Origin of the sequence: Pseudomonas sp. PA-7-1E (assembly GCF_021605325.1) — a bacterium.
In the GTDB taxonomy this organism is placed as follows: domain Bacteria; phylum Pseudomonadota; class Gammaproteobacteria; order Pseudomonadales; family Pseudomonadaceae; genus Aquipseudomonas; species Aquipseudomonas fluorescens_BV.
The window spans coordinates 1-57333 of the sequence record NZ_WKFA01000027.1; the positions used below are offsets into that span (position 1 = coordinate 1).

At 60.6% G+C, this 57333-nt stretch carries 51 protein-coding genes and 2 pseudogenes (1 of these 53 only partly in view); 31 read left to right on the top strand and 22 right to left on the bottom strand.

Features of this window, described 5'->3' with window-relative positions; translation table 11 throughout:
• Nucleotides 1–145: 145 nt before the first annotated feature.
• The 4 genes from GIW79_RS17705 to GIW79_RS17720 are packed head-to-tail and all read right to left on the bottom strand — an operon-like array spanning nucleotide 146 to nucleotide 4948.
• On the bottom strand, nucleotides 146–1009 hold the full coding sequence (locus GIW79_RS17705) for an SMP-30/gluconolactonase/LRE family protein (RefSeq protein WP_236455213.1): 864 nt from the start codon (nucleotides 1007–1009) through the stop codon (nucleotides 146–148).
• 16 nt (nucleotides 1010–1025) lie between these two features.
• A complete protein-coding gene (locus GIW79_RS17710) occupies nucleotides 1026–2606 on the bottom strand; it encodes an aldehyde dehydrogenase (NADP(+)) (protein ID WP_153475392.1) in 1581 nt (526 codons plus the stop codon).
• 10 nt (nucleotides 2607–2616) lie between these two features.
• Entirely contained in the window at nucleotides 2617–3609 is a 993-nt protein-coding gene (gene araD1 / locus GIW79_RS17715) for an AraD1 family protein (protein WP_089042661.1), read from the bottom strand.
• Between the two features lie 16 nt (nucleotides 3610–3625).
• Nucleotides 3626–4948, bottom strand: a complete 1323-nt coding sequence (locus tag GIW79_RS17720; protein ID WP_003190554.1) for an MFS transporter — start codon at nucleotides 4946–4948, stop codon at nucleotides 3626–3628.
• 191 nt (nucleotides 4949–5139) lie between these two features.
• Here GIW79_RS17720 and GIW79_RS17725 point away from each other — a divergent pair, with 191 nt between their 5' ends.
• On the top strand, nucleotides 5140–6876 hold the full coding sequence (locus GIW79_RS17725) for an IlvD/Edd family dehydratase (protein WP_089042659.1): 1737 nt from the start codon (nucleotides 5140–5142) through the stop codon (nucleotides 6874–6876).
• 48 nt (nucleotides 6877–6924) lie between these two features.
• Nucleotides 6925–7647: a FadR/GntR family transcriptional regulator gene (locus GIW79_RS17730; protein WP_034126739.1), complete on the top strand. Its 723-nt coding sequence runs from the start codon at nucleotides 6925–6927 to the stop codon at nucleotides 7645–7647.
• 7 nt (nucleotides 7648–7654) lie between these two features.
• On the opposite strand, the gene GIW79_RS17735 is transcribed toward GIW79_RS17730, so the two are convergent.
• The 3 genes from GIW79_RS17735 to GIW79_RS17745 form a co-directional block, all read right to left on the bottom strand.
• The gene (locus GIW79_RS17735; protein WP_034126738.1) at nucleotides 7655–8254 is read right to left on the bottom strand and encodes a hypothetical protein; all 600 of its coding nucleotides are present in this window, start codon (nucleotides 8252–8254) and stop codon (nucleotides 7655–7657) included.
• A 506-nt stretch (nucleotides 8255–8760) separates the two neighbouring features.
• Nucleotides 8761–10890 carry a TonB-dependent siderophore receptor gene (locus GIW79_RS17740; RefSeq protein ID WP_236455215.1) on the bottom strand — a complete coding sequence of 710 codons (2130 nt, stop codon included), beginning with the start codon at nucleotides 10888–10890 and terminating at the stop codon, nucleotides 8761–8763.
• Nucleotides 10891–11079: 189 nt separating this feature from the next.
• Complete coding sequence (locus tag GIW79_RS17745) at nucleotides 11080–12171, bottom strand: NADH:flavin oxidoreductase/NADH oxidase (protein ID WP_054895667.1); 1092 nt, start codon at nucleotides 12169–12171, stop codon at nucleotides 11080–11082.
• A gap of 90 nt (nucleotides 12172–12261) precedes the next feature.
• Here GIW79_RS17745 and GIW79_RS17750 point away from each other — a divergent pair, with 90 nt between their 5' ends.
• Nucleotides 12262–12561 carry an ArsR/SmtB family transcription factor gene (locus GIW79_RS17750; protein WP_003190545.1) on the top strand — a complete coding sequence of 100 codons (300 nt, stop codon included), beginning with the start codon at nucleotides 12262–12264 and terminating at the stop codon, nucleotides 12559–12561.
• A gap of 450 nt (nucleotides 12562–13011) precedes the next feature.
• Here the strand turns inward: GIW79_RS17750 and GIW79_RS17755 are convergent, their stop codons facing one another.
• Nucleotides 13012–14040 (bottom strand): GGDEF domain-containing protein, encoded by a 1029-nt coding sequence (locus GIW79_RS17755; protein ID WP_172415511.1) that lies wholly within the window; start codon nucleotides 14038–14040, stop codon nucleotides 13012–13014.
• A 2-nt stretch (nucleotides 14041–14042) separates the two neighbouring features.
• Nucleotides 14043–14894 carry a hypothetical protein gene (locus GIW79_RS17760; protein WP_169922168.1) on the bottom strand — a complete coding sequence of 284 codons (852 nt, stop codon included), beginning with the start codon at nucleotides 14892–14894 and terminating at the stop codon, nucleotides 14043–14045.
• Nucleotides 14895–15223: 329 nt separating this feature from the next.
• Between GIW79_RS17760 and GIW79_RS17765 the strand changes: the two genes are divergently transcribed.
• The 5 genes and pseudogenes from GIW79_RS17765 (at nucleotide 15224) to GIW79_RS17780 (ending at nucleotide 22215) form a co-directional block, all read left to right on the top strand.
• Entirely contained in the window at nucleotides 15224–16114 is an 891-nt protein-coding gene (locus GIW79_RS17765; RefSeq protein ID WP_003190542.1) for a bestrophin family protein, read from the top strand.
• Nucleotides 16115–16252: 138 nt separating this feature from the next.
• Nucleotides 16253–17332, top strand: a pseudogene (locus tag GIW79_RS29840) (HAMP domain-containing protein); the annotation flags it as partial.
• 327 nt (nucleotides 17333–17659) lie between these two features.
• Nucleotides 17660–18196 (top strand): annotated as a pseudogene (locus GIW79_RS29845) (methyl-accepting chemotaxis protein); the annotation flags it as partial.
• 290 nt (nucleotides 18197–18486) lie between these two features.
• Complete coding sequence (locus GIW79_RS17775) at nucleotides 18487–20895, top strand: glucose/quinate/shikimate family membrane-bound PQQ-dependent dehydrogenase (RefSeq protein ID WP_236455217.1); 2409 nt, start codon at nucleotides 18487–18489, stop codon at nucleotides 20893–20895.
• 57 nt (nucleotides 20896–20952) lie between these two features.
• A complete protein-coding gene (locus GIW79_RS17780; protein ID WP_060772970.1) occupies nucleotides 20953–22215 on the top strand; it encodes a carbohydrate porin in 1263 nt (420 codons plus the stop codon).
• On the opposite strand, the gene GIW79_RS17785 is transcribed toward GIW79_RS17780, so the two are convergent.
• From GIW79_RS17785 to GIW79_RS17795, 3 genes are all read right to left on the bottom strand, one after another.
• On the bottom strand, nucleotides 22212–23387 hold the full coding sequence (locus GIW79_RS17785) for a XylR family transcriptional regulator (protein ID WP_057978031.1): 1176 nt from the start codon (nucleotides 23385–23387) through the stop codon (nucleotides 22212–22214). The genes GIW79_RS17780 and GIW79_RS17785 overlap by 4 nt on opposite strands.
• 127 nt (nucleotides 23388–23514) lie before the next feature.
• Entirely contained in the window at nucleotides 23515–23904 is a 390-nt protein-coding gene (locus GIW79_RS17790) for a hypothetical protein (RefSeq protein WP_054895673.1), read from the bottom strand.
• Nucleotides 23901–25316 (bottom strand): PAAR domain-containing protein, encoded by a 1416-nt coding sequence (locus GIW79_RS17795; protein WP_057978033.1) that lies wholly within the window; start codon nucleotides 25314–25316, stop codon nucleotides 23901–23903. The genes GIW79_RS17790 and GIW79_RS17795 overlap by 4 nt, the downstream gene beginning before the upstream one ends.
• A gap of 280 nt (nucleotides 25317–25596) precedes the next feature.
• On the opposite strand from GIW79_RS17795, the gene xylA reads away from it, so the two are divergent.
• The 7 genes from xylA (at nucleotide 25597) to GIW79_RS17830 (ending at nucleotide 33877) form a co-directional block, all read left to right on the top strand.
• The gene (gene xylA / locus GIW79_RS17800; protein WP_089042655.1) at nucleotides 25597–26913 is read left to right on the top strand and encodes a xylose isomerase; all 1317 of its coding nucleotides are present in this window, start codon (nucleotides 25597–25599) and stop codon (nucleotides 26911–26913) included.
• A gap of 144 nt (nucleotides 26914–27057) precedes the next feature.
• Nucleotides 27058–28056 (top strand): D-xylose ABC transporter substrate-binding protein, encoded by a 999-nt coding sequence (gene xylF / locus GIW79_RS17805; RefSeq protein ID WP_236455868.1) that lies wholly within the window; start codon nucleotides 27058–27060, stop codon nucleotides 28054–28056.
• Between the two features lie 97 nt (nucleotides 28057–28153).
• Nucleotides 28154–29698, top strand: coding sequence for a D-xylose ABC transporter ATP-binding protein (gene xylG / locus GIW79_RS17810; protein WP_236455870.1), 1545 nt, complete (start codon nucleotides 28154–28156; stop codon nucleotides 29696–29698).
• The gene (locus GIW79_RS17815) at nucleotides 29699–30835 is read left to right on the top strand and encodes a sugar ABC transporter permease (RefSeq protein WP_106118377.1); all 1137 of its coding nucleotides are present in this window, start codon (nucleotides 29699–29701) and stop codon (nucleotides 30833–30835) included.
• Nucleotides 30836–31058: 223 nt separating this feature from the next.
• Complete coding sequence (locus tag GIW79_RS17820; RefSeq protein ID WP_236455873.1) at nucleotides 31059–32000, top strand: ornithine cyclodeaminase family protein; 942 nt, start codon at nucleotides 31059–31061, stop codon at nucleotides 31998–32000.
• Nucleotides 32001–32117: 117 nt separating this feature from the next.
• The gene (locus GIW79_RS17825; RefSeq protein ID WP_072448524.1) at nucleotides 32118–33251 is read left to right on the top strand and encodes an NAD(P)/FAD-dependent oxidoreductase; all 1134 of its coding nucleotides are present in this window, start codon (nucleotides 32118–32120) and stop codon (nucleotides 33249–33251) included.
• Nucleotides 33251–33877, top strand: a complete 627-nt coding sequence (locus GIW79_RS17830) for a helix-turn-helix transcriptional regulator (RefSeq protein ID WP_054895681.1) — start codon at nucleotides 33251–33253, stop codon at nucleotides 33875–33877. The genes GIW79_RS17825 and GIW79_RS17830 overlap by 1 nt, the downstream gene beginning before the upstream one ends.
• 155 nt (nucleotides 33878–34032) lie before the next feature.
• On the opposite strand, the gene GIW79_RS17835 is transcribed toward GIW79_RS17830, so the two are convergent.
• Both GIW79_RS17835 and GIW79_RS17840 read right to left on the bottom strand, forming a co-directional pair.
• Complete coding sequence (locus GIW79_RS17835) at nucleotides 34033–34809, bottom strand: ABC transporter substrate-binding protein (RefSeq protein ID WP_236455875.1); 777 nt, start codon at nucleotides 34807–34809, stop codon at nucleotides 34033–34035.
• Nucleotides 34810–34983: 174 nt separating this feature from the next.
• Nucleotides 34984–36483 carry a CoA-acylating methylmalonate-semialdehyde dehydrogenase gene (locus tag GIW79_RS17840; protein ID WP_034127123.1) on the bottom strand — a complete coding sequence of 500 codons (1500 nt, stop codon included), beginning with the start codon at nucleotides 36481–36483 and terminating at the stop codon, nucleotides 34984–34986.
• A gap of 108 nt (nucleotides 36484–36591) precedes the next feature.
• Between GIW79_RS17840 and GIW79_RS17845 the strand changes: the two genes are divergently transcribed.
• The 4 genes from GIW79_RS17845 (at nucleotide 36592) to GIW79_RS17860 (ending at nucleotide 41866) form a co-directional block, all read left to right on the top strand.
• Entirely contained in the window at nucleotides 36592–37533 is a 942-nt protein-coding gene (locus GIW79_RS17845; protein ID WP_236455885.1) for a LysR family transcriptional regulator, read from the top strand.
• A gap of 280 nt (nucleotides 37534–37813) precedes the next feature.
• A complete protein-coding gene (locus GIW79_RS17850; RefSeq protein WP_014718046.1) occupies nucleotides 37814–38272 on the top strand; it encodes a (2Fe-2S)-binding protein in 459 nt (152 codons plus the stop codon).
• The gene (locus tag GIW79_RS17855) at nucleotides 38272–40509 is read left to right on the top strand and encodes a xanthine dehydrogenase family protein molybdopterin-binding subunit (protein ID WP_054895689.1); all 2238 of its coding nucleotides are present in this window, start codon (nucleotides 38272–38274) and stop codon (nucleotides 40507–40509) included. The genes GIW79_RS17850 and GIW79_RS17855 overlap by 1 nt, the downstream gene beginning before the upstream one ends.
• 16 nt (nucleotides 40510–40525) lie before the next feature.
• The gene (locus GIW79_RS17860) at nucleotides 40526–41866 is read left to right on the top strand and encodes a c-type cytochrome (protein ID WP_054895690.1); all 1341 of its coding nucleotides are present in this window, start codon (nucleotides 40526–40528) and stop codon (nucleotides 41864–41866) included.
• A 150-nt stretch (nucleotides 41867–42016) separates the two neighbouring features.
• On the opposite strand, the gene GIW79_RS17865 is transcribed toward GIW79_RS17860, so the two are convergent.
• Both GIW79_RS17865 and GIW79_RS17870 read right to left on the bottom strand, forming a co-directional pair.
• Entirely contained in the window at nucleotides 42017–42166 is a 150-nt protein-coding gene (locus GIW79_RS17865) for a hypothetical protein (RefSeq protein ID WP_164919367.1), read from the bottom strand.
• A gap of 135 nt (nucleotides 42167–42301) precedes the next feature.
• Nucleotides 42302–42745, bottom strand: coding sequence for a DUF421 domain-containing protein (locus tag GIW79_RS17870; RefSeq protein ID WP_034127111.1), 444 nt, complete (start codon nucleotides 42743–42745; stop codon nucleotides 42302–42304).
• 234 nt (nucleotides 42746–42979) lie between these two features.
• On the opposite strand from GIW79_RS17870, the gene GIW79_RS17875 reads away from it, so the two are divergent.
• Nucleotides 42980–43198 (top strand): hypothetical protein, encoded by a 219-nt coding sequence (locus GIW79_RS17875; RefSeq protein ID WP_054895691.1) that lies wholly within the window; start codon nucleotides 42980–42982, stop codon nucleotides 43196–43198.
• Between the two features lie 3 nt (nucleotides 43199–43201).
• Here the strand turns inward: GIW79_RS17875 and GIW79_RS17880 are convergent, their stop codons facing one another.
• The gene (locus GIW79_RS17880; RefSeq protein WP_236455264.1) at nucleotides 43202–44041 is read right to left on the bottom strand and encodes a DNA/RNA non-specific endonuclease; all 840 of its coding nucleotides are present in this window, start codon (nucleotides 44039–44041) and stop codon (nucleotides 43202–43204) included.
• A 250-nt stretch (nucleotides 44042–44291) separates the two neighbouring features.
• Here GIW79_RS17880 and GIW79_RS17885 point away from each other — a divergent pair, with 250 nt between their 5' ends.
• Together GIW79_RS17885 and GIW79_RS17890 are read left to right on the top strand one after the other, a co-directional pair.
• Nucleotides 44292–44747, top strand: a complete 456-nt coding sequence (locus GIW79_RS17885; protein ID WP_034127108.1) for a GNAT family N-acetyltransferase — start codon at nucleotides 44292–44294, stop codon at nucleotides 44745–44747.
• A 23-nt stretch (nucleotides 44748–44770) separates the two neighbouring features.
• A complete protein-coding gene (locus GIW79_RS17890; protein WP_072448516.1) occupies nucleotides 44771–45103 on the top strand; it encodes a hypothetical protein in 333 nt (110 codons plus the stop codon).
• A 27-nt stretch (nucleotides 45104–45130) separates the two neighbouring features.
• Here the strand turns inward: GIW79_RS17890 and GIW79_RS17895 are convergent, their stop codons facing one another.
• On the bottom strand, nucleotides 45131–46654 hold the full coding sequence (locus GIW79_RS17895) for a sensor domain-containing diguanylate cyclase (RefSeq protein WP_236455266.1): 1524 nt from the start codon (nucleotides 46652–46654) through the stop codon (nucleotides 45131–45133).
• A gap of 418 nt (nucleotides 46655–47072) precedes the next feature.
• On the opposite strand from GIW79_RS17895, the gene GIW79_RS17900 reads away from it, so the two are divergent.
• The 4 genes from GIW79_RS17900 (at nucleotide 47073) to GIW79_RS17915 (ending at nucleotide 48796) form a co-directional block, all read left to right on the top strand.
• Nucleotides 47073–47249 carry a general stress protein gene (locus GIW79_RS17900; protein WP_003190478.1) on the top strand — a complete coding sequence of 59 codons (177 nt, stop codon included), beginning with the start codon at nucleotides 47073–47075 and terminating at the stop codon, nucleotides 47247–47249.
• Nucleotides 47250–47577: 328 nt separating this feature from the next.
• On the top strand, nucleotides 47578–47928 hold the full coding sequence (locus GIW79_RS17905) for a general stress protein (protein WP_014718036.1): 351 nt from the start codon (nucleotides 47578–47580) through the stop codon (nucleotides 47926–47928).
• Between the two features lie 53 nt (nucleotides 47929–47981).
• On the top strand, nucleotides 47982–48533 hold the full coding sequence (locus GIW79_RS17910; RefSeq protein WP_014718035.1) for an ATP-dependent Clp protease proteolytic subunit: 552 nt from the start codon (nucleotides 47982–47984) through the stop codon (nucleotides 48531–48533).
• 29 nt (nucleotides 48534–48562) lie between these two features.
• Entirely contained in the window at nucleotides 48563–48796 is a 234-nt protein-coding gene (locus tag GIW79_RS17915; RefSeq protein WP_014718034.1) for a DUF2934 domain-containing protein, read from the top strand.
• Nucleotides 48797–49272: 476 nt separating this feature from the next.
• Here GIW79_RS17915 and GIW79_RS17920 read toward each other — a convergent pair whose 3' ends face one another.
• Together GIW79_RS17920 and GIW79_RS17925 are read right to left on the bottom strand one after the other, a co-directional pair.
• Nucleotides 49273–49542 carry a DUF6555 family protein gene (locus GIW79_RS17920; protein WP_003190473.1) on the bottom strand — a complete coding sequence of 90 codons (270 nt, stop codon included), beginning with the start codon at nucleotides 49540–49542 and terminating at the stop codon, nucleotides 49273–49275.
• Nucleotides 49543–49944: 402 nt separating this feature from the next.
• Nucleotides 49945–50259, bottom strand: coding sequence for a hypothetical protein (locus GIW79_RS17925; RefSeq protein WP_034127106.1), 315 nt, complete (start codon nucleotides 50257–50259; stop codon nucleotides 49945–49947).
• A gap of 397 nt (nucleotides 50260–50656) precedes the next feature.
• Between GIW79_RS17925 and cyoA the strand changes: the two genes are divergently transcribed.
• The 5 genes from cyoA to cyoE are packed head-to-tail and all read left to right on the top strand — an operon-like array spanning nucleotide 50657 to nucleotide 55368.
• Entirely contained in the window at nucleotides 50657–51580 is a 924-nt protein-coding gene (gene cyoA, locus GIW79_RS17930) for a ubiquinol oxidase subunit II (RefSeq protein WP_054921139.1), read from the top strand.
• 2 nt (nucleotides 51581–51582) lie between these two features.
• Nucleotides 51583–53556, top strand: a complete 1974-nt coding sequence (gene cyoB / locus GIW79_RS17935) for a cytochrome o ubiquinol oxidase subunit I (RefSeq protein ID WP_057978062.1) — start codon at nucleotides 51583–51585, stop codon at nucleotides 53554–53556.
• Nucleotides 53557–53559: 3 nt separating this feature from the next.
• Entirely contained in the window at nucleotides 53560–54174 is a 615-nt protein-coding gene (gene cyoC, locus GIW79_RS17940) for a cytochrome o ubiquinol oxidase subunit III (protein ID WP_236455268.1), read from the top strand.
• A 1-nt stretch (nucleotide 54175) separates the two neighbouring features.
• A complete protein-coding gene (cyoD, locus tag GIW79_RS17945) occupies nucleotides 54176–54514 on the top strand; it encodes a cytochrome o ubiquinol oxidase subunit IV (protein WP_034127103.1) in 339 nt (112 codons plus the stop codon).
• Entirely contained in the window at nucleotides 54472–55368 is an 897-nt protein-coding gene (gene cyoE, locus GIW79_RS17950; protein WP_072448512.1) for a heme o synthase, read from the top strand. The genes cyoD and cyoE overlap by 43 nt, the downstream gene beginning before the upstream one ends.
• Before the next feature lie 214 nt (nucleotides 55369–55582).
• Here cyoE and GIW79_RS17955 read toward each other — a convergent pair whose 3' ends face one another.
• Complete coding sequence (locus GIW79_RS17955; RefSeq protein ID WP_173647484.1) at nucleotides 55583–57160, bottom strand: histidine kinase famiy protein; 1578 nt, start codon at nucleotides 57158–57160, stop codon at nucleotides 55583–55585.
• Between the two features lie 108 nt (nucleotides 57161–57268).
• Nucleotides 57269–57333 carry the 3' end of a ferritin-like domain-containing protein gene (locus GIW79_RS17960; protein WP_019821478.1) on the bottom strand. The gene runs 445 nt beyond the window's last position, so the window shows 65 of its 510 coding nt (coding positions 446–510); the start codon falls outside the window, past its right edge — the gene reads right to left on this strand; it ends in the stop codon at nucleotides 57269–57271.

Genomic DNA, 57333 nt, shown 5'->3' on the forward strand with positions numbered 1-57333 from the left:
TTTTTATTGTTTTTGTTGTGGAGGGGTACTGTGGGGGCGGGGGCGTTCGCTCGCGGGGGGGGGCGCACCCCCCCCCCAAAAAAACCCAGCTCCGGTTGCGCTGGCGAGGGGGAGCAGCCTCCCTCGCCACAACGGCGCGTTTGGTTTATCCGGCGAAGCGGTGACAGGGCTTGCCTGGCACGTCGACCTCAATGGCCAATACCGCACCATCAAGGGGGTGATCCAAGGGACTCGCCGCGCTGGTGATGTACAGCGTGGTGAGCTCGGGCCCACCGAACACGCAACTGGTGGGACGGCTGACCGGTAGTTCGATGATGCGATCCACCTCACCTGAAGGCGTTAGCCGCAGCAGGCAACTGCCATCCCAGCGCGCGTTCCAGATGTAGCCTTCGGCGTCCATGGCCGAGCCATCCGGCCCGCCGCGTGTGTGCGGCCCGAACCAGGCCTGGGCGGCGCCGAGTTGGCCGTCAGCCTGGATCGAATGCTGATAGAGCGTACCGTCCATGCTGTCGCCGAAATGCACCTGGCTGCCCGCCTCGTTCCAAAGCAAGGTGTTGGGAATGCCCAGGCCCGCCAACAACGGCGTGACCCGCGCATCGGCATCGATGCGAAACAAGCCACCGGAGCGCCGGGTAATCGGCAGGTCTTCGCCCTGCTCGCCTATGTTGTTCTGCATGGTGCCCAACCACAGCCGGCCCTGGGCATCGCAGCGTGCTTCATTGCCGCGGTTGCCCGTTTGCGGGTCGGCTACGCACAGCAGGGTCAAGGCTTCGGTGGCCAGGTCCAGGCGATACACACCGCTGCTCAAGGTCACCAGCGCATCACCGCTTTGACAGGGGATGAACGCCGAGACGTGCTCAGGCAATTGCCACACCTGCAACTGCCCCCCCAGCAGACGCAGCGCCTGGCGGGCGGCGATATCCACCCAATACAGGGCCTGGGACGGTACATCCCAGAACGGCCCTTCGCCCAACCGGGCACGGTGCGGGGTGACTGCGCTCAACGACATGAAGCCTCCTGATCAGTTACAGCGATTCGCGCGATGGCGTGCCATTTACCAGGCGCTGAATACGCAAGGGGTTGGCGTTTTTCAACGCGTCGGGCAGCAGGCTATCAGGGTAGTTCTGGAAGCACACCGGGCGCAGGAAACGGTCGATAGCCAAAGTGCCGACCGAGGTGCCACGGGCGTCGGAAGTCGCCGGGTACGGCCCGCCGTGAACCATGGAATCGCACACCTCCACGCCAGTGGGGTAACCGTTGAGCAGGATGCGCCCGACTTTCTGTTCCAGCAGGGGCGTGAGTTCGGCGAACTGGTGCAGGTCGGTCGGTTCGCCGATGAGCGTGGCGGTCAATTGCCCGTGCAGCCCCTGCAGGGCGGCGCTGAGTTGGGCCTGATCGGCCACTTCGACGAACACCGTGGTGGGGCCGAAGACTTCTTCCTGGAGCACTTCATCGCCGTCAATCAACAGACGTACATCCGCCTTGAACAGTTGCGGTTGCGCCTGATTGCCCGATTGCGCGCTGCCCGCCAGATGCTGGATGCCCGGGTGAGACCGGAGTTTTTCCAGGCCCTTGCCGTAGCTGCCCAGGGTGCCGGCATTCAGCATGGTTTGCGCCGGTTGTTCACCGATCAATTGCGCGACCTGCTGAGTGAACGCGGTGAACGCAGGCGAGGCGATACCGATCACCAGGCCTGGGTTGGTGCAGAACTGGCCGCAGCCTTGTACCACCGACGCGGTCAGGTCACGGGCAATGCTTTCAGCACGGGCTTGCAGCGCCTGGGGCAGCACGATCACGGGGTTGATGCTCGACATCTCGGCAAACACCGGGATCGGTTGCGGGCGCGCCGCGGCCATGTCGCAGAGGGCGCGGCCGCCTTTGAGCGAGCCGGTAAAGCCTACCGCCTGGATCGCCGGATGCTTGACCAGCGCCTCACCGACGCCGCCGCCAAAGATCATATTGAACACGCCAGCCGGCATCTCGGTGGCCTCGGCAGCACGAATGATCGCATCGGCCACGCGCTCGGCGGTCGCCATGTGCCCACTGTGGGCCTTGAACACCACCGGGCAGCCGGCGGCCAGCGCGGCAGCGGTGTCGCCGCCAGCCGTGGAAAATGCCAGGGGGAAGTTGCTGGCGCCGAACACCGCCACCGGGCCGAGGCCGATACGGTATTGGCGCAGGTCCGGGCGCGGCAGCGGCTGGCGCTCTGGCAGGGCCTTGTCGATACGCGCGCCGTAGAAGTCACCACGGCGCAGCACGGTGGCGAACAAGCGCATCTGGCCGCTGGTGCGCCCGCGTTCGCCTTTGATGCGTGCGGCCGGCAAGGCGGTTTCGCGGCAGACCAGTTCGACGAAGTCATCGCCCAAGGCGTCCAGCTCATCGGCCACCGCATCCAGGAACTGCGCACGCCGTGCGGCGCTCAAGGCGCGATAGGCTGGGTAAGCCTGTGCCGCGGCCTGGGCGGCGGCATCCACTTCCTGGGCGGTGGCCTGGTAGAAATCCTGAGGCAAGGCTTCGCCGGTGGTGGCGTCGATGCTTTGCAGCTTGATGCTGCCGTTGGCGCTGCGCTGGCCGCCGATGTAGTTGTGGCCGAGGAACGGGGTCATGTTGATCTCCTTAAAGGGGGGTGACTTGGCCGGGTTCAAATGCCGCATCGCTGCTGCCGATACCGTTGATCAACGGCGCGCCGAATTCAGCCTGGCTGATCTCGAACACATCGCCCGGCTGGGTACGTATACCGTCGGCGAATGACAAGGTGGCGGTGCCGAAGAAGTGAATGTGCACATCGCCCGGCTTGAGGAACTGGCTGTATTTGAAGTGGTGGTATTCGAGGTTTTCCAGGCTGTGGCACATATTGGCCTCGCCACTGAGGAATTCGTTCTGCCAGATGACCTCGCCGTTGCGCAGAATGCGGCTGGTGCCCGCCAGATGCTCGGGCAGTTCGCCCACGCGCAACTCCGGGCCATAGCTGCAACTGCGCAGCTTGGAATGGGCCAGGTACAGGTAGTTCTTGCGCTCCATCACATGGTCGGAGAACTCGTTGCCCACCGCAAAGCCCAGGCGATAGGGTTTACGGTCATGCCCGATCACATAGAGGCCGCCGATTTCCGGCTCTTCGCCGGCGTCTTCGGCGAACGGCGGCACCGGGAAGGCCTGGCCCGGGCGCACGACGATGCTGCCATCGCCTTTGTAGAACCACTCCGGTTGCACACCGGCCTGGCCAGCGCCTGGTTTGCCGCCCTCCACGCCCCATTTGAAGATGCGCATGGTGTCGGTCATCGCGCTGTCGTCGCCGGCCTGCTGGTGCATCTTGTCGCGGGCCGAGGCACTGCCCAGGTGGGTGAGACCAGTGCCGCTGATCAGCATATGGGCCGGGTCCGGATGGTCCAACGGCGGCAGGATTTTGTGTTCCGCCAACAAGGCGGCGTAGTCATGGCTGACACCCAGGCCGAGGGCTTCTACCTGTTGCTGCAACTTGCCGCCGACATCGATGGCAGCCAGCGCGAGTTCACGCACGCTGTGGGCGCCGCGCACTTCGCGTACCTGGTTGCCTTCTACCACGCCGACGCGGCGCTCACCGTTGCTCAACTCGAACTGAACTAAACGCATGCAGGTTCTCCTGGATTTAAGTGCGTGTGGCGCCACGGGCGCTGGCGGCGAATTGGTCGACGGGCAGCACGTGCTTGCGTTCCAACAAGCGGTAGACCACGAGGGTCAGCAGCAACCCGAACACCATCACACCGGATAAGAAATACAAGCCTGAGGCCAGATTGCCGGTGTACTCCTTGAGCGCACCGATCACGAACGGGCCGATGTAACCGCCGAGGTTGCCCACCGAGTTGATCAAGGCAATACCGGCTGCCGCACTGGCGCCGGCAAAGAAGCGCCCCGGCAGGGTCCAGAACACGGCGGTGCAGGAAAACATGGCAAACGCCGCCAGGCACAGTGCGGCCATTTGCAGCACTGGCACCGTGAGCCAGGCGCTGCAGAACAGGCCGATGGCGCCCAGTACATAGAGCACGGCGAGATGGCCGTAACGGTCGTTCAAGCGGTCGGAACTGCGCGGGATGATCAACAGGCCGATGATGCCGAAGATATAGGGCACGGCGGAGATGAAACCGGTTGTGAGGTCGCTGCCGCCAAACTGCTTGATCAGGGTCGGCAGCCACAAGCCGAGGCCGTAGATACTCAGGGTCACCGGCAGGTAGAACAGCGCCAGCAGCAACACGCGCTTGTCCTTGAGCGCATGCAAGGGGTTGCCATGGCGCGTCTGGCCGTAGGCTTGCAGGTCTTTGTGCAGCTCGCCGGTGAGCCAGGCTTTTTCTTCCTCGCTCATCCAGTTGACCTTCTGGGGGCCGTCCGGCAGGTAACGCAGCACCGGCCAGGTCAGCAGGATCGCCGGGGTGCCGATCACGATGAACAGCCACTGCCAGCCATGCAGGCCAAGAATGCCGTCCATGCCGAGCAAACCGCCGGACACCGGGCCGGTGATCATCATTGCAATAGGTTGGGAGAGGATGAACAGCCCGAGGATCTTGCCGCGATGGCGCACCGGGAACCACTGGGTGATGTAGTACAGCACGCCGGGAAAGAACCCCGCCTCCGCCGCGCCCAGCAGAAAGCGCATCACATAGAAGCTGTGCGGCCCCTGCACGAACGCCATGCCGATGGTGATGGCGCCCCAGGTAATCATGATGCGCGCAAACCAGCGCCGTGCGCCGAAGCGGTCAAGCATCAGGTTGCTGGGAATTTCGAACAGGAAATAGCCAATGAAGAACAACCCGGCACCGAGGCCATAGGCGGCGTCACCGATGCCCACGTCAGCGCCCATGTGCAGCTTGGCGAAGCCCACGGCGGAACGGTCCACGTAGGCGATCAGGTACAGCAGGATCAGGAAGGGAATCAGTTTCAGCGTGATGCGCCGAATAAGCCGCAGTTCCTGGCTCATGGGGTCGATCTCCGATTGTTGTTTTTATAGAAGCTCGGGGGACGCCTCTGACGAAATCCGCCAGGGCCATACCTCAGTTGAGCTCGACTATATAGTATGACTATTTGCAAAACAACACTTCCAAAGCGGCGATTTTGCGCTTATGTTTAAGCACGCATAGAACATATAGTCATACAATAAGAGAATCGATCATGCCTGACAAAAAGCCCGGCCTACGCTCTGCCCAGTGGTTTGGTACCGCCGACAAAAACGGCTTCATGTACCGCAGTTGGATGAAGAACCAGGGCATTGCCGACCATCAGTTCCATGGCAAGCCGATCATCGGCATCTGTAACACCTGGTCGGAGCTGACCCCGTGCAACGCGCATTTCCGCCAGATCGCCGAGCACGTCAAGCGTGGCGTGATCGAGGCCGGTGGCTTTCCGGTGGAGTTCCCGGTGTTTTCCAATGGCGAATCCAACCTGCGCCCTACCGCCATGCTCACGCGCAACCTGGCGAGCATGGATGTGGAAGAAGCGATTCGCGGCAATCCGATTGATGGTGTGGTGCTGCTGACCGGCTGCGACAAGACCACCCCGGCGCTGCTGATGGGCGCGGCCAGTTGTGATGTGCCGGCCATCGTCGTCACCGGCGGACCGATGCTCAACGGCAAGCACAAGGGCCAGGACATCGGCTCGGGGACGGTGGTGTGGCAGCTCAGCGAACAGGTCAAGGCCGGCACCATCACCCTGGATGATTTCCTCGCGGCCGAGGGCGGCATGTCGCGCTCGGCGGGCACCTGCAACACCATGGGCACGGCCTCCACCATGGCCTGCATGGCCGAGGCGCTGGGCACTTCCCTGCCCCACAACGCGGCGATCCCGGCGGTGGATGCACGCCGCTATGTATTGGCGCACATGTCGGGCATGCGCGCCGTGGAGATGGTGCGTGAAGACTTGAAGCTGTCGAAAATCCTCACCAAGGAGGCGTTTGAAAACGCTATCCGCGTGAACGCGGCCATCGGCGGCTCGACCAACGCCGTGATCCACTTGAAAGCCATCGCCGGGCGCATCGGCGTCGAACTCGACCTGGATGACTGGACCCGCATCGGCCGCGGTATGCCGACCATCGTCGACCTGCAGCCCTCCGGACGCTTTCTGATGGAAGAGTTCTACTACGCCGGCGGCCTGCCCGCGGTGCTGCGTCGCCTGGGTGAGGCCAACCTGATCCCCCACCCGAACGCCTTGACGGTCAACGGCAAGTCCCTGGGCGAGAACACCCAGGATGCGCCGATCTACGGCCAGGACGAAGTGATCCGCACGCTGGACAACCCGATCCGCGCCGACGGCGGCATCTGCGTGCTGCGTGGCAACCTCGCGCCCCTGGGCGCGGTGCTCAAGCCTTCGGCAGCGAGCCCCGAACTGATGCAACACCGTGGCCGCGCCGTGGTGTTCGAGAACTTCGACATGTACAAGGCACGCATCAACGACCCGGAGCTGGACGTGGATGCCAACTCGATCCTGGTCATGAAGAACTGCGGCCCCAAGGGTTACCCCGGCATGGCCGAAGTCGGCAACATGGGCCTGCCGGCCAAGCTGCTGGCCCAGGGCGTGACGGACATGGTGCGCATTTCCGATGCGCGCATGAGCGGCACCGCCTACGGCACCGTGGTGTTGCACGTGGCACCGGAAGCCGCTGCTGGCGGGCCGTTGGCGACAGTGAAGGAAGGTGACTGGATCGAACTCGATTGCGCCAATGGCCGCCTGCACCTGGACATTCCAGACGCCGAGCTGGCAGCGCGCATGGCCGACCTGCCGCCCGCGCAGAACCTAATCGTCGGCGGCTATCGCCAGCTGTATATCGACCATGTGCTGCAGGCCGACCAAGGCTGTGACTTTGACTTCCTGGTGGGCTGTCGCGGGGCAGAAGTCCCACGGCATTCCCACTAATTGGGATGCTATGATGCGGCGAATCTAAGCCAGAGCCTCCCCGTCGTTATGGATCACCAGCCGCCCAAGCCGCGCAAGAGCCAGCATGCCCAGATCGTTCAGGACTTGGGCATGCACATCGTTTCCGGTCGCTTCAAGCCTGAAGAACGCTTGCCCATGGAAGCCACGCTGTGCGAGGAATACCAGGTCAGCCGCTCGGTATTGCGCGAAGCCACGCGGGTGCTCAGCGCCAAGGGCCTGGTGTATTCCAAGCCACGGGTGGGCGCGGTGGTACGGCCACGCTTGAAATGGCACCTGCTCGACCCGGACGTGCTGTCCTGGTTGATGCAGTCCACGCCCCACAGCGAGTTCTTCAACACCCTGGCCGGGGTGCGCCGCATCCTCGAACCGGAAATCGCCGCCATGGCCGCGACCACCGCCACCGACGAAGACATCGCCACCATCGAACAAGCCTACCAAGGCATGGAAACCGCCAAGACCCACGAGGACCTGTTACAGGCCGACCTGGACTTCCACCGCGCGATTGCCGACGCCACCCGCAACGACCTGCTCGCCTATATGTGCAACATGCTCTCGCTGCCGTTGCGCGAGTCGATCAACATCACCAACCGCCGTCCGGATATCCAGGGCCTGAGTCTGCCTCGGCACAAAGCGATCCTCACTGCGATCCAGAACCGCGACGCCCTGGGTGCGCGGCATGCGTCGCTGGTGCAACTGGATGACACGCGGGTGGCGCTGGATACGGTGATGAACGTGTTGACGCCGTTGTGAGCCCGCGTCATTCCTGACTGTTATTGTTGGCCCTGGGGCAGGTGTTATCGCCCTCTTTTTTCAGCGCCAGCACGGCCTGGCGCTCGGACAGCAAGTGAGTGATAGCGCCGCCGATCGCAGCGGAAATCAACGCCAAGGCTTCTTTAGGCAAATTGATCGCCGCCCAGGTCAACCCACCGATCAGCAAGATGACAAACAGGATATTGAAACGTGACACGCCAAGTTTTATCGAGCGGACGATATCGGACGTGTCCTGCATTTTCTCGAAGCGTTTAAGGTCTTCGAACTTGCGCACCGATTCCAGGGTTTCCAGGTAATGGGTTTCGGCCCGCTTCAATTTCTTGATCACATCGGCTTCGAGCATGACCTCCTCTATCTCGATCCTGACCAGGCTGATATTGGCGCCTGGACGGCCTAGAATTTCCGAACTCAGCGAACTTTCGGCCAGCTCGGCCAGCAGATAGGTATAGGAGGTTTCGCTGATCTCCTTGGCATATTTTTGCAAGGCTGACGTGTAGCACTTGGTGGCGTATCGGGTGAACAGACGCTCGGCATCGTTGGTCTTTTTGATCAGGTCTTCAGCTTTCTCGATCAGTTCCCGTTCCATTTTTAATATCCCTATTAAGCGTGGCTTCGAAAAGCAATGAGCGCCGACCGCTGCGCTGGCACGTTACGAGCAAACATCCCTCGATCGCCCGCCAGTGTCTACTGTTAAACCTGACAGGGAAGCTGATGCAGGCCCCTGTGGCGAGGGAGCTTGCTCCCACGACGGCCTGCCAGCCGACGCATATCCACCTGACGCGCCGCATTCCAAATGTGGGGTGTCAGGTAGAGAAGTGTCGGCTGTCAGGCCGTCATCGCAGGCAAGCCAGCTCCCACAGTTGGATCGCGAGGGTATCAGGTAGAAATGCGTCGGCTGGCAGGCCGTCTTCGCAGGCAAGCCAGCTCCCACAGTTGGATCGCGAGGGTATCAGGTAGAAATGCGTCGGCTGGCAGGCCGTCATCGCAGGCAAGCCAGCTCCCACAGTTGGATCCTGGGGAGTCAGGTAGATAGGGGCCGTTGCGGGAGCAATCTCTCTCGCCACAGGCCCCGCGTGGTACCGCAGCTGTTCATCACAGGGTGTAGGCGATGCCCACCTGCACGGTACGCGGTGCGCCGGGGTAGGCGTAGATATTGCCGAACGCGCCTTCTTCATATTCGCGGTTGAACAGGTTCTTCACATCGAGGTTCAAGCGCACACGCTCATTGACCTTGTAGTAACCGAGCAGGTCGACCACGGTATAGGCGTCCATGGAGAATGCCGTATTGGCGGTCTGGCCGGCGCGTTGGTCGACGTACTTGCCGCCGGCGCCCAGGCCCAGGCCTTTGAGCGCGCCGTCCTGGAACTCGTAGACGTTGAGCAGGCTGAAACTGTTGCGCGGGATGTTCATCAAGCGAGTGCCGGAGCGCAGAGTGTTATCACGGGTGACTTCGGCATCTACGTAAGCGTAGCCGCCGATCACGCGCCATTCGGGCGTGAGGTTGCCTGCCACATTGAGGTCGAAGCCCCGACTGCGCACCTGGCCGGCCGCGACACTGAAGGTATTGTCCACGGGATCGGTGGTCAGCACGTTCTTCTTCTCGATCTGATAGATCGCCGCATCCACGCTCAACTGCCGGTCCAGCGCCTCCCACTTGATACCCATCTCGTAGGACTTGCCTTTCTCCGGCGCAAAACCACCGCCTTCGCGGCTGGCGCCAGTGTTGGGCTTGAACGAACGCGCAGCATCGGCATAGACCGCGACGGTGTCGGTGAGGTCGTAGATCACACCCACGCGTGGGGTGACGGCGTTGTCGGCGGCCTGCCAGCTTTTACCAACATAGTTCTGGTAATCATGCTCGAAACGCTCGAAGCGAGCACCGGCCAGCACTTTCAGACGTTCAGTGAGAGCAACCTGGTCCTGTACAAAAGCGGCGTAGGTCTTGAGGTTTTCTTTGTCGTGGGTCGGCGTTCGGGTCAGCGCCGGACGGGCTTGACCGTACACCGGATTAAAGATGTCAATTGGATAGGTGCCCGCCGCGGCGCTGGAACGCTGGATAATCGACTTGTAGTCGTAATCCTCGTACTCGATACCGGTAAGCAAGGTGTGATCGAACCCGCCGGTGGAGAAGTGCCCGGTCAGGTTGAGCTGATAGTCCTTGTCGGTCCATTCCAGCTTGCGGTAGTTGAAGTTGCGTTGCAGGGTCCGGCCATCGGCGCCCAGGCTACCCGGCCCGTTGGCCTCAATGGCGTTGCCCTTCAGGCTGCCGTCCAACCATTGAAAACCGCCGCCCAGGGTCCAGTTGTCGTTAAGCATGTGCTCGAAACGCAACTGCGCCATGTTGTTGTCGTTGTGCAGCTTGCCGGCATCCTTGTCGCCCCAGAACGTATCGCGCGAGGGGGTGCCACGCTGGTTGGGGAAACGAGTCAGGCCGCGGTCCAGCGGGTGGTTGTTGCGCATGAAATCGCCTTCGAAGGTCACCTTGGTGTCATCGGTGGCCTGCCAGGTGATCACCGGCGTCACGCCGTAGCGTTCCGTCTCGACGTGATCGCGGAAGGTGTCGCCGCCCTCGCCCACCACGTTCAGGCGATAGGCCAGGCGGCCTTCCTCGTCCAGCGGGCCGGAGGCATCCAGGGTGCCGCGCTTCATGCCCTGGTCATTGAGCTGGCTGCCCAGGGTGACGGTGCGTTCAGCCAGCGGCTGCTTGGACACCACGTTGAAGGTACCGCCTGGGTCGCCACGGCCGTAGAGCATGGTCGCAGGGCCGCGCAGCACTTCAAGACGCTCGATGGTGTTGGCGTCCGGCATGTTCGGGTAACCCCGGTTGATCGGGAAACCGTTGCGGTAGAACTCGCCGGTGGTGAAGCCGCGAACGGTAAAGGTGGTCAGGCCCTGGCCGCCGAAATTGTTGGCGCGGCCCACGCCGCCCGCGTAATCGAGGGCATCCTGCAGGCGCGTTGCACCGAGGTCTTCGACCACGTCCTTGGACACTACGCTGATGGACTGTGGAGTTTCATGAATGGCGGTGTCGGTGCGCGTCGCACTGGCTGAACGTGTGGCGTGGTAGCCCTGCACGGGGCCTTGGGCCGACTCAAGGTCAGCGGTGGCGGTGACATTGGTCGCTTGCAGCTCGATACTGGCGTTCTCGGCAGGTGCCTGCTCTGCCCACGCGAAGGGGGAAAACGCCTGGAGCACACAGATGGAAATCAGAGTACGACGCATGGGTGTAGAACCTAGTGAATGAGCCAGATGGGACGGCAAACCTGCCAAGAATTCGCGGCGCATCATATATCAGCGGATTCTCGTTTGACATCGATTCTCATTTGTTATTTTTCACCGCGTAGGTCGCCAAAAGCGACAGGCGAAAAAAAGCCACTCAATCGAGTGGCTCATGCAACGCGCAGGCATACCTCAGCGATAGCGTTCCAGCCAATGCGCGTAAGGCGCCGGCAAGGTCCAGGAGGACTTGTCCACGCCCAGTTCCTTCGCGGCAAAGTAGGCCCAGTGCGGGTCAGCCAAATGTGCGCGCCCCACCGAAACCAGGTCCAGGTGCCCGGCCTGCAGCGCGCCTTGCGCCAGTTGCGGCGTGCCGAAGCCCCAGGCCGAGGTCACCGGAATACCGGCTTCACGGCGTACACGCTCAGCAATCGGGCCCATGAAGGCCGGGCCCCATGGGATGTTGGTGTCAGGAATGGTAAAGCCGACGCTGACGCTCAGCAGGTCCAGGCCACCGTCCTTGAAACGGCGGGCCAGTTCGATGGACTCGGTGAGGGTCTGCTCATCACGGCCGTCGTATTCGATCACACCGAACCGGGCGGTGAGCGGCAGGTTTTCCGGCCAGACTTCACGCACCGCAGCCAGGGTTTCGAGGAGGAAGCGGCTGCGGTTGTCGAAGCTGCCACCGTAGGCATCGGTACGCTGGTTGGAATGCTCAGAGAAAAAGCTCTGGCCCAGGTAGCCGTGGGCAAAGTGCAGTTCGATCCATTCAAAGCCGGCATCGCGAGCGCGGCGGGCCGCGTCGACGAAGTCCTGCTGCACGCGGGCAATGTCTTCCAGGGTCATGGCACGCGGTACGTTGGGCAAATTGGCACCAAACGCGATGGCAGAGGGGGCGATGGTTTCCCAGCTACGGGCATCAGAAGCCGGGATGTGGTCATCACCTTCCCAGGGGCGATTGGCACTGGCTTTGCGACCGGCGTGGGCGATCTGAATGCCCGGCACCGAACCTGCGGCCTTGATGGCCTTGACCATGGGCACGAATGCCTGGGCGTGGGCGTCGCTCCAGATCCCAGCGCAGCCTGGGGTGATGCGCCCTTCAGGGGCGACCGCGGTGGCCTCGACCACCAGCAGGCCGGCACCGCCACGGGCCATGCCAGCCAGGTGGACGTGGTGCCAGTCGTTGACCATGCCGTCGTCGGCCATGTATTGGCACATCGGGGGGATAGCAATGCGATTGCGCAAGGTCACATCTTTGAGTTTGAACGGTTCGAACAAAGCCGACATTTAGAACTCCAGGAAGGGATGAGTGATTCGATAGTTCGATGGTAATCGAACTATGGTATTGAACGCTACCCCCCTGTTATGATCCGCCCCATGCGAGCCTTCAAACACCCTACCCCGCAAGAATTGACGCTTGAGCGTGTGCTGTACGCCTTGAGCGACCCCGTGCGCCTGGACATCGTGCGCTACCTGGCCAACGTGCCAGAGGCCACCTGTGGCGAACTCGACGGGGGGCGGCCCAAGTCCAGCATGTCCCATCACTTCCGGGTATTGCGCGATGCCGGCCTGGTGCACACCCGCAATGTGGGCACCACCCATATGAACTCGTTGCGCCGTGACGAGCTGGAAAGCCGCTTCCCTGGGTTGCTGGCCAGCGTGTTGTCACAACACTAGACGCATAACTTCGGCGCGACGCCGGGCCTGTGCCGAGGGAGCTTGCTCCCGTGACGGCCTGCCACCCGGCGCTTGCCTACCTGACACCCCACAATCCAAATGTGGGAGCTGGCTTGCCTGCGATGGCGGCCCGACAGCCGCCCCATATCTACCTGACACCCCTCAATCCAACTGTGGGAGCGGGCTTGCTCGCGAAGGCGGCCTGACAGCCGGCACAGTCATACCGAGTACATATCCATTCCTGCGGTAACAGCTACTTAGGGTTCTCTTGCCCCACCACTCGGCACCTCGCCCAGGCTCGGTGTGCCCGTAATCCGCCAGCGTGGTTTAACGGGGCGCTTAAGATCAAAAGCAGATCAAGATCAAGAGCGGCTCGCTTCGCATCGTGGTTAGCGTTGGCTGCTGCAACTTGGAAAGTTGTGCAGATACCTATGCACTAGACGCCAAGCCTCAGGACAAGACCGCCTTTAGCAGCGCGCCGTCCAGGTGCACACAGTCCTTGCCATTGCGCTTGGCGCCGTACAGGTTCTTGTCCGCCATCTTGAGTACGGCCGACAACTCGTCGCCCGGCGAAAAACGCGCCATTCCCGCACTGCAGGTGTAATGGTGGGGCGCAGGCACACTGCTGCGGATCGCTTGCAACAAGTCCAGGGCATAATCACAGGCCACCTCCACATCGTCGCCCTGCAATAACACGCCGAACTCTTCCCCGCCGATCCGTCCAAAGCTGTGGCTGCCCTTGGCGTTTTTCAGGCACAGGGCCATGGCGCGCAGAATCTTGTCCCCCACGTCGTGGCCATACAGATCGTTTTTTTCTTTGAAACTGTCGATATCCAACATGATGAAGTAGCCGCCCTGCTCCCCACCGAGCAACTTCTCGAAGCTCTGCATAAAAGCGCGCCGGTTGAGAATGGAGGTCAGGTAGTCGGTCTCGGCCAAGGCGCGAAACTCGCTTTCCACCAGCAATACCGAACGCAGGTTCTTCAAGTAGGAGTAACTCAAGATAAACCCGATGGATACCGACGCGGCGCAGAACAGCAGCAAATATACCTCGGTGCCAACGTATATATCCGCCTGCATGGGTGGCCACAGGATCAGCCAGATCAATAGCGCATCGACCAGGTAATCCTGGACACTGATAAACAAGATCGCACTGCCCACCACCAGGGTCACGGCCAACGGCAGGCCATAGATACGCAACTCTTTGTTCATATGAATCAGATAAGCGAAGCCGACGGACAACAACACCATATAGGTGACCCCCAGCACTCGCCAGAGCAGAAAGTTCGTCGTGGTGGCATGTACCCGGCAAACAATCAGCAGGCCCACCGTGACGCCCAACATATAAAAATTCAACTTCAGGGCCGCAGGAATCAGGAGCATGCCGACCCAGGCAATAATCCCTACCCCTTCGGCTTGGGTCACCGCAGGTGACAACAAACTGCGCATTCTGGGCCGCAACTTCAAGTTAGCAGGCATCCTTACGCTCCCATCTCAATAGCATGCAGGCCCATCGCAAATGAAAAGGCCATGAACCGCTTTACCAGGCTGGCAAAGGGTGGCAGAACTTCCAGCCGGGTTTTGGAGTGGGCTTTGAAATAACCCTTTTCAACCCCCTCCTGCACCATACGGATAATGTGGGTCTTGGACACGGAAAGTTGCTTGGCCAAGGCCAGGTAGGAAGACGACCGGAAGGTGGCGCGGTCGTTCTCAGGGGCAAAGGCGTCGTTGTAGATCGCCAGCATCAACAGATGGCCGGCGTCGCGCTTCACCAGCCAGTAACATTCGGGCAGCAAGACATCCACCGTCAACTCGGCCGCGAGAATCATGGCAAAACCCTTGAAATAGAGCGCAAGGAACTCGCGGTCATCCAAGTCGCGCATCTGCCGGAACACTTCCCTTTCGGGATAGAGCAGCGCCAAAGACTCCGTGAGGGCGGTGAGCATCAACCGCGCTTCGCGGCAGGCTTCATCCGAAGGTGCATACACCCTGAAGCGACTGTCTTCGGGGTGCGGCGCAACCTCCATGAAACCCAAGGCCCGGAATAGCAAAAAAATCGATTCCAGGCTGTTTTTCGAACAATATTTGCGCGTTACGCACAAGGCTTTAACTTCTGCCAACAAAGGCAGCGGTGTAGAAAAGTATTGGCTCAATAATGCAAACGACACCATCAAGCGGCTGTATTTAAGGGCACTCTTGTAGAAAAACGGTCGTCTCGAATAGGGCACGAGCAGCACGTGGTAATGCGCTCTCATGCACGATTCAAAATCCTTATGACGTTCGAGCGCTTGCGCGGTATTACACATAGCCAACTTCAACGAACTGACACGCATGAAAGAGCCCTGATCATCCAACTTGATGCCACTGATCTCAGCTACGAAATCCCTGCAGCCCGGCCCCAAAACAAATCACTTCAAAAATCCTGCCATTAATGGCTTTTTGCCTCGAACGCAATGTACAGCGATTGCCGGACAAGACGTCATCAGTACCAAAGTTGTTCCACAGTCAAATGCCCTATGGCACACACTTACGCGCAACCTTTGGTTACATTCTCTCCGCCTGGCGGTTAGAGGACTAATCGATTCAGCACACTGCGAACCTTCCCTCCTCGGCGGCGTCGTAACAGGGGATTGTTGCCAACCGCCCGCCGCGAGGTTCTCGTTTGAAAGCTGCCCTTCTGAAGAAATACCGCCTGATCATCAAGACCATGGGCTATGTGGGCTGGGCGTTGTTCTGGCTGTTGTTGTGGGATGTGGCGGTGACGGTGGATTTCATGCTGTTTCTCACCGCCAAGATCAATTTGCCGCTGATGCCCCTGACCTTGCTCGGCTCGGCACTGGTGGTGCTGATCAGTTTTCGCAACAGCAGCGCCTACAACCGCTGGTGGGAAGCACGCACGCTGTGGGGTGCGATGGTCAACAACTCGCGCAGTTTTGCTCGGCAAGTGTTGACCCTGCTCGATGACGCCCCTGGTGAGGTGAACCCGGTGAAGTCGACGCTGTTGCGCCGTCACGTGGCTTACGTCAATTGCCTGGCTGCGCACCTCAAGGGCCAGCCGTGCCCGGAGGAAGTGCGAGCCTTTATCCCCGCCGAAGAATTTGCGCGCAACGGCGCCACCAATAACTTCGCCAATGACATCCTCACCGGCTCGGCCTCGTTGCTGGCGCGCGAATACCAGGCCGGGCGCCTGGACAGCATCCGCCTGGCGCGGTTGGAGTCGACCCTGGTGGACCTCTCCAACGCCCAGGGCGGCATGGAGCGGATTGCCAACACGCCACTGCCCTACCCTTACGTGTACTTCCCGCGGCTATTCATTTCGTTATTCTGCCTGATCGTGCCGGTGGGCCTGGTGGAATCGCTCGGTTGGTTCACGCCGTTGGCCTCCACGGTCGTGGGCTTCATGCTGCTGGCCATCGAACGCATCGGCACCGACCTGCAAAGCCCGTTCAATTCCAGCGAACACCAGATCCAGATGGAAAGCATCTGCGAAACCATCGAGAAGAACCTGCAGTCGATGCGCCGCGATGCCCTGGTCGGTGACCCGATCGCCTGATTCCCCCTCCTCAAGTGCCAACTCCCTCGGCCGATATACCGAGGGTACGCATGGCCTCGCCTCTCATAAAAACGCCTGCGACACGCAGTACCCATTTTTCTCCCCTTGCCAAAACTATAAATACCCGCGGGTGAAGTCATGAATATCAAGCAGAAGCTGACATGGGCGTTTGCGGCCATCGCGTGCGTGCCGGTCATCCTGGTCGCCATTATCGTGGTGCTGAACCTGCGCGAGGGTGCGCTGGCCAACTTCCTCGACAGCAGCGGCCGCGAGATCCGCCAGATCGACAATGGCATGCAGCAGTTTTTCGACGGCATCAGCCAGAATGTCGACTTCGTCGCCAAAGACCCGCGTGTGATCGCGGCCAAGAACCTGAAGAACTACGCCGGCGCCGATGCAGCGCAAATTCCGCTGACGCCGACCAACACCGAACTGCTGGCGATTTTTGATCAGTTCGCCAAAAGCCACCCCAGTACCGCCTACCTGTCCCTGGGACTGAGCGATGGCGGCTACGCCAGTTGGCCGGACGACGCCAAGCTGACGCAATACGACCCGCGCACCCGCCCCTGGTACCAGGCCGCCATTGCAGCGCCAGGCAAGACCGTGCGCACAGGCGCCTACTACTGGGCCCCGGACGATGTGGTGCTGATCGGCACCGTGCGCACCGTCGCGGATGCCACGGGTAACGTCCTTGGGGTGGTTGGCCTTGACGTGTCGCTCAAGCAACTCACTGAGCTGGTGCGCACCATCAAGCTGGGCGACAGCGGCTACCTGATGCTGGTGGAAGCCGACGGCAACGTGCTGGTGGACCCCAGCGATGCCACGCATAACTTCAAGCCCCTGGCGGGCCTGGGCGCGAACTACGCCGAACTGGCCAAGCACGGCGATGGCGTGACCGAGGTGAGCATCGATGGCGTGGCCTACATGGCTAACGTGGTCAGTTCCAAAGACTTGGGCTGGCGCTTTATCGGCCTGATCAAGCGTGACGAAGTGATGGCCGGCGCCACCCGCCTGACATGGTTGATCGCTGCGATCGCCGCCGTACTGGCCGTGGTGTTCGCAATCGTCGGTGCCAGTTTCGCCCGTGTGATCGTACGTCCGATTCGCGGTGTGGCCGACGGCCTGCAGGAAATCGCCGAAGGTGAAGGCGACCTCACGCGCCAGCTCAAAGTGCAAGGCAAGGACGAAACCGCCAGCCTGGCCGGCTGGTTCAACCAGTTCCTGAGCATGATCGCGCAACTGGTGCAGCGCATCGGCAACGCCTCCTCAGACCTGCAAACCGCCGCCGCCGACACCAGCGCCGTGGCCAACAATATGAACCAGGCCGCCGGCCGCCAGCGCGAAGCCGTGGAACTGGTGAGCACCGCGTTCAACGAGATGGTCGCCACCGCCAACGAAGTCGCGCGTTCATGCAGCGCCGCCGCCACGAGTGCCGATGAGGGCTATCGCGACGTGCACACCGGCCAGCAGCACATCGGCGAAGCCACCGGCAGCGTGCTCAAGCTCAGCGAAGACCTGCAAAAATCCACACAGACCATGCAGTTGCTCGAGCAAGACAGCCAGAACATCAACACCATCCTCGACACCATCCGCTCGATTGCCGAACAGACCAACCTGCTGGCGCTCAACGCCGCGATCGAAGCCGCCCGCGCTGGCGACCAGGGCCGCGGCTTTGCGGTGGTCGCCGATGAAGTGCGTGCACTGGCGCGTCGCACCGCCGACTCCACCGGCGAAATCGACAGCCTGCTGGGCAACCTTGCCCGCCGCACCCAGGAAGTCACCCAGCAGATGCAAGGCAGCTTGCTGGTGTCCAACACCAGCGTGGAGCGCATCCAGCAGGCCCGTGACAGCTTTGACAAGATCCGCGGCTCGGTGGACTCGATTCGCGACCAGAACACTCAGATCGCCACCGCCGCCGAAGAGCAGCACCAGGTGGCCGAAGAGATCAACCGGCATATCGCGCAGATCCACGCCGACGCGCAGTTGGTGGAAGGCTTTGCGCATTCGGCGCAGACCGGTTCAGGGCGGCTGACTGATATTTCCGGCCAGCTCAATGGGCTGGTGGGGCGCTTCAAGTTCTGATGCCCGCCCAATAAAGGCAGCGCTGTACCGTGGCGAGGGAGCTTGCTCCCGCTGGACTGCGTAGCAGTCCCAGTCTTTTAAATTAAGAGAGGGGCCGCTTCGCGCCCCAGCGGGAGCAAGCTCCCTCGCCACAGGGTACGCGTCGCCGGGTCCATCTATGCCGCCTCAGAGGCGGCCCTGCCCATCATCGCAGTACCTGCAACAGTCTATTGCAGTACTCAAATGTACTAACTGGTTACTTATCTTGCTAAAATCGCGTCTTTGCCCTCTCTCACTCGAGTCCATTCGACATGAAACGAGCATCGCGCGCCGCTGGCGTCTCTAGATTCTTACTCCTGGGCCTGGGCGTCGTCATCGCCCTGCTCGGCCTTGCGCTTGCCGTCGGCGGCGCCAAACTGGTCAGCCTGGGAGGCTCCTGGTACTTCCTGCTCGGCGGCGTGGCCATGGCCATCTCCGGGCTGTTGATTGCCCGCTGCAAGCCTGCCGGCGCCTGGTTGTTCGCCGCGTTTCTAGTGGCTACTGCCGTGTGGGCGGTGGCCGACGTGGGCCTGGAATACTGGCCGCTGTTCTCGCGACTGTTAATGTTTGCGGTGATTGGCGTGGTGGTCGCGCTGGTGTATCCGTTGCTGGCCGGCAAATCGGCGCGGGGTGCCTATGGCGTCGCCGCCGTATTGGCGCTGGGCGTGGCGGTGGCGGCGGGCAATATGTTTGTCGCGCACCCAAGCGTGAAGCCCACCGGTGCAGGCCCGGGCGTCACCCCGGTGGCTGCGGCCGATGCGCAGAAAGATTGGGCCCACTACGGTAATACCGAAGGTGGCAGCCGTTTCGCCGCGCTGGACCAGATCAACCGCGACAACATCGACAAGCTCAAGGTCGCCTGGACCTACCACACCGGCGACGTGGCCATCAGCGACGGTAACGGTGCCGAGGACCAACTGACCCCCCTGCAGATCGGCAACAAAGTGTTTATCTGCACCCCGCACAACAACCTGATCGCGCTGGATGCCGACACCGGCAAAGAACTGTGGAAAAACGAAGTCAACGCCAAATCGGCAGTGTGGCAGCGTTGCCGGGGCATGGCGTATTTCGACGCCAGCGCGCCGATTGCCCAGCCGACCCAGCCCGACAGCTCGCCGGTCCTGGCCGCCAGCGTGCCCGCCGGTGCGCAGTGCCAGCGTCGCCTGCTGACCAACACCATTGATGCACGCCTGATCGCCGTAGACGCCGACACCGGCAAGTTCTGCGAAGACTTCGGCACCCACGGTCAGGTGGACCTCAAGGCCGGCCTCGGCAATGTGCCGGACAGCTACTACCAACTGTCCTCGGCGCCGCTGATGGCCGGTACCACCGTCGTAGTCGGCGGTCGCGTGGCAGACAACGTGCAGACCGATATGCCCGGTGGCGTGATCCGTGGCTTTGACGTGATCACTGGCCAGATGCGCTGGGCGTTCGACCCAGGCAACCCTGAAGACAAGCAGGCCCCGACGGGCGACGCCACCTACGTGCGCAGCACCCCGAACAGCTGGGCGCCGATGTCTTACGACCCACTGATGAATACGGTCTTCCTGCCTATGGGCAGCTCCTCCACCGATATCTACGGCGTGGAGCGCACCCAGCTCAACCACAAATACGGCGCTTCGGTGCTGGCACTCGACGCCTCCACCGGCGCCGAGAAGTGGGTCTACCAGACAGTCCACAACGACCTCTGGGACTTCGACCTGCCAATGCAGCCCAGCCTGATCGACTTCACCCCGCCCGGCAGCGACAAGGCTGTACCGGCCGTGGTCATCGGCACCAAGGCCGGGCAGATTTACGTGCTCGACCGCGCCACCGGCAAGCCGCTGACAGACGTGCAGGAAGTGCCGGTCAAAGCCGCGAACATTCCCAACGAGCCGTATTCCCTGACCCAGCCGAAATCCGTGGGCATGCCGCAGATCGGCGCGCAAACCCTCACCGAGTCGGACATGTGGGGCGCGACGCCGTATGACCAGTTGTTGTGCCGCATCGACTTCAAGGGCATGCGCTACGACGGCCTGTACACCGCGCCGGGCACCGATAAATCCCTGAGCTTCCCCGGTTCCCTGGGCGGCATGAACTGGGGCAGCATCTCCACCGACCCGGTGCACGGTTTTATCTTCGTCAACGACATGCGCCTGGGCCTGTGGATCCAGATGGTACCGTCGCAGAACAAGGCCCAGACCTCTTCCGGTGGGGAAGCGCTGAACACCGGCATGGGCGCCGTGCCGCTCAAGGGCACGCCGTACGCGGTGAACAAAAACCGCTTCCTGTCGGTGGCCGGCATTCCGTGCCAGGCACCGCCATTCGGCACCTTGACCGCCATCGACATGAAGACGCAAAAGGTCGCCTGGCAAGTACCGGTGGGCACCGTTGAAGACACCGGCCCCCTGGGTATCCGCATGCACCTGCCAATCAAGGTAGGCCTGCCGACCCTGGGCGGTACGCTGTCCACCCAAGGCGGCCTGATCTTTATTGCCGGCACCCAGGACTTCTACCTGCGCGCCTTCAACAGCGGCAATGGCGATGAAATCTGGAAAGCCCGCCTGCCCGTCGGCAGCCAGGGTGGGCCGATGACCTACGTGTCGCCGAAAACCGGCAAGCAATACATCGTCGTCACCGCCGGCGGCGCACGCCAGTCCACCGACCGTGGCGACTACGTGATCGCCTACGCCCTGCCGTAACCGCCCTCTGTTCGCGCGGTGCCCAGGCGCCGCGCTTTGTGTTTGGAAAGATCCCCCATGACCCCTACTCCTCATACCGCCTGGCGCCTGGCGCTGGGCCTGGCCTTTGCGGCCGCCCTGCCCGTTCAAGCCGACGACACCACCCTGACCGGCGACTGGGGCGGCCTGCGCCGCGAACTCGACGCGCAAGGTGTGCGCTTTACCGGTGACTACAGCGGCGAGACCGCCTACAACGCCCACGGCGGCCAGCATCGTTCGGCGCGCTACTCGCAAAACATCAAACTCGGCGTGCAATTCGACCTGGGCAAGCTCTACGGTTTCACCAACGGCGACCGCATCCAGCTGACCATCAACGACCGACGCGGCAACAGCGCCTCCGAGGACTTGGTGGGCAACCGCCTGCCGATCCAGGAAAACTACGGCGGCCTCTACACGCGCCTCACCGAGCTGAGCTACGAGCGCACGCTGTTCACCCCGGCGCTGAACCTCAAGCTGGGCTATATGGCCATGGGCAATGATCTCGGCGGCCTGGACAGCGGCATCCTGTGCAACTTCATGAACGCCGGCTTCTGCGGGCATCCGCTGAATATGTCCGGCGGCAGTGGCTGGGCCAACTACCCGAATGCGCACCTCGGTGCCCGGGTGAAATACGACTTTTCGCCCAACTGGCAACTGCGCGTGGCGGCGTTCAATGTCGACCCGTCCAGCAATGGCAACTCAAGCCGTGCCTGGCACCTGGGGCCCAAGCACACCACCGGCACCGTGGTGCCCATCGAGCTTATCTACAAGCATGCGGGCGCACTGCCCGGTGAATACAAGCTCGGTTATTACTACGACAGTTCCGATGTAAAACGCATTGGCAGCAACAAGGACGTCAGCGGGCGTGGCGGTCACTACCTCTTGATCGACCAGGCTGTGTGGGCCTCACAATCATCCCAAGGCCGTAGCCTGCACGCCTTCGGCCAGTACTCTGCCGCCAGCCAAGCGGCCTCGCCGTTCACCAAGTGGTATGGCGCAGGCGTGGTGCTGTACAAGCCGTTCGAAGGTCGCCCGCGCGATACCGTCGCCCTGGGCTATGGCCGCGCGGTGCCGAACCCGCGCAGCCGTGATGTGCAAGAGTTGGCTGCGTTCAATGCCGGGGCGTCCTACCCCTCAATCGACAGCGCCGAACAATTGATCGAACTCAGTTATGGCTACCAGGCCACGCCTTGGCTGACCTTGCGCCCGGATGTGCAATACATCATCGAGCCGGGGGCGTTTTCCGGTGAGAGCATCGACAATGCGCTGGTGCTGGGCTTGCAGGTCAAAGCGGTGTTCTAGTTTGTGCCCTGTTGATACTGACGCGGCGTACAGCCAAATTCGCGGCGAAACACCGTATGCAGGTACTGCGCAGAGGTGAAGCCGCAGCGTGCGGCAATGTCGGCGATAGCAAGGCTGTGGTTTTCCAAACCTTTGGCGGCAGCGGCGAGTTTGAAGCGCAAAATCTCATCATGCACGCTGCAGCCACGCGCCTTGCGAAAATGCGCTTCCAGGGACGAGCGGGAAACACCGACATAAGCCGCGACCTGATCGGTCTTGATACCCTGGCAGGCGTACTGGCGGATAAACAACAAGGCCTGCATCACGTAAGGGTTGCCCAGGGGTTGATGCAGGCTGGAGGCCTGCACGTTGATGGCGTCCGGCGGCACCAGCACCTGCGTGCCCGTGCAGGGTTTGCCGTGCAGCATCTGATGCAACAATGCCGCAGCGGTACGGCCCATGGTCTCCGTGCCCTGGATCACCGAACTGAGCGGCACCCGCGTGAGGGTGCGGGTCAGCGGGTCGTTGTCGATGCCGATCAACGCCACCTCCTCCGGCACCGCAATACCCGCCGTCAGGCAGGCTTGCAGCAATTGCCGGGCGCGGGCATCGGTCACCGCGATGATGCCGATAGGCTTGGGCAAGCTGTGCAGCCAGGCAATCTGCTGCTCCACCGCGCTGTCCCACAACGGCGCACTGGTGCCCAGGCCGCGATACACCTCTACCTGCAAGCCATCACGCTGCATCAAGCGGCGAAAAGCTTTCTCACGCTCCTGGGCCCACCGATTGGCCTGGGCTTCGGGCAGGCTGAAACAGGCAAACCGCGTCAAACCCGCCTCCACCAGATGCTCGTAGGCCAGCTTCATCAGGGCATGGTTATCGGTGGCCACATAGGGAATGCCCTTCGGGTACTTGCCCACATCCTCATAAGACCCACCCACCGCCACCACTGGAACCCGACTGCCGGCCAACGCCTCGCCAATCAGCGGGTCATCGAAGTCAGCAATGATCCCATCGCCCTGCCAACGCTCGATACCGCGCAGGCGGCAGAGGAAGTCTTCTTCCAGGAACAGGTCCCAGGATGCGCGGGTGCTGCTCAGGTAGTTGCCGATACCGGCGATGATGCCGCGGTCGTAGATTTTGCTGCCGTTGAAGAGCAAGGCGATACGGTGAACGGGCGGTAGGGTTTTCATTGTTTTTGTCCTGGGGCCGGTCGGTGCAGATTAGGCCTGTGTACTACGCACGCCTAGCTACATTCAAATCGATGTCACGTCCTGGAAGCAGTCTGAGCATATCGGGCCTCAGGGAGGCCCGTTCTATCTACCTAAATTTTAAAACTATGAATACAGTTCCTAGCCAAACGCCAGTGCCAACTACCATTGCTAAATGTAGGTTCAGCAGGCGTTTTAGGTACGGAGGAAAGTTTTCATAATCGATAGGGCTCAAGTCACCAATGCGGATATATGTCCTTGGCATCGCTATCATCCCGGTGATTTTCGCCATCTCCAACAACGACCAAATATAGCCGCGCCTCCCCAGGCTCGGCCCCCAAAGATAAATATAGCGACTGTTTTTCAATGCCTCTTTTATCGCATCCAAATGTCGATGACTCAGGAACAAGCTGTACGCAATACTCACGAGTTCGAGCAGAAAAGGCCCGCCGGTAAAAATGATCGCAGCCCAGGGTGACCAAGAGTCAATACGGGTCATGGTTGAAAAGCCTCGTAAATTTTTTCCCCAATATAATCGCCACCCATCTCACCGAAAGTCGTACCTGCCCAGGCGCCGGCCCCGACTAAGGCCGCGACACAGACGACCCCTCCAAGACCGCCGGTTGCCACTCCAATCCCCAAACAGATTGAACCACCCGCAATTTGACCCGTCACTCCACCCCAAATACCCCCCAATGTGGCTCCAGCGAATTTCCCCCCTTCAGTGAACTTAACCCTCTCACATGCAGCTCCAGAATCCCCGTTACATACCTGCTCAATAGCCAGCAACGAAGACACTCCCCCAAGTCCAATACCGATATAACCCCCTGCCTTCATGTACTTCGTGGCACGGCTGACCGCTTCCACATGAGCGGCATACCCCGGAATCTGCCCCGGCCCACCCGCCTTGTCCCAGTGATGCACCAAGCTGCGACTGGATATACCCAGGGCCGTTTTCAACTTGGGGTGATCGCCCAAGGTGGTCTGCCCGCGCAGGCGGGTGGAGTTGAGCAGATGAGCATCCAACTGATTCATAAGTCGCTGACGATCAGCAAAGAACTGCGGTGACCTAAGGTGTCCGTGCTGCCGATAGCTGTCCTGATGCAGGCGCTCCATGGCCTGCAGCGTTTCGCGCAGATTGCTCAGGTGTTTTTCCATCACCACTGCGCTGACGCCGAGCCAGGTTGAGGTTTGGCCGATGAAACCGGCGATCTCTGCACCGTGGCGATGCAGAAAGTCAGCCTCGTCCGGCGTCAGCTCATCCAGTGATGCGCTGACGTGTTGTGCAGCCTGCATCAGTTGAGCTTCTTCATACGAGCAGGAGGTGTTTTTCGGATCGCTGAGCACGATCATCGAACCAGCTTTGACGTAGCCTGTGTTGGGATTCAGCGATTGAAACTTGCGCATTACAGCCGGGTCGAGCGTCGGAAAAAGTGTGGCTTCCAGCGCCTCGCGGGTCATGCTTTTGGGCACGATATAAAAACCTGGCTCCTGACCTTGCACACCATTGGATGCCATTGATCCAACATGACCGGACGGCACGAAACCAGAATGACGTGGCGCTACAGTGTTTCGATTTACAGATGATGCGTTTGGTTGAGCTACTCGCAGGTTAATGGGCGGTTCTGCATGTTGGTTTTCATAGGTGGCCGAGTACACCGAAGGAATCAGCTCGGCTTTACAGGGACAGTCGCTGTAACTATCCAAAGTGCCGGCCATAAGCCGACCATGGCTGTTTATGTGGGAAACGCCACCGACGATCTTATAAGTTTGCCCATCCTTGCCGCAGATGACTCGGTCACCTTCGCACGCATGAAAAAGGCCATGTATGTTGACTCTCTTATCACCGTCCAGCACTTCCCCGCCGCAGGTGGTCTTGTCACCCAGTCCAATGAAATAACCTACGCTCATTTTTTTGCCTCTTATCCATGTTTTTTGGCCGTACTTCCCTGCTCGTCCCGATAAGAAAACTGACGCGTAACGCCTTCCGAGGTAACGAGCAAGTGGCACACCAAACCTGGAAGAGGCATATCCCCACCGTAAAGTCAGACGTTTCTCTAAATCCTGTACTCCCTCAGCCGTTCTCAGCCCCTCACTCAAAATCGCACTCCCCTTTGGTGATTTTCATAATCAGCCGCCCAAGTGCCATTGCTAGTATCCAGACACCGCTCAGAACAATAAGGAAAACCCCATGCCGTACTTCCCCGGTGTCGAAAAGGTGCGCTTCGAAGGCCCTGCCAGCACCTCTGCCCTCGCGTTTCGTCACTACGACGCCAACAAGCTGATCCTCGGCAAGCCCATGCGGGAGCACCTGCGCATGGCCGCCTGTTACTGGCATACCTTTGTGTGGCCGGGGGCGGATATGTTTGGGATGGGGACGTTCAAACGTCCGTGGCAGCGCAGTGGCGATCCGATGGAGGTGGCCATCGGCAAGGCCGAGGCGGCGTTTGAGTTTTTTTCCAAGCTGGGCATCGACTACTACAGCTTTCATGACACCGATGTGGCGCCCGAAGGCAGCACGCTCAAGGAGTACCGCAATCACTTTGCGCAGATGGTCGACCACCTGGAGCGCCATCAGGAACAGACCGGCATCAAGCTGCTGTGGGGCACCGCCAATTGCTTCAGCAACCCGCGTTTTGCCGCCGGGGCGGCGAGCAACCCAGATCCAGAGGTGTTCGCCTTCGCCGCCGCCCAGGTGTTCAGCGCGATGAATGCCACGCTGCGCCTCAAGGGCGCCAACTATGTGCTGTGGGGTGGCCGTGAAGGATATGAAACTTTGCTCAACACCGACCTAAAGCGCGAGCGCGAACAGCTCGGGCGTTTTATGCGCATGGTGGTTGAACACAAGCACAAGATCGGCTTCAAGGGTGACCTGTTGATCGAGCCCAAGCCCCAAGAGCCGACCAAACACCAATACGATTACGACAGCGCCACCGTGTTCGGCTTCCTGCATGAGTACGGCCTGGAACACGAGATCAAAGTTAACATCGAGGCCAATCACGCGACGCTGGCCGGGCACAGCTTTCATCATGAGATCGCCACCGCCGTGTCGTTGGGGATCTTCGGCAGTATCGACGCCAACCGCGGCGACCCGCAGAACGGTTGGGACACCGACCAGTTCCCCAATAGCGTCGAGGAGATGACCCTGGCCACCTACGAAATCCTCAAGGCTGGCGGGTTCAAGAACGGCGGCTATAACTTCGATTCCAAGGTGCGCCGCCAGAGCCTGGACGAGGTGGACCTGTTCCACGGGCATGTCGCCGCCATGGATGTGCTGGCTCTGGCCCTGGAGCGTGCGGCGGCGATGGTGCAGGACGACCGCTTGCAGCAATTCAAGGACCAACGCTATGCCGGCTGGCAGCAGCCATTGGGCCAGGCGGTGTTGGCCGGTGAGTTCAGCCTGGAATCATTGGCTGAACATGCCTTTGCCAACGAGCTGAACCCGCAGGCGGTGAGTGGGCGCCAGGAGATGCTTGAAGGCGTTGTGAATCGGTTTATCTACACCTGACTGTGGCCAGAGATTGCTCCCGCTGGGGCGCGAAGCGGCCCCAAAAAATGGGAGTGCTGCGCACTCCAGCGGGAGCAAGCTCCCTCGCCACAAAGAGGATCTTCACCTAGTGTCTTTCCAACAACAATAAAAGGACGCACCACCATGAAGTCATTCAAACCTGCCCTGCTCGCCGCAGCCCTGGCACTGCTCGCCCTGCCGGTGATGGCGGATCCTGCGCACCCCAAAATCGGTTTTTCCATCGACGACCTGCGCCTGGAGCGCTGGTCCCGCGACCGTGATTACTTTGTCGCCGCTGCGGAAAAGCTCGACGCCAAGGTCTTCGTGCAGTCTGCCGATGCCAACGAACAGAAGCAGATTGCCCAGATCGAAAACCTCATCTCCCGGGGCGTCGATGTGATCGTGATTGTGCCGTTCAACGCCACGGTGCTGACCAACGCGGTGGCCGAAGCCAAGAAGGCCGGGATCAAGGTGGTGTCCTATGATCGCCTGATCCTCAACGCCGACATCGACGCCTATATTTCCTTCGATAACGAAAAAGTCGGCGAGATGCAGGCCAGCGGCGTGTTGCAAGCGGCGCCCAAGGGCAATTACTTCCTGCTCGGCGGCGCGCCGACGGACAACAACGCCAAGGTGCTGCGCGAAGGTCAGATGAAGGTACTGGAACCGGCCATCGACAAAGGCGATATCAAGATCGTCGGCCAGCAATGGGTCAAGGAATGGAACCCCACCGAAGCCTTGAGCATTGTCGAAAACGCCCTGACCCGTAACGACAACAAGATCGACGCCATCGTCGCCTCCAACGACGCCACCGCCGGCGGTGCGATCCAGGCCCTGGCTGCGCAGAAGCTCGCGGGCAAGGTACCCATCTCCGGCCAGGACGCTGACCTCGCAGCGATCAAGCGCGTGATCAACGGCACCCAGACCATGACCGTGTACAAACCGCTCAAGCTGATCGCCACCGAAGCGGCCAAGCTTTCGGTGCAACTGGCACGCAGCGAACAGCCTACCTATAGCTCGCAATATGACAATGGCAGCAAAAAGGTCGACACCATCTTGCTCACGCCGACGCCGTTGACCAAGGCCAACATCGATGTGTTGGAGAAAGACGGCTTCTATACCAAAGAGCAGATCGGCCTGTAGGTCCTGGCAGGCAGCCCGTGTCGCCTGGGGGTTTTTCGCGAGCAAGCTCGCTCCTACAGTGACGGTGTTTCGTCGGCCTTTTGTGTGAGCCATTGCCATGTCGCATTACCTGCTGCAAATGAACGGCATCGTCAAAAGCTTTGGCGGTGTCAACGCTCTCAACGGCATAGACATCAAGGTCAAGCCTGGGGAATGCGTGGGCCTGTGCGGTGAAAACGGTGCGGGTAAATCCACCTTGATGAAGGTGCTGTCGGCGGTGTACCCGCACGGCACCTGGGAGGGGGAAATCGTCTGGGATGGGCAGCCGCTCAAGGCCCAGTCCATCCGCGAAACCGAGGCCGCCGGGATTGTCATCATTCATCAGGAACTGACCCTGGTGCCCGACCTGTCGGTGGCCGAGAACATTTTCATGGGCCACGAACTGACCCTGCCCGGTGGGCGCATGAACTACCCGGCGATGTTGCACCGCGCCGAGGCGTTGATGCGTGAACTCAAGGTGCCGGACATGAATGTGGCGCTGCCGGTGTCGCAGTACGGCGGCGGCTACCAGCAACTGGTGGAGATCGCCAAGGCCTTGAACAAACAGGCGCGCCTGTTGATTCTTGACGAGCCCTCCTCGGCCTTGACCCGTGGCGAAATCGAGGTGTTGCTGGACATTATCAAGGGCCTGAAGGCCAAGGGCGTGGCCTGCGTGTACATCTCCCACAAGCTCGATGAAGTGGCGGCGGTGTGCGACACCATTGCGGTGATTCGCGACGGCAAGCATATCGCAACCACCGCCATGGCAGACATGGACATCCCCCGGATCATCACGCAGATGGTCGGCCGCGAAATGAGCAACCTCTTCCCCATCGAGCACCATGAAGTGGGCGAGGTGATCTTCGAAGCGCGTAACGTCACCTGCTACGACGTCGATAACCCCAAGCGCAAGCGCGTCGACGACATCTCCTTCGTGCTCAGGCGCGGTGAAATCCTTGGCATCGCCGGCTTGGTGGGCGCCGGGCGCACGGAGTTGGTGTCGGCGCTGTTCGGCGCTTACCCCGGCCGCTACAGCGCCGAAGTATGGCTGGACGGCCAGGTGATCGATACGCGCACGCCGCTCAAGTCGATCCGCGCCGGGCTGTGCATGGTGCCCGAAGACCGCAAGCGCCAAGGCATCATTCCCGACCTGGGGGTAGGCCAGAACATTACCCTGGCGGTGCTCGACACCTACGCGCACATGACCCGCATCGACGCTGAGGCCGAACTGGGCAGCATCGACCAGCAGATCAGCCGCATGCACCTCAAGACCGCCAGCCCGTCGCTGCCGATCACCAGCCTCTCAGGCGGCAACCAGCAAAAGGCCGTGCTGGCGAAAATGCTGATGACCCAGCCCAAGGTGCTGATCCTCGACGAACCCACACGCGGGGTGGACGTGGGCGCCAAGTACGAGATCTACAAACTGATGGGTGCGCTGGCCGCCGAAGGCGTGTCGATCATCATGGTCTCCTCGGAATTGGCCGAAGTGCTCGGCGTGTCCAACCGCGTGCTGGTGATTGGCGACGGCCAGTTGCGGGGGGATTTCATCAATGAAGGGCTCACCCAGGAACAGGTGCTCGCCGCCGCGCTCAGCCATAACCCTAATGATCGGAAGACCGCGTAGATGAATCAGGTCAAACACCTTTTTACCCGCTACAAGATGCTCGCGCTGGTGATCGCCGTGGCGTTCATCTGGTTGTTTTTCAGTTGGCAGACCGAGGGCGGTTTTCTCACCCCGCGCAACCTCTCCAACCTGCTGCGGCAGATGTCGATCACCGGGATATTGGCCTGCGGCATGGTGCTGGTGATTATCAGCGGCGAGATCGACTTGTCGGTGGGCTCGTTGCTCGGACTGTTGGGCGGGCTGGCGGCGATTCTGGATGTGGTCTATCACGTGCCGCTATTGGCCAACCTGAGCCTGGTGGCGCTGTGCGGCTTGATGATCGGCCTGGCCAACGGCTACATGACCGCTTACCTGCGCATCCCCTCGTTCATCGTCGGCCTGGGCGGAATGTTGGCGTTTCGCGGGATTCTGCTGGGGATTACCGGCGGCACCACCATTGCGCCGGTGTCGCCGTCGCTGGTGTATGTGGGCCAGGGGTATTTGCCCCACAGTGTGGGCGCTGGGCTTGGCGTACTGCTGTTCGCACTGACGCTGTTCCTGACCTGGAAGCAGCGGCGCAACCGCGCACTGCATGGCTTGGCCGCGCACGCTTTGGTGCGCGACGTGTTACGTGTGGTATTGATCGGCGCGGTGCTCGCCGGGTTCGTCACCACCCTCAACAGCTACGACGGTATCCCCGTGCCGGTTCTGCTGTTGCTGGTGCTGCTCGGCGTATTCAGCTACGTCACCAGCCAGACCGTATTCGGCCGCCGCGTGTATGCGGTAGGCAGCAATATGGAAGCCACACGGCTATCCGGCATCAACGTGCAAGCAGTGAAACTGTGGATCTTCGGCATCATGGGGGTGATGTGCGCGCTGGCCGGCCTGGTCAACACCGCGCGCCTTGCTGCGGGTTCACCCTCGGCGGGCAACATGGGCGAACTCGATGCCATCGCGGCCTGTTTTATCGGCGGCACATCGATGCGCGGCGGCTCGGGCACCGTCTATGGCGCGCTGCTTGGCGCGTTGGTGATTACAAGTTTGGACAACGGCATGTCGATGCTGGATGTGGACAGCTACTGGCAGATGATTGTGAAGGGCAGCATTCTGGTGCTGGCGGTGTGGGTGGATGTGAGTACCCGCTCGGGCAGGCGATAACTCGTCCGCCAGAACACCACCGATCACCTGTGGGAGCTGGCTTGCCTGCGATGGCGGCGGGTCAGCCACCTGATGGACCGACTGACACACCGCCATCGCAGGCAAGCCAGCTCCCACATTTGATCTTCATGGCTCCCCCACATTGATCTCATTTTTCCCTCAGGTTATTGCGGATAAAAACTAAAAGTCCATAATGGACAAATTAGTTTATCCGGAGAACCCCATGTCCACGACGCCCCTCGTCATCGACCAGGCCCAGGCCCGTACTTTATTGGCTCAAGTCGATGTACCCGCGATCCTGCGCAAACTGTTCCGCGACCTCGCCGCCGGGCAAGCGGTACAGCCGGCGCAACAGCTGGTGGAATTTCCTCAAGGCGCCGGGGATTTCATCAACTACCTGGGCGTACTGGTCGGAGACGGCGTGTACGGGGTCAAGACCTCCCCCTATATCGTGCGTGATCAGGGCCCTTTGGTGACGGCCTGGACCTTATTGATGTCGATGCACAGCGGCCAGCCATTGCTGTTGTGCGATGCCGCTGAGTTGACCACTGCACGCACCGCCGCCGCCACGGCTTTGGCAGTGGATGCGCTGGCGCCCGCGGCGGCGCAACGCCTGGCGATCATCGGCAGCGGCAAGGTCGCCCAGGCGCACCTGCGTTATGTGCAGAACCTGCGCGACTGGCAGCAGATCCGCCTGTACTCGCCAAGCCTGGGCAGCGCCAGCGCCGAGACGCGTGCGCAGTTGACCAGCCTGGACCCGCGCCTGAGCCTCGTCTCAAGTTGTGAGGCCGCCCTGGAAGACGCGGATGTGATCCTGCTGTGCACCTCGTCCGCCGGGCCGGTCATCGACCCCTCGCGCCTGAGCAAACCCGCGCTGATTACCTCCATCAGCACCAATGCGCCACGTGCCCATGAAGTACCGCCACATTGCCTCAACCAGATGCACGTGTTCTGCGACTACCGCCAGACCACTCCGGATTCGGCCGGTGAGATGCTGATCGCCAGCGAACAGCACGGCTGGGACAAACGCACGATTGTCGGCGACCTGCCCGAGTTGTTCAGCGACATGGCCCAACGCCCCGACTACGATCGTCACGTCTTTTTCCGCTCCATCGGCCTGGGCCTGGAAGACATCGCCCTGGCCAATGCCCTGTATCGACTGTAGGAGCGAGCTTGCTCGCCAAGACCTCACAGGCACTGCGGTCACACAGAATCGGCGCGTTATCGTCAACGTTTTTCGCGAGCACGCACGCGCCTACAATGCTTATTTCAGGAGATCTCCATGAGCCAGGCAGACTTCATCATTATCGGCGGCGGCATTGCCGGCGCGTCCACCGGGTTCTGGTTGTCGCAGCACGGCAAGGTCCTGGTGCTGGAGCGTGAAAACCACCCGGCCTATCACTCCACCGGGCGTTCGGCAGCGCTCTACACCGCCGCGTACGGCACCCCGCAAGTACGCGCGCTGACCTTGGCCAGCCGGGCCTTCTTCGACCAGCCACCCGCAGGCTTCTGCGAACATCCCCTGCTGACGCCCCGGGGCGAAATGACCGTTGATTTCAACGGTGACCCGGCCGAACTAGACAGCCAGTACCTGAGCGCCAAGGCGACCGTAGAGCAGGTGCAGCGCCTGACGGTCGATGAAGCCTGTGCACGCTTGCCGATCCTGCGCCGTGAAAAAGTCCACGGGGCAATCTACGACCCTACCGCCTGTGACATCGACACCGACGCCCTGCATCAAGGCTACCTGCGCGGTATCCGCCGCAACCAGGGCGAAGTGCGCACCGACAGCCATGTGCTGGGCTTGAGCCGCGACGCCGACGGCCTGTGGCAGGTGCGCACCCAGGATGCGACCTTCACCGCGCCGGTCATCATCAACGCCGCCGGTGCCTGGGCCGACCATATCGGCGGGCTGGCGGGCGCAGCGTCCATCGGCTTGCAGCCCAAGCGCCGCTCGGCCTTTGTCTTTGCCGGCCCCGAGGGCATGGACAGCCACGACTGGCCGATGCTGGTAGCCCTCGACGAAGCGTTCTACATGAAACCGGATGCCGGCATGTTCCTCGGCTCACCGGCCAACGCCGACCCGGTAGAACCCCAGGATGTGCAACCCGAAGAGCTGGATATTGCCATGGGCATTTACCAGATCGAGGAAGCCACCACCCTGACCATCCGCCGCCCCACGCGCACCTGGGCCGGGCTGCGCAGTTTTGTGCAGGACGGTGATTTGCTGTCGGGCTTTGACCCGCAAGTACCGGGGCTGTTCTGGGTGGCAGCGCAAGGCGGCTATGGTATCCAGACCTCACCCGCCATGGGCCAGGCAAGCGCCGCTCTGGTGCGCGGCGAACCGCTGCCGGAGGCACTGACCCGGTTCGGCCTGGACGCTGGTATGCTCTCCCCGGTCCGCCTGGAGCCCCATTGATGAACACCGCTGAACAAGACAAGGTCATGCAGAACTTTCGCGCGATCGCCGATGCAATCGCCACGTTGTTCTTTCCCCATGCAGAAGTGGTGCTGCATGACCTGCGCACGCAAACCGTGGATTACATCGCCAATAACCTGTCCAAACGCAGCCTGGGTGACGACTCGTCCCTGGAGGACATGCTCGACGGTGACGTCAGGGAGGTGAATATCGGCCCTTACGAAAAGCTCAACTGGGATGGCCAGAAAATCCGCAGCCTGAGCACCGTGCTGCACGACCACAAAGGGCGCAGGCTGGCTGTGTTGTGCATCAACCTGAATATTTCAATGTTCGAAACAGCCAAGGCGGCGCTGGATTTATTCCTGTCGCCAAGCAAGCTGATCGCACAGCCGGACGCGCTGTTCCGTGATGACTGGCAGGAGCGTATCAACACCTTCCTGCATGCCTGGCTGCGCGAGCGTCAGTTGAGCCTGAACCTGTTGACCCGCGACCACAAACGCGAACTGGTGCTGGCGCTGCATGCCGAAGGCGCATTCAAGGGCAAGAGCGCCTCCAACTATGTGGCCAATGTGCTGGGCATGGGGCGAGCGACGGTCTACAAGCACTTGAAGGAACTCAAGGGTTGAGCCCTTTCTGACCACGGCGCCGATTCCCTGTGGGAGCTGTCGAGCCCCGGCGAGGCTGCGAAGGGGCCGGCAAGGTCAACATTTGCATCACCTGACCCATCGCTTTCGCAGCCTCGCTAAAGCTCGACAGCTCCCACATTGACCGCGTCTTTGCATCAGTCGCCGTAGATATCGGCCTTGAAGTACTGCTGTGAAATCTTCTGGTATTCGCCGCTGGCACGAATGCCGTCGATGGCCGCATTCAATTCGCTGACCAACTCGCCGTTGCCCTTGCGTACTGCGATGCCGGCCCCCTCACCCACGTATTTCGGGTCTTTGAGCTCCGGGCCGACAAAGGCATAACCCTGCCCGCGCGGCATCGACAGGAAGTCGCTCAGGGGGATGGTATCGGCAAAGATCGCATCCAGGCGCCCCGCTGCCAGGTCCATGTAGATTTCTTCGTTATTGCTGTAGCGCTTGACGTTGATGCCCTTGGGCTCGAACACCTCGGTGGCATACCGGTCGGTAGTCGTGGCGCGCTGTACACCGACGTTCTTGCCCTTGAGGCTGGCGTACTGGTCATCCACCACGGCGCCGTCCTTCATCACCAGACACGACGAGGTGAAGTAGTACTTGTGGGTGAAATCCACCGACTTCTTGCGGTCTTCGTTGATGGTCATGGACGACAACGCCATGTCGATCTTCTTGACCTTGAGGGACGGAATCAGCCCGTCGAACTCCCCTTCGATCCACACGCACTTGACCTTCATTTGCGCACACAGGGCGTTGCCAATGTCGTAGTCGAACCCCACGATCTTGCCGTCACCGGTTTTGGAGGCGAACGGTGGGTAAGCGGCCTCAATGCCAATACGCAGGGTTTTCTCGGCGGCCAGCAGGTGGCTGGCGGCAAACAGGCTCAGGGCCAGGGCGGGAAGGAGATGGCGTTTCTTCATGGAGGGGTTCTCGCAAGTTGTTGTTGGTTTGGCAAGAGTGAAGAAAAACGTGCAGCGGCTATTTTGTACTTATAATTCCATACTGGACTTTTATGTGTTTGCCCGTCAACAGGCAAAAAAAATGTGGGAGGGCTTGAGCCTTCCCACATCAGATCCTGCAGCACAGCTTGAACGTTACTTGGACACCGGCATTGCAAACTCCGCCCCCTGCTCAATACTCTCCGACCAGCGCTGCATGATCGACTTCTGCTTGGTGTAAAAACGTACACCCTCGGTGCCGTAGGCATGCATATCGCCGAACAGGCTCTTCTTCCAGCCACCAAACCCGTGCCAGGCCATAGGCACCGGGATCGGCACGTTGATACCGACCATGCCCACTTCGATGCGCCGCGCAAACTCACGAGCAATGTTGCCATCGCGGGTGAAGCAGCTGACGCCGTTGCCGAACTCGTGGTCGTTGACCAGCTTCACTGCCTCGGCAAAATCGTTGACCCGTACACAGGCCAGCACCGGGCCGAAGATTTCTTCGCGGTAGATGCTCATGTCCTGGGTTACGTGGTCGAACAAGGTCGCGCCGAGCCAGAAGCCGTTTTCCAGGCCGGGCTCGGTGGGCACGTAGTCACGGCCATCGAGCAGCAACTGCGCGCCCGCTTGTACACCCTGCTCAATGTAGCCACTAATGCGTTCCAGCGCGGCCCGCGACACGATCGGGCCCATCTCGGCTTTGAGATCGCGGCCATCGGTGATGCGCAGCAATTTGGCGCGTTCGGTCAAGGCGGCGATGACTTTGTCACCCACGTCGCCTACCAGCACCGCCACCGAGATCGCCATGCAGCGCTCGCCGGCACTGCCGTAGGCGGCGCCCATCAGCGCGTCCACGGTGCGTTCGATATCGGCGTCGGGCATCACCACCATATGGTTTTTCGCCCCGCCCAGGCCTTGCACGCGCTTGCCGTTGCGGGCGCCGCTCTCGTAGATGTATTGGGCAATCGGCGTGGAGCCGACGAAGCTCACAGCCTTGACGTCCGGGTGTTCGATCAGCGCGTCCACTGACTCTTTATCCCCCTGCACCACGTTGAACACGCCTTTGGGCAGGCCGGCTTCATGCAGCAACTCGGCCATGAACAGCGACGCGCTTGGGTCAGTCGGGCTGGGCTTGAGGATAAAGGTGTTACCCGCCGCAATGGCGATGGGGTACATCCACATCGGTACCATCACCGGGAAGTTGAACGGCGTCACGCCGGCGACCACGCCCAACGGCTGGCGCATCGTCCAGTTGTCCATGCCACGGGAGACCTGGTCGGAGTGTTCGCCCTTGAGCAGGTTGGGAATGCCGCAGGCAAATTCGAGAATGTCGATGCCACGGTCGACTTCGCCCTGGGCATCGGTGAACACCTTGCCGTGCTCGGCGACGATGATGCGCGCCAGGTCGTCCTTGCGTTCGCGCAGCAGATGCAGGTACTCGAACAACACGCGGGCGCGACGGATCGGCGGGGTGTCGGCCCAGCCGGCAAACGCGGCCTGGGCGGCGGCGACGGCTTCGGCCACGGTCTGGCGGCTGGCCAGGGCCACACGGGCGGTGACTTCACCGGTGGCCGGGTTGTAGACGTCCTGATAACGGTCATCGCGGCTGACGCGCTGGTCGTTGATGTAGTGCTCGATGGTTGCAGTCATGGCAGTCGATCCAGGTGGGTAGCGTTGGTCCACACGATAGGCTTTCACTTTGTTCCGAACCAGAGCAGAATCCAGAACTTATTGTCCTTATATGCGAACAATACACCCATGGAAAAGGCTGAGATCGAAGGGCTGTGGACCCACATTCACTGGCTGTCAGTGCTGGAGGAACAAGGCACCTACACCGCCGCCGCCGCGCGCCTGGGGGTGAGCAAGTCAGCGGTGAGCCAGCGCATTTCCGACCTGGAAAAGGCCACCGGCACGCGGCTGGTGACGCGCACCACCCGCAGCGTGCGGCTGACCGATGCAGGGCTGTCATTGGCCCGCGAAGTGCGCAGCGCCTATGCGCAGATCGCCCGCAGTTTTTCCTCGGTGCGCGACTCGGTCGGGGAAATACGCGGGCTGGTGCGCCTGACCGCCCCCGTGGCCTTCGCCCGGCAACAACTGGTGCCGCACCTGTCCGGCTTTTTGCAGCAGTACCCCCAGGTGCGTATTCAACTGGACGTCTCCGATGCCTTGAGCTCACTGGCCGCCGAGGGTTACGACCTGGCGGTGCGCCACGGCTTCCAGGTGCCCGAAACCCACGTGGCGTGGAAACTGTGCGACACCAACTCGGTACTGGTCGCCACCCATGATTACCTGCAACACCACGGTGAACCCCGCGAGCCGGGCGACCTGTCGGCCCACAACTGCCTGTTTTACCCACGCGGCACCGACCAGCCCGCCTGGACCTTCGAACGCGGCAGCCAAACCCTCGAGCGCCTCACCGTGCCCATCGCCGGCAGCTTCGCCACCAATAACAGCGAAGCCTTGCGCGACGCCGCACTCAACCACCTGGGCATCGCCCTGCTCCCGGACTTCAGCGCCCAGGCGGCGCTGGCCGCTGGCAAAGTGGTGCAGGTATTGAAGGACTGGACACTCAAAGGCGCGTTTGCCGATGAGATTTACCTCATTCGGCCCTACTCGCCCCATGTGCCCAAGTCGGTGACCGTATTGGTAGGGTATTTGAAGGAAAAGCTGTCAGGCGGGTTTCAATTTGGTGGCTGCTGATGAAGGCTCTTGTAGGAGCGAGCTTGCTCGCGAAAAAACCGAGAACCCCGCGTTAAACCTGATAGCGCGCGTTATCGTTGGCGATCTTCGCGAGCAAGCTCGCTCCTACAGAGGACAGTGACCCAATCCTGTTGAATTCTTGCCTGATCCTCTGAACTTGAGGGCAATCGGATAGATAGCTCTTGCGCGTTGGTCTAGAGTTCGACGATGGGCGACTTCCAGTCGCACCGCTCCTATAAGAACTCAGCACCACCAACCGATGATCAGCAGGTGAGCCCGCATGGAATTACGTATCAACCAAAAGGCCTATCAGGTCGATGCCGAAGCCGACACCCCGTTATTGTGGGTGATCCGTGACAACCTGGGCATGACCGGCACCAAATACGGCTGCGGCCTGGCCCAGTGCGGCGCCTGTTCGGTGCTGGTGGACGGCAACGTGGTGCGCGCCTGCGTGACGCCCGTGGCCGGCGTGGTCGGTCGCGAGATCACCACCATCGAGGCCGTGGAGGCCGATGACGTGGGCAAGCGTGTGGTGGCGGCCTGGGTCGAACATCAAGTCGCGCAATGCGGTTACTGCCAGTCCGGGCAGGTGATGGCGGCCACCGCGCTGCTCAAACATACCCCCGCGCCGACCAAGGCGCAGATCGACGCGGCGATGGTCAACCTCTGCCGTTGCGGCACCTACAACGCGATCCATGCCGCCATGGATGCCTTGGCCGCCGGGAAGGAGACCGCCTGATGAACACCACCGAGATCATTCCCGGCGTTACCCTGGGCGAACCGATCAACCTGTCCCGTCGCCGCTTCCTGGCCAGCACCGCGGTGGGCGCGCTGGTGATCGGCTTCGGCTTGCCGCTGGGCACCTCCCGCGTGCAAGCCGCGACCGGCGCGGCCGCTGAGCGTGGAACCCAGGTACCCGCCTTTCTGGAGATTCGCCCAGACGGCAGCGTGCGCCTGCTCAGCCCCTTCATGGAAGGCGGCCAAGGTACCCACACCGCCATGGCGCAGATCGTCGGTGAAGAATTGGATGCCGACCCGGCCACGTTCATCGTCGAAGCGGCCCCGCCCGGCGAAGCCTACGTGGTGATGGAAAATGGCATGCGCATCACCGGCGGCAGCATGTCGGTGCGCATGAGCTACCCGACCATGCGGCGCCTCGGCGCCCTCGCCCGCGCGATGCTGATGCAGGCCGGCGCCGAGCAACTGCGCGTACCCCTCAGCGAGCTGACCACCCAGCCCGGTCGCGTGGTGCACGCCGCTTCCGGTCGCTCCCTGGGCTACGGCGAATTGGCAGGTGCCGCCCTGGATATGCCGGTGCCCGACCCGGCCAGCATCACCCTGCGCGACCCGAGCCAGTTCCGCTGGATCGGCAAGCCGGTCAAGCGCCTGGATGCCTATGACAAATCCACCGGCAAGGCGCAGTACACCATCGACCTGAAAATCGACGGCATGCTCCATGCCGCCGTCCAGCATGCGCCACGCCTGGGCATGACCGTGGGCAGCCTGCGCAACCAGGCGCAGGTGCAAGCCATGAAAGGCGTGCATTCGGTTCACACCCTGCCCGGCGCCGTAGCTGTGGTAGCTGAACGTTGGTGGCATGCCAAGCGGGCCGTCGAAGCCATCCAGGTGGAGTGGCTTGAAGCCGCCGCCGACTCCACCGTGCGGGCCATGCCAGCGGATTTCTCCAGCGACAAGTACCGCGACTTCCTCGCCGCCCAGCAGGGCCCGGCCCGCGATGACGAAAACGAAGGCGATGTGGCCGGTGCACTGGCCAGCGCCAAGACCCGCGTCGAAGCCACCTACCACAACCAGTACCTCAACCATGCCCAGTTGGAACCGCCTTCAGCCCTGGCACGCTTTAACCCCGACGGCACACTGGAGGTGTGGCTGCCTAATCAGGCGCCGGATATGTTCCGTGCCGACATTGCCAAGCGCACCGGTCTGAGCATTGAGCAAGTCACCCTGCACTCGCCGCTGCTGGGCGGCTTTTTCGGCCGGCATTTCCTGTATGACTCGGCAAATCCTTACCCGCAAGCCATCGCGTTGGCAAAGGCGGTGGGCCGGCCGATCAAGCTGATCTGGAGCCGTGAAGAAGAATTCGTGCGCGATGTATTGCGCCCGGTCGCCGTGGTCAAGTTCCGCGCCGCGCTGGATGACAAAGGCCTGCCCGTAGCCATCGAAGCGGTGAGCGCCACCGAAGGCCCCACCGAAGCCATCGCCGGCAAACAGGGCGACGCCATCGACCCTACTGCCCTGGAAGGGTTGTCGGGCAAGAGCTACGCGATACCCAACAAACGCATCGCGCAGATTTACGTCAAAGGCCCGGCCATGCTCGGTTATTGGCGCTCGGTGGGTAACTCGCTCAATGACTTTTTCTACGAAGCCTTCCTGGACGAACTGGCCGACAAAGGCGGCCATGATCCCTATGAACTGCGCCTGCACCTGCTGCGCGACAACCCGCGCCTGACCACCCTGCTGCAAGCGGCCGCCGAGCTGTCTGGCGGTTGGAAGCGTGGGCCCTACACCGCCGAAGACGGCACCCGCCGTGCACGCGGCGTAGCCATGGCCTCGCCGTTTGGCTCCCATGCAGCGGTGGTGGCCGAGGTGTCGATCGAGAACGGCCAGGTCAAGGTTCATCACATCTGGGAAGCGATTGACCCGGGCAGCATCGTCAACCCGGCGATTGTGCAAGCGCAAGTCAACGGTGCCGTGGCCTTGGGACTGTCGCAAACCTTGTTGGAGGAAGCGGTATACGTGGATGGCAAGCCAAGGGCGCGCAACTACGACCTTTATCCGGTGCTGCCGCCTTCGCGTATGGCGCAGGTACACGTGAAGATCGTCGAAAGCGGAGAAAAAATGGGCGGTATCGGCGAACCGCCGTTGCCGGCTGTGGCCCCGGCCGTGGCGAATGCCGTGGCGCAGCTGACCGGCCAACGCATCCGCAGTCTGCCTTTGAGCCGTTACACCTTCAGCTAACCGACAGGGAATGCCCATGAATAACCGCCGATTCGCAAGAACCGCAGGGTGGCTGGTGCTGCCCTGCGTGGTCGCCGCCGGCCTGCTGGCCTGGTACGTCACCCGCGAGCCTGCCTCGCCTTTTGAACAGCAACAGGCCACGAGTTTCGACCCCGCCTTGGTCAGTCGCGGCGAATACGTCGCGCGAGTGAGTGACTGCGTGGCCTGCCATAGCCTGGCCGGCAAGCAGCCATTCGCTGGTGGCCTGGAAATGGCCACACCGCTGGGGGCGATCCACGCCACCAACATCACCCCCGACCGCGAGCATGGTATCGGCACCTATAGCCTGGCCGACTTCGACCGCGCCGTACGCCACGGCGTAGCACCGGGTGGGCGACGACTCTATCCGGCCATGCCCTACCCGTCTTATGTGAAGCTCAGCGACGATGACATCCAGGCGCTGTACGCGTTTTTCATGAAAGGCGTGCAACCGGCCAACCAGCCTAATATCCCCAGCGACATTCCCTGGCCGCTCAACCTGCGTTGGCCCATCGCCCTGTGGAACGGTGTGTTTGCACCGACCGCGACCTATGCCGCCAAGCCCGGCCAGGACGCACTGTGGAACCGGGGCGCCTATATCGTCCAAGGCCCCGGCCACTGCGGCAGTTGCCACACGCCACGGGGGCTGGCGTTCAACGAAAAGGCCCTGGACGAATCCGGCGCGCCGTTCCTGGCCGGTGCCCTGCTCGACGGCTGGTACGCCCCCAGCCTGCGCCAGGACCACAACACCGGCCTGGGGCGCTGGAGTGAGGAACAGATCGTGCAGTTCCTCAAGACCGGTCGCAACCAGCATGCCGTGGTCTATGGCTCGATGACCGAAGCCTTCAACAACTCCACGCAGTTCATGCAGGACGATGACCTGGCCGCGATCGCTCGCTACCTCAAGTCACTGCCCGGCGACCCCCAGCGTGACGGCAGCCCCTGGCAATATCAGCCGGTAACGGCGCGCTCGGATGTCCCCGGTGCTCACACGTACGCCACCCGCTGCGCCTCCTGCCATGGGCTCGACGGCAAAGGCCAACCCGACTGGATGCCGCCTCTGGCCGGCGCTACCTCGGCCCTGGCCAAGGAAGATGCGTCCGCGATCAACATCACGCTCAATGGCTCACAGCGCGTGATCACCGCCGGCCTGCCGGATGCCTACCGCATGCCAGCGTTCCGGGAGCAATTGTCCGACTCGGAAATCGCCGACGTGCTGAGCTACGTGCGCGGTACCTGGGGCAACCACGGCGGTGCGGTCGATGCGAAGGCCGTGGGCAAGTTGCGTGGGCATACCGACCCGGCGAGCAGTAGCCCGATCATCCTGCATATGCGCTGATCGGTCGCGATCAACTGTGGGAGCTGGCTTGCCTGCGAATGCATCGACTCGGTTTTCCTGATGAACCGAGGTGTTTACATCGCAGGCAAGCCAGCTCGCACATTTGGGCGATGAGCATTCAGGTAGATAAGCGTCGGCTACAAGGCCGCGCTATTTATTTTCGTCCGCCTTACCTTCCTGCATCTGCACCGACGACTGGGTGCCACTGTTGTTGTCTTTAGTGGCGTTGTCGGCGTTGTCAAAACAGCCGTGCAGCATGAATGCGCTGCACAGGCCCAGGCACATATAAAGCTTCTTCATGAAGGTTCACCTGCTGGCGAGTGAGTGATATCCGCGTGACGACAGCAACATTCGTCCGCCCATGATCTATCTGTCTGGTACAGAGGCGCGTGCGTTCAAAAAACAGACCCTTGGCTGACGAATGGGGGCCGCGTATCAATCAAACGGGATCACCGAGATCTTGCCGTTGCGCTCAAGAATCGCGAAGCGGATCTGCTTGAGCTCGACAAGCCCTTGGGTGGACCGGGCCGCCTCAAGAATGTCACCCTCGTCCAGCCGCGCATGCTTGAGCCGTTTATGCAGCACCTGGCCCTGCTCGACCAGCACCGTCGGCCCGCCATCGAGCACCCGCGCGAACCAGGCTGAACGCTGCTTGGCCAGCGAGAAGCCAATGTCGATGGCAATCAGGGTAGCGATGACCAGCACGGCGTTGGTCATCGAGAAATCTTCGCCCAGCAACGCCTGCTGGGTGGCTTCGCCGATGACCATCAACAAAACCAGGTCAAAGGTGGTGAGCTCGGCCAGCGTGCGCCTGCCGGCAACTTTGAACAGCACCAGCAGCACCAGGTAAATCGCCACAGCCCGCAGTACAGAGTCCATGGTTGCCCCTCGGAACAGTGAATGGGAAACGACCGATTCATACGGATTAGGTGAGCACCGTGCCGCTCAGGTTCATTCTTTCGACGCGTCCCGGCCACCATCTAAAAAGATGATGGTTCCAGCGCCGCTGAATCGGTGAAATGATCGAAATTTCGGCAGCAACCCAGTTGATACCCGGGCGCTGGCAGCGGGTCACAGCTCTATATCGATCACGCTGAAGAAGGAATCCCTGTCATGAACGACTCACAACGCGCCTGGGAACTGGCCATGGTGCTGATTGCCAACGGTCGGATCCCCTTCGACCCCGCCAACCCGAGTGGGTCGGTGAAAATCCTTTCCAAGCATTTGCAAGCGCTCGAAGACGCACTGCGTGAACAGGCCACAGACGTCGCCACGCATGAGCGCCTGGGCAAGAACAACAGCCGCAGGCCCTCGTTGGTGTGTGCCGACTAGGCGTCAGGCTTTGGTTCGGCTACAGCCGATCCGACTCGGCAACTGACCCTGCCTGGCCTTCAGCGTGGCTTGCATCGCTTGCGGCAAGGTGCTCCAGAACGTCAGCCCCGAGCGCTCTTCGATGTGTTCCACGGTGACCTGGTAATCGCAGAAGTCTGCGCCTTTGGGGGTTTCCTGGTTCATCACGAATGAGGCGTACAGGCCCGTTTCCGGCGAACTGCCGACCACGATGATTTTCCAATAGCCACTGGGGATGGTGTGCACTTTGTTCGTACCCGGCAACGAGCCGACAAAATGCTCATACAGCGGCCCGGTGGCCACATAGACCTGATCGACGCCTGGCTCCTTGCTCAGAGTGCGCTCCTGGTCTTCCAGACGCGCCCACGGCCCCTGGTTGAGCTCGGCCTTTTGCGGGGTAATGTTCGACAGGTAGTTGAGCGTTTGCCAGTCGGCCACCCCGGCCATTGACGCCAGGTTGGCCTGATGCCCACGGTCGATTTTGAGCGCGACGTTGGCACCGTTGTAATCCACCGGGTCCAGGGTCTCCCCGGCTGGAATATCCGGGTCGGTGCGCCAGTCACGGGAACGCCCGCTGGCCGCGGTGGCTTTAGTGATCTTGTAGGACACCCAATTGGCAAACTTGGTCGAACCGTTGTTGTTCAACGTGTAGGCCTGGCGGTTCAACGTCACTGGGCTGCCGCCGGTGGGGCAGCCAACCGCGCAGTTATCGAACTGCAAGGGTGGCGCAGGGAGGACGGCGGATTGGCGTGTGGGCGTGGTACAGGCGGCAATCAACGGGATCAACGAAAACGCCAGGTACTTGAACGATGTGCTTCCTTGCATGGTGTTACTCCTTGGGATGTATCTGTTAAAAGACTGAATGGCCTCGGCCGATGCGCTTCCTGCGCAAGTCGAGATAACCATTGGAACACATAAACATTTCTAAACAACGACCGCAACCAGGCCAACAAACGTAACCCCTTCGCCCCCTGTAACTGTGCTATAGCGGGCGATAGCATCGCCTCATCAATGCACAAGGGACTGTCATCAAGCACGTGGGGTCAAATGTTCAAACAGAGGATGCTCCACGACCATGGCTGAATACCTTCTGCCTCCCGCTGCTCCACACTGGCTGATCCGCCAAGCCATCCCCGACGATGTGCATGCCTTGGTCGCACTGGATGCCTACGCAACCGAGCATGCCAGCCGTCGTGTGTTTATCTATGATGCCGTGGTTCGCCAGCAATGCCTGGTAGCCGCCAACGCTAACGTGTGCGCCGGCTACCTGGTGCTCACCCACGATTTTTTCAACCATGGGTTTATAGCGCTGGTGGTGGTTTCACCGCTGTACCAACGCCAAGGCGTCGCCCTTCGTCTGCTGGCAGCGGCCGAAGCGGCCTGCAAGACGCCCAAGCTGTTCGCGTCGACCAATGCCTCCAACGGCGCGTCCCAGGCCCTGCTGACGAAAGCCGGCTTTATTCCCAGCGGGCAGATCGAGAATCTGGACGATAACGACCCTGAACGTGTGTACGTCAGGTTCATTCGCTGACGATACCTTTTGTAGGAGCGAGCTTGCTCGCGAAACACTCACAGGCGCCGCGCTTATTCAGGGAGCACGCGTTATCGTTGAGGTTTTTCGCGAGCAAGCTCGCTCCTACAGAAAGAAGAAGGCAGAAAGCCCTCTGCGCGGCCAGGAACCTTTTCTCGAATGCACAATCTGTGGTTCACCCTTTTGAACCGATCGAGACCCTGCGCATGCTTGTGAAAAAAGCCGTCCTCTGCCTGGCACTGCTAAGTGCCGGCTTCATCGCAGGCTATGCGGCCAAACCCACCCCGCAGCTGCAAGTCACTGCTGGCCAACTGATGGAGTGCGGCGAACTCATGATCCCGACGCTTGGGATGTGAGCCGCGCATACCCAGGTAAAAGCCGTTTCAGCCGCCCGAAGTCACGTCCGCAGGGTGCACGTTGAACCCATTGCGCCCCGCCGCCTTCGCACCGTAAAGCGCTGCATCAGCCGCCTCGACCAAACCCAACACCGGCTCCAGCCGTGAGCCCAGGCCCGTCGCAACGCCGATGCTCACACTCACGCGCCCGAAGGGGCTGCCTGGGTGTGTGATGTTCTCCTGCTGTAGGCGCGAAAGAATGCGTTGCGCGACCACCGCAGCGCCTGCACTGTCAGTCGCGGGCATGACGACCGCCATTTCTTCTCCGCCATAGCGCGCCACCAGGTCCGAGGGCCGCCGCACGCACGTTTCCAATAACGTGCTGACCGCCTGCAGGCAAGCATCTCCCGCGACGTGACCAAAGGCATCGTTGAAGCGTTTGAAATGGTCGATATCGATCATCAGCAATGCCAGTGACGTACCCTCGCGCTGCGCCCGGCGCGCTTCCAGGGCCAGCGTTTCGTCAAAACAGCGGCGGTTGGCGAGGCCGGTCAGCGCATCCTTTTTCGCTAATAGCGCCAATTGCCGATTGGAGTCGAGCAACTGTTGCTGGGCGACACGCAACGCCTCTTCGGCCGCTGTTCGCCTGCGGATATCCAGGATCAGAAACCAGCCGATCAGCCCCGTCAGCCCCAACAGCCCCGCTATCACGACCGCTGACAGTGCCGCCTCGATGCGCCACGCCGCGAGGGCTTCGTGCTTGCCCAACGCGACCGTGGTGATCAGCGGCAGGGTTTCGCTTTTGCGAAAGGCATAGAGTCGCTCTACCCCGTCCAGGCTGGAGGTATAGGCCGCAGTGCCCACAGGCTGGTCGACGAGGTACTTGGAATAAATAGGCGAGGTGGAAAAGTTGCGGCCCATGTCCTGCTCGCGGAAGGGGTAACGCACCAGCAACGTGCCGTCGGCGTAGGACAGGCCGATGGCGCCCTCCTGGCCCACATCGAGTTTACCGAATACCCGCAGAAAGTTTTCCACCCCCAGGGTCACAGCGACCACGCCAGCGAAGTTGCCGGCCGCGTCGTTGAAACGGCGGCTGATGGTCACCACCCATTCATGGTTGGCGCGGCTTTGAATCGGCGGGCCAATAAAAGGTTCAGCGCTCGGATCGTCGCGATGGTGGATGAAATAGGCCCGATCACTGCTATTGGCGCCCTCCGGAATCGCACGATTGGAAGACAGCAGCCACCGGCCCTGATGATCATAAATGGTGATGCCGCTGAGCTGCGGCATCAGCGGCTGCTGTAGGTTGATCAGCGTGCTGATTCGCTGGATTTGCACCGGCCCACTGCCTTCGGTTTCCAGGCGCTCAACCAGCCCCAGCAACAGCAACGAGCTTTGCCGCACGATGCCTTCGGTATAGGTGTTAAGGGCCTGGGTCAGGTTCAAGCCATGCACATCCACTTCCGCCAGCGCACGGTCGCGGGAAGACAGGACTTTCCAAATCGTCAGCGAAGTCAGGGAACAGCCGATCACCAACAGCAACAGCATCACAAGACGGGTATCACGCTTCACGTCAGCACCTTAAGGAAGTCCGGTTTCCGTTCCAGCCATCATTCGAACGTCGGTACTCACAGGGGCAACCGGTTCCAGAGTGCCAGCATACAAGCAGTCTGTGCGGGCTGCAGCAACAGAGTGTGCGGCTGAGCGCCGGCCAGAGTAGCCAGCGCCTTTAATGACCACTATCAAACAGGGTATTGAATGCTAAACCAATCGTTAAGGTCGCCATTAATTCAATATCAATCGACGCGACAAAACTTATACGAAGCGGCACTTCTTGAGCCTAGTTGTACAAGTTTCATCTACCACTCTACCGTTCATCGCCCTTTTTAAAAAATTTCAAAACATCTGCGCACTTGCCCCTATCAGAAAAGATGTCCGTTGCATAAACGGGCAACTAGCGAAACGACATTTCAAAACTGGGAGTATTGTTATGACGACGAGCAATAAAAACCCTGGAAACTTTGCCAATGATCGCGAAAAAGCATCACAGGCGGGAAAGAAAGGTGGACAGGCCTCTGGCGGCAACTTCGCCAACGACCGCGAGAAAGCCTCGGAAGCCGGGCGTAAAGGCGGCCAGAACAGTCATGGTGGTGGACGTAAGTCCTGACCACACGGGCAGTACCGCTGTTCCGTTCGTTAACAAAGGGCATTCATCATGCGTGCGTCCATTGATAATCAGCGCGGCGAGCCAGCTCGCAGGCCGATTGTAGAAGTGCAAACTAAAGCAAGGACTGGCCTGCGTTCTAATACGTCTGCGTGTTACGAACATCAGCAACTTGCTGAACAAGCCGAAGCCACGATAAGTGCATCTAAAACGCCACCCTTGTGTGAAAGGCACTTATAACCGTGCAGCTTGACTCACGCGCCTAAGTGCACGTTTCCAGCACAATCGAAGTGAACGTTACATTACCGACATAACGACGAGGTAACTGAACATGACTACTCAAGACAAGCAAGGCCAGATGAGCGTCAGCGAAGCCGGTAAAAAAGGCGGCGAAGCCACTTCTGCGTCCCATGACAAAGAGTTCTACCAGGAGATCGGCAGCAAAGGTGGCCAAAACAGTGGCGGGAACTTCAAGAATGATCCCGAGCGCGCCGCTGAAGCCGGCAGCAAAGGCGGCCAGAACAGCGGGGGCAATTTCAAGAATGACCCCGAACGCGCCGCCGAGGCGGGCAGCAAAGGCGGCCAGAACAGTGGCGGCAATTTTGCCAATGACCGTGAAAAAGCTTCCGAAGCCGGGCGTAAAGGTGGCGAACACAGCCACGGCGGCGGACGCAAAAGCTGATGTGCTTGATGCAGGGGAGCCATGCTCCCCTGCTTTCATTGATGAGGGACACCATGCCTTTACACATTATCAACTTCACCGCACCGGTCACCGCTTCTACGTGCAGCCAACTGATTGAAAAAGCCTCGTTGGCCGTACAACAAGATGCCCAGGGCCTGGTACTGAATATCGCCACAATGGGTGGTGAATGCAGCTACGGCTTTACGATGTACAACTTTTTATTGTCCCTGCCGATTCCGGTGCATACCCATAACCTCGGCACCGTGGAATCCATGGGCAATATCATTTTCCTGGCCGGTGAGCGCAGAACCGCCTGCAAGCACAGCAAATTCCTGTTCCACCCCTTCCACTGGCATGTGCAAGGCGCGGTTGACCACTCGCGCATGTCCGAATATGCGATGAGCCTCGATTACGACTTGCAGTTGTACGCACGCATCGTGGCCGAGCGCACCGCCGATGCTGTCGAAAAACTGGAGACCGAAAAGTACCTGATCGCCGCGCCACGCATTCTTGATCCGCAACAAGCGCTGACCGCCGGCTTGATCCATGGGATCGAACTTCCCGTGGTCAAGGCGGACTTCGTGAGCAGCTTCATTCACTCCTAGCACCTTTTATTCAATAGGGGAGCCTCACAATGGACGAAGAAACGATCCGACTCACCGCGTACCGCATTTGGGAACAGCAAGGGAAGCCTGATGGTCAGGATTTCGTGCACTGGTTACAAGCCAGGGAGGAGCTGACAACCCCGCCGAATGACGGCCTGGCAGGCTCGATAGCAAGTAGCGTCACCCCGCCCAACCCGGACCGATCAAAGCGCCAGGCGACCGCCGCCGGGCAAAAAACCCGCAGCAGAAAACCCAACTGCTGAACCCACAGAGCAGAGAGTGAGGACGCGCCTGTCGATAAACCTGCCAGGGTTCTAAAACATCGACAGCCGTCCAAGCGCCATCCCCTCCCCGCCGCCTCTCGATACTGGCATTAAAACATCAACTAATCGCTTGTTTGAATTCTTCCTCTTTAGCAGTTGAAAACGCCCACTTCTTAATCGAGAGTGGCCGTTCATTCAGGGAGGAATCGATGTGCCCCATCTACAAGCGAACCGAAGTTGCCTGCAATGTAAACAACCCTACGAATCGACGCTGGATGACCCCGACTTTCTAGTGTCGTCGGCCTCTGACATGCTCTGTCCAGCGTGCAAGCAACACTATGCAGCCGACCTTATGAAAGAGGCACTTCAACGCAGCGTGCAAAAGTTGTGCATGTTGCAGGAGCGACGCAAAAAACAGTAAACACTCGCCTCGCCCCTACCGCCACCCGCATAAACCCCGCCCATTAAAAACACATTCATTCGGGTGGCGGCGGCACATAGGGCTTTGCAATAAACGGGATACTCCCAGACGGGCGCCATCTTACATTCTCAAGACCGTAGCGCTCGGCCAGCGGTTTACTGATGCGTTTGATCTTTTCATTACGCGACCTGGGAATAATGCCAATTCCAGCATCGCAACAGGCCCAATGCCACGCCTCTGCGTTATTCATCACCTCGGCTCTTATAATGAAAGACTTAGGCTCGTGGTGGTATTCGTACTCGATGACATATAAAGAATTTTTCATAACCTCTCCTTCTGATTTTTTGTTATTTGCTCAGAACGAAGGTTCAGAAATTTTAATCTTTTAATGACGACGATCACGCACTTTCTGTCGCACTACCGTTCGTCGGCCTCGCATTAAAAAAATAAAACGGTTCATGCTTCTTCTGTTTCTTAATACTGAGTCTGTTCACTCCAGGCTCTTGGTAAAAACTCCTGTCTTGCCCGCACTCTGTGCGGGCTTTTTTATTTTGCCGCGACGCTACACCCTGTGGCGAGGGAGCTTGCTCCCGTGACGGCCTGGCAGCCGACGCTTGTCTAACTGACGCACCGAGGTCCAAGCTTGCCTGTCGGACCAAAGTCCTCGTCGGCTGTCAGGCCGTCATCGCAGGCAAGCCAGCTCCTACATTCAAGATCGCGGAGCCACTCAATCGTCGTCGTGCACGTGAGCGTCAGCACAGGGCAGTCGGCCGGACTCACCTCCGGCAATCCGTTCCGCCTGGTCAATACCGCGTTTGAGCGCGTCATTCACCGTCCATTCGGCACCCGGCAACTGCTTGATGCGTTCAACCACACATTGTCCCGTCGCGGTATAAACACAGAGCAGCACTTCAATATCAGCATCGTCCCGCTCTCGGGCCCTGACTTCGATATGGCAGCCGTTTTCGACTTCCCGGGTGAAGCATTTTTCTTCCAGTGCTTTTGAGACCCAGGCTTTATAGGTGTTGCCACGTATAAACATAGCGCTTCTCCAAAACCGTTAGTGGGGTTGGCCATCAACTAACGACTGAAATCCCTAACCAGAATTCAGACTTTCTGCAAGGCCACCTCCATCATGCACCGATAAAAACCCTTTACCGTTTCGCCTGTTAAACCGTTCGTCAGGCGAGGAAACAAATTGTTAAACCAACCCATCGGGCTCTATTCAAAATGTTCGGGAGCGCGGCGAAATGCGCCCTGCAGAGCGGCAGAAAAAGCCAATAGAACCGGACAGTAGACGCACTTTATCTACTGACGGCAGCTTATTGCCGAATGTTTATCACCTGATGGCTCCTGGTGTTAACAAGCGCTTCGCTTAGTTAACGCGCGAGCACAGATTCGGCACAGCAAAACGCAAGTTTCCAATACAGGAGCAAGGCATGAAACGAGCGATGGGTTATTGCCTGGTCACTATCACCAGCCTCTTCTTACTCACCAGTTGCAACCTGGTGGTATTCAACCCCAAGGGGCAAGTAGCAACCGATGAGCGCGACCTGATTATTCTCGCTACGGGCCTGATGCTGCTGGTGGTCGTTCCGGTGATTGTGATGATGTTTGTCTTCGCCTACCGCTACCGCGCCACCAATAAAAAAGCGCGTTACTCCCCCCGCTGGGCCAGTTCACACAAAATCGAAGCGGTGGTATGGGGCGTTCCCCTGCTGATCATCATCGTCCTGGGGTGGGTGACCTGGGAGACCACCCACGCACTCGACCCCTATCGCCCGCTGGAATCAGACACCCCGCCGATCAATGTGCAGGTGGTGGCCACCGACTGGAAGTGGCTGTTTATCTACCCTGACCTGGGCATCGCCAGCGTCAACGAACTGGCCCTGCCGGTGCACACGCCGGTGAGTTTCACCGTCACCTCCGACGCGGCCATGACCTCGTTCTTTATTCCCGCACTCGGCGGGCAGATCTACGCCATGGCCGGCATGCAGACCAAGTTGCACCTGATCGCCAACGAAACCGGTGAGTTCAGAGGGATTGCCGCCAACTACAACGGCCCCGGTTTTTCCGACATGCATTTCACCACGCTGTCCCTGAGCACTGCCGACTTTCAAACCTGGGTGACAAAGGTCAAGGGCGCGGCCACTTCTCTGGACCATAGCTCTTACGCGCAATTGGCCAAGCCCACCCTCAAGCACCCGGTGACCTATTACTCGGCGGTACAGGAGCGCTTGTTCCTGGACATCGTCGATAAATACGAGGGCATGAACAAGGCCAATAAACCCCGGCGCTCGCCATTGAGCGACGCTGCACAACGCACCGATCAACACCCAAGTCTGCTGGCTGAGGAGCGGTAACCATGTTCGGAAAACTGTCGTGGGACGCGATCCCAACCACTGAACCCATTGTGATGTACACCCTGGCCGTCGTGGGCCTGATCGGGGTGGCGCTGGTGGGCTCGATCACCTGGAAACGCAAGTGGGGTTATTTGTGGCGCGAGTGGTTCACCTCGGTGGACCACAAGAAGATCGGTTGCATGTACATCGTCGTCGCCCTGGTGATGCTGCTGCGCGGGTTTTCTGATGCGATCATGATGCGCACCCAGCAAGCCATGGCCGCCAGCGGCGGGCCGGGTTACCTGCCGCCGGAACATTACGACCAGATCTTCACCGCCCACGGTGTGATCATGATCTTCTTCATGGCCATGCCCTTCGTGGTCGGCTTGATGAATATCGTCGTGCCGTTGCAGATCGGCGCTCGCGATGTGGCTTATCCGTTTCTCAACGCCCTGAGTTTCTGGCTGTTCGTGGTGGGTGCGGCGCTGGTGAATATTTCGCTGGGGGTCGGTGAGTTCGCGCGCACCGGCTGGGTCGCGTATCCGCCGTTATCCGAGCTGGGCTACAGCCCCGGCGTCGGCGTGGATTACTACATCTGGTCATTGCAGATATCCGGTATCGGCACGCTGCTCACGGGGGTGAATTTCTTCGTCACCATCCTGAAGATGCGCACCGAAGGCATGACGCTGTTCAAGATGCCGGTGTTCACCTGGAACGCGCTGTGCACCTCGGTGCTGATTCTGGCGGCATTCCCGATCCTCACCGCCACCCTGCTGATGCTGACCCTGGACCGCTATCTGGGCATGCATTTTTTCACCAACGAGGCCGGCGGCAACCCGATGATGTACGTGAACCTCATCTGGGCCTGGGGGCATCCGGAGGTGTACATCCTGATCCTGCCCGCGTTCGGGGTGTTTTCCGAGATTGCCGCCACCTTCAGCAGCAAGCGGCTGTTCGGCTACGTGTCGCTGGTATGGGCGACCATCGCGATCACCGTGTTGTCGTTCATCGTGTGGCTGCATCACTTTTTCACCATGGGCGCGGGGGGCAACGTCAACGCGTTCTTCGGCATCATGACGATGATCATCGCGGTGCCGACCGGGGTGAAAATCTTCACTTGGCTGTTCACCATGTACCGCGGCCGTGTGCGCTTCGAAACGCCCATGCTGTGGACCCTGGGCTTTATCGTGACCTTCAGCATCGGCGGCATGACCGGGGTGCTGCTGGCGGTGCCCGGGGCCGATTTCCTGCTGCACAACAGCCTGTTCCTGATCGCGCACTTTCACAACGTGATCATCGGTGGTGCGGTGTTCGGCTATATGGCCGGCCTGACGTATTGGTTCCCCAAGGCGTTCGGTTTCCGCTTGAACGACAAGCTGGGCCGCATCGCCTTCTGGTGCTGGCTGGTGGGCTTTTATTTCGCGTTCATGCCCTCCTACGTGCTGGGTTTCATGGGCATGACGCGCCGTCTCAATCATTTCGACAACCCCGAGTGGCGGCCCTGGCTGCTGCTGGAGCTGGTGGGGGTGGCAATCATCCTCTGCGGCGTGGCGGCGCAAGCCTTGCAATTGTTTGTCAGCATCCGCAACCGTCATCAATACCGCGACCGCACCGGCGATCCGTGGGACGGGCGCACCCTGGAATGGGCCACCGCGTCTCCCCCGCCGCTGTACAACTTCGCCGAGCAGCCCAAGGTCAATGACCTGGACGCGTACTGGGGCATGAAGGAGCGCGGCGTCAGCACCCTGAGCCACACCGACTATCGGAGCATCCATATGCCGCGCAATACCGCGTCGGGCCTGGTCATCAGCCTGTTTGCGCTGGTCTGCAGCTTTGCGTTGGTGTGGCACATCTGGTGGTTGGCGGCGTTCGGCCTGGTGGCCTCGGTGGTCGCGTTCGTGGTGCGCAGCTACGACGAAGACACCGATTACTTCGTGCCCGCCCAGGAAGTCGCGCGCATCGAAACGGCCCGTCTCAAAGACCTGGCGGAGGCTTGACCCATGTCCAATATCGTTATGGAAAAAGACATTGCCCATACCCACGAACAAGGGCATGAAGACGCCGGTTCCCTGAGCCTGTTCGGGTTCTGGATCTACCTGATGACCGACTGCATCCTGTTCGCGACCTTGTTCGCCGGCTACGCCGTATTGCGCGACAGCGTGGCGGGCAGGCCGTCGAGCATGGATATTTTCGAACTGCCCTATGTGCTGGCCGAAACCATGCTGCTGCTGTTGAGCAGTATCACCTACGGCTACGCCATGCTCGCCATGAACCATGGCAAGCAACGCGATGTGCTGCGCTGGCTGGGGCTCACGTTCGTGTTGGGCGCGGGCTTTATCGCCATGGAGATCAACGAATTCCACCACCTGATCGAAGAAGGCTACGGGCCGGACCGCAGCGGCTTCCTGACGGCCTTCTTCACCCTCGTGGGCACCCACGGCGCGCACGTGTTGACCGGGCTGATCTGGATGGCGGTGCTGATGGTCCAGGTCAAGCAACGCGGCCTGACCAGCACCAACGCCACCCGGCTCAGTTGCCTGAGCCTGTTCTGGCACTTTTTGGACGTGGTGTGGATCTGCGTCTTTACCGTGGTCTATCTGTTGGGGGTGGTGTGACATGTACAAGCAAAGCTCGCTTCACAGCAGTGCCGGTACCAGCCATGGCAGCAGTCGCTCCTATCTGGTCGGGTTCCTGGTGTCAGTACTGCTCACCCTGATTCCGTTCGCCCTGGTGATGTTCCCGTCACTGCCGCGCACCGTCACCGCCTGGTTGGTAGTGGCGTTGGGCGCGATACAAATCGTGGTCCACCTCAAGTTCTTCCTGCACCTGGACACGGCCGAAGAACAACGCTGGAACCTGATTGCGCTGATTTTCTCGGCGGTCATCATTCTTCTGTTGGTGGGGCTTTCGTTATGGATCATGGACAGTATTCATCACAACATGCTGGCGCACTGAAACACTGGCGGGGGCTGTTCAATACCGCTATCGAGCTGACCAAGCCGGGCATTATTGTCGGTAACCTGGCGTCGGTGCTGGGCGGTTACCTGCTCGCCGCCAGCGGGCATGTGGCCTCGGTGACGCACGGGCTTGCCACACTGCTCGGCACGGCCCTGGTGATCGGTTGCGGCTGTGTCGTCAACAACTGCATTGACCGCGACATCGACCGGCGCATGGTGCGCACCTGTCATCGGCCATTGGCACTGCGCACCATCAGCGTGTCCACTGCCGCAGGCTATGGGATCGTCCTGGGCACCTGCGGTTTTGGCTTGCTGTGGGCCGGCAGCAATGCGCTGGCGTGTGGGCTGGCAATGGTCGGGCTGGTGATCTATGCGGGGGTCTACACCTACTGGCTCAAGCGACGCTCCCACTGGGCCACCTTGATCGGCAGCGTCTCCGGGGCGATGCCACCGGTGATCGGCTATTGCGCGGTCACCGGGCGGTTTGACCTCACGGCCATGCTACTGATCGCGGTGTTCTGTTGTTGGCAGATGCCGCATTCACACGCCATCACCGTGATGCGCCGCGAGGATTTCCGCGCCGCAGGCCTGCCGCTGTTGAGCCTGGCCCAAGCCCATCGGCAGATCCAGGCGTACATGCTGGCCTTCCTCGCCAGCGCCCTGATGCTAGGCGCGGTGGCGCAGATGGCGGCGTTGTATTTCGTAGTGATGCTCGGGCTGGGGGGTTATTGGCTAACTCTCGCGGCCAGCGGTACACGCCTCGCTGACCCGACCGGCTGGGCACGCAGGATATTCGGGTTTTCGATTGTGTTGGTGCTGGCGCTTGACCTGGCGCTGGCGGTGCTGAGGTAGCTTTGTGGGCGGCGCCCTCGAGGGATGCAATGCTCAAAGCAACAAAGATCTCCTGTGGGAGCGGGCTTGCCCGCGAAGACGTCGGCCCACCCAACATTGATGTTGACTGACCCGCCGCTATCGCAGGCAAGCCAGCTCCCACAGGGGATTGCGCTTAACTGAATGGCATTGGGGCAAGCCCGCTCCCACATTTTGAGCGCATTGGCCTGCTCGATCAGGCATCGAGCACCGCCCGGATTTTGCGCGGCAAATCAGCAGGCTGATACGGCTTGGGAATCAACTCGAACTCATGCACCTCTATCTCCGCGCGGGCCAATGCGTCTTTCGCATAGCCGGTAGTCAGCAAGATCCTGATGTGCGGATACAAGCGCGACACCTCCCGCGCCAACGCTGCGCCATTCATCGCGCCGGGCATGATCAAGTCACTGAACACCAGGTCATACGTCGCCTGCTTGAGCATGCCCAACGCCTCGGCGGCATTGAGGGCGATGTCCGTGTGGTAACCGTAGTCAGACAGAATGACCTGCGCCAACTCGGCCACCTCGGGCCGGTCCTCCACGATCAGGATGCGTTCGTTACCTTGCGGTGAGATGGCTGTGGGGGGCTGCTCGACCCACAGCTGGCTGTCATCTGCAGGAAAGTACAAGCGAATCGTCGTACCGATGCCCGGGTCTGAATGAATCCGCGCCGTGCCGCCCGATTGCTTGACGAAGCCGTACACCATCGACAACCCCAGGCCCGAGCCCTGGCCTTCTTCCTTGGTGGTGAAGAACGGCTGCATGACTTTGTCCTGAATACCTGCGTCGATGCCGTTGCCGTTATCCGAGACCGAAATGCTCACGTAACAGCCCTCGGTCAACCCATCACGCTCGGCACCGACATCGCCCGGTACCTGGACGTTGCAGGTCTGGACGGTTACCGCTGGGTCCGCACGCCCGCGCAAAGCATCCTGGGCATTGGATAACAGGTGCTGCACTGCCAGCTCCGCCTGGACAGGGTCGATGCGGCAGTTCCACAAATCGTCGGCAAGTTCTACATGCAACTCGACGCCCTGCAGCGCACGTGCCATGAATTCGGGGCGGCTGAGCAAGCTGTTCAAGTTGATCACCCGACTGTCGAGCCGTTGCTTGCGCGAAAACGCCAGCAACTGCTGGGTCAGGGTCTGAGCTTTTTCCGCCGCTGCTCTGGCACGGCTGGCACTGTTGACGATGCGCTGCGGATCGCTACCGGGGCGCTTGGCGCTCTGCTGGATCAAGTCGAGATAACCCATCATCACTTGCAGCAGGTTATTGAAGTCATGGGCAATGCCACCGGTCAGTTGCCCCAGCGCTTCCAGGTCTTGTGCGCGACGCACGCGCTGTTCGGCATCGTGACGCCGGCTCACGTCCAGCTGCGATGCGAAAAAATACACCAGTTGCCCACGTTCGTTGAACAACGGCGAAATGAACAGCTCGTTCCAGAAGGTCGAGCCATCCTTGCGGTAGTTGAGCACCTCGACACAGGCCTCATGGTGCTGCTCAACCGCGCGCTGCACCTGGTGCAGCGCGTTTTTGTCGGTTTGAGGCCCCTGCAAGAACCTGCAATTACGTCCGATCACTTCGTCCAGTTCAAAGCCTGTCAGGGTCAGGAACGCCTGGTTGGCAAAGATGATCGGATTATCAGGCCCCGCGGGGTCGGTCACGATCATTGCACTGTGGCTGGCTTGCATGGCCGCAAAGAACAGGTCTTTGCGGCTGGCAGACAGCATTGCCAATTCCATACCGTCGACCACAGGCTTCTTCTTTGTCGCCAAGGTTCACCTCCAGATACGTGGTACGTGTTCCATGGACCGTGAAAACGCTGCGCAGTGCCATCTTGTGCCGAGCGGACGCGGCGCCCCCCAAGGGCACCGCACGTGTCATTAACGCTTGGCTTGTGTGTCAGGCGCCTCAGAGCGTTGCAAAAACGCTTGCGTAAGCTCTGGCA

Bases quoted from the DNA above. Each gene is read 5' to 3' on its own strand.
- GIW79_RS17705 (WP_236455213.1), bottom strand. From the start codon at position 1,009: ATGTCGTTGAGCGCAGTCACCCCGCACCGTGCCCGGTTGGGCGAAGGG.
- GIW79_RS17710 (WP_153475392.1), bottom strand. From the start codon at position 2,606: ATGACCCCGTTCCTCGGCCACAACTACATCGGCGGCCAGCGCAGCGCC.
- araD1 (WP_089042661.1), bottom strand. From the start codon at position 3,609: ATGCGTTTAGTTCAGTTCGAGTTGAGCAACGGTGAGCGCCGCGTCGGC.
- GIW79_RS17720 (WP_003190554.1), bottom strand. From the start codon at position 4,948: ATGAGCCAGGAACTGCGGCTTATTCGGCGCATCACGCTGAAACTGATT.
- GIW79_RS17725 (WP_089042659.1), top strand. From the start codon at position 5,140: ATGCCTGACAAAAAGCCCGGCCTACGCTCTGCCCAGTGGTTTGGTACC.
- GIW79_RS17730 (WP_034126739.1), top strand. From the start codon at position 6,925: ATGGATCACCAGCCGCCCAAGCCGCGCAAGAGCCAGCATGCCCAGATC.
- GIW79_RS17735 (WP_034126738.1), bottom strand. From the start codon at position 8,254: ATGGAACGGGAACTGATCGAGAAAGCTGAAGACCTGATCAAAAAGACC.
- GIW79_RS17740 (WP_236455215.1), bottom strand. From the start codon at position 10,890: ATGCGTCGTACTCTGATTTCCATCTGTGTGCTCCAGGCGTTTTCCCCC.
- GIW79_RS17745 (WP_054895667.1), bottom strand. From the start codon at position 12,171: ATGTCGGCTTTGTTCGAACCGTTCAAACTCAAAGATGTGACCTTGCGC.
- GIW79_RS17750 (WP_003190545.1), top strand. From the start codon at position 12,262: ATGCGAGCCTTCAAACACCCTACCCCGCAAGAATTGACGCTTGAGCGT.
- GIW79_RS17755 (WP_172415511.1), bottom strand. From the start codon at position 14,040: ATGCCTGCTAACTTGAAGTTGCGGCCCAGAATGCGCAGTTTGTTGTCA.
- GIW79_RS17760 (WP_169922168.1), bottom strand. From the start codon at position 14,894: ATGCGTGTCAGTTCGTTGAAGTTGGCTATGTGTAATACCGCGCAAGCG.
- GIW79_RS17775 (WP_236455217.1), top strand. From the start codon at position 18,487: ATGAAACGAGCATCGCGCGCCGCTGGCGTCTCTAGATTCTTACTCCTG.
- GIW79_RS17780 (WP_060772970.1), top strand. From the start codon at position 20,953: ATGACCCCTACTCCTCATACCGCCTGGCGCCTGGCGCTGGGCCTGGCC.
- GIW79_RS17785 (WP_057978031.1), bottom strand. From the start codon at position 23,387: ATGAAAACCCTACCGCCCGTTCACCGTATCGCCTTGCTCTTCAACGGC.
- GIW79_RS17790 (WP_054895673.1), bottom strand. From the start codon at position 23,904: ATGACCCGTATTGACTCTTGGTCACCCTGGGCTGCGATCATTTTTACC.
- GIW79_RS17795 (WP_057978033.1), bottom strand. From the start codon at position 25,316: ATGAGCGTAGGTTATTTCATTGGACTGGGTGACAAGACCACCTGCGGC.
- xylA (WP_089042655.1), top strand. From the start codon at position 25,597: ATGCCGTACTTCCCCGGTGTCGAAAAGGTGCGCTTCGAAGGCCCTGCC.
- xylF (WP_236455868.1), top strand. From the start codon at position 27,058: ATGAAGTCATTCAAACCTGCCCTGCTCGCCGCAGCCCTGGCACTGCTC.
- xylG (WP_236455870.1), top strand. From the start codon at position 28,154: ATGTCGCATTACCTGCTGCAAATGAACGGCATCGTCAAAAGCTTTGGC.
- GIW79_RS17815 (WP_106118377.1), top strand. From the start codon at position 29,699: ATGAATCAGGTCAAACACCTTTTTACCCGCTACAAGATGCTCGCGCTG.
- GIW79_RS17820 (WP_236455873.1), top strand. From the start codon at position 31,059: ATGTCCACGACGCCCCTCGTCATCGACCAGGCCCAGGCCCGTACTTTA.
- GIW79_RS17825 (WP_072448524.1), top strand. From the start codon at position 32,118: ATGAGCCAGGCAGACTTCATCATTATCGGCGGCGGCATTGCCGGCGCG.
- GIW79_RS17830 (WP_054895681.1), top strand. From the start codon at position 33,251: ATGAACACCGCTGAACAAGACAAGGTCATGCAGAACTTTCGCGCGATC.
- GIW79_RS17835 (WP_236455875.1), bottom strand. From the start codon at position 34,809: ATGAAGAAACGCCATCTCCTTCCCGCCCTGGCCCTGAGCCTGTTTGCC.
- GIW79_RS17840 (WP_034127123.1), bottom strand. From the start codon at position 36,483: ATGACTGCAACCATCGAGCACTACATCAACGACCAGCGCGTCAGCCGC.
- GIW79_RS17845 (WP_236455885.1), top strand. From the start codon at position 36,592: ATGGAAAAGGCTGAGATCGAAGGGCTGTGGACCCACATTCACTGGCTG.
- GIW79_RS17850 (WP_014718046.1), top strand. From the start codon at position 37,814: ATGGAATTACGTATCAACCAAAAGGCCTATCAGGTCGATGCCGAAGCC.
- GIW79_RS17855 (WP_054895689.1), top strand. From the start codon at position 38,272: ATGAACACCACCGAGATCATTCCCGGCGTTACCCTGGGCGAACCGATC.
- GIW79_RS17860 (WP_054895690.1), top strand. From the start codon at position 40,526: ATGAATAACCGCCGATTCGCAAGAACCGCAGGGTGGCTGGTGCTGCCC.
- GIW79_RS17865 (WP_164919367.1), bottom strand. From the start codon at position 42,166: ATGAAGAAGCTTTATATGTGCCTGGGCCTGTGCAGCGCATTCATGCTG.
- GIW79_RS17870 (WP_034127111.1), bottom strand. From the start codon at position 42,745: ATGGACTCTGTACTGCGGGCTGTGGCGATTTACCTGGTGCTGCTGGTG.
- GIW79_RS17875 (WP_054895691.1), top strand. From the start codon at position 42,980: ATGAACGACTCACAACGCGCCTGGGAACTGGCCATGGTGCTGATTGCC.
- GIW79_RS17880 (WP_236455264.1), bottom strand. From the start codon at position 44,041: ATGCAAGGAAGCACATCGTTCAAGTACCTGGCGTTTTCGTTGATCCCG.
- GIW79_RS17885 (WP_034127108.1), top strand. From the start codon at position 44,292: ATGGCTGAATACCTTCTGCCTCCCGCTGCTCCACACTGGCTGATCCGC.
- GIW79_RS17900 (WP_003190478.1), top strand. From the start codon at position 47,073: ATGACGACGAGCAATAAAAACCCTGGAAACTTTGCCAATGATCGCGAA.
- GIW79_RS17905 (WP_014718036.1), top strand. From the start codon at position 47,578: ATGACTACTCAAGACAAGCAAGGCCAGATGAGCGTCAGCGAAGCCGGT.
- GIW79_RS17910 (WP_014718035.1), top strand. From the start codon at position 47,982: ATGCCTTTACACATTATCAACTTCACCGCACCGGTCACCGCTTCTACG.
- GIW79_RS17915 (WP_014718034.1), top strand. From the start codon at position 48,563: ATGGACGAAGAAACGATCCGACTCACCGCGTACCGCATTTGGGAACAG.
- GIW79_RS17920 (WP_003190473.1), bottom strand. From the start codon at position 49,542: ATGAAAAATTCTTTATATGTCATCGAGTACGAATACCACCACGAGCCT.
- GIW79_RS17925 (WP_034127106.1), bottom strand. From the start codon at position 50,259: ATGTTTATACGTGGCAACACCTATAAAGCCTGGGTCTCAAAAGCACTG.
- cyoA (WP_054921139.1), top strand. From the start codon at position 50,657: ATGAAACGAGCGATGGGTTATTGCCTGGTCACTATCACCAGCCTCTTC.
- cyoB (WP_057978062.1), top strand. From the start codon at position 51,583: ATGTTCGGAAAACTGTCGTGGGACGCGATCCCAACCACTGAACCCATT.
- cyoC (WP_236455268.1), top strand. From the start codon at position 53,560: ATGTCCAATATCGTTATGGAAAAAGACATTGCCCATACCCACGAACAA.
- cyoD (WP_034127103.1), top strand. From the start codon at position 54,176: ATGTACAAGCAAAGCTCGCTTCACAGCAGTGCCGGTACCAGCCATGGC.
- cyoE (WP_072448512.1), top strand. From the start codon at position 54,472: ATGGATCATGGACAGTATTCATCACAACATGCTGGCGCACTGAAACAC.